This window comes from Geoalkalibacter ferrihydriticus DSM 17813, assembly GCF_000820505.1.
In the GTDB taxonomy this organism is placed as follows: Bacteria; Desulfobacterota; Desulfuromonadia; order Desulfuromonadales; family Geoalkalibacteraceae; genus Geoalkalibacter; species Geoalkalibacter ferrihydriticus.
Genome location: NZ_JWJD01000006.1, coordinates 114359 through 171660, shown reverse-complemented (window position 1 = coordinate 171660; position 57302 = coordinate 114359). Strand labels below are relative to the sequence as shown.

Here is a 57302-nt window from a genome sequence, read left to right as displayed (position 1 = left end):
CCGATGACCGCGTCAGCGACTTTTTTGAAGGGGTCGACATGCAGCGGCAGGCCGCCAAGCAGAAGGAATTTCTGATATTTGCCTTTGGCGGGCCAGTCACCTATTCCGGCCAGGACATGCGCGCCGCCCATGCGCATCTGGTCGAGGAAAAAGGCCTGAGCGACATGCATTTCGATGCCATCGTCGAACTCCTCGGCGAAACCCTCAGGGAAATGGGCGTGGAAGAGAACCTGATAGCGCAGGCTGCCGCTGTGGCCGAGATTGTTCGGGAGCCGGTGTTGAACAAATAGTCCGCCCGCCAGACATTTTTCCCGAAAGGAAGGATCGTGAACGACACGCAGATGAGCCTCCCCTGGTGGTCCGGGCGGAAAGTGGCCGCCGGCCGGGGACTGAAATATGTGATGGGCCCGATTACGGTAAGAATGTTTCGCGGTGACGATGTTTGGTGGTTGTGGACGGCGCGGGATCTGGGCGACGAAATTCCAGCCGCCCATGCCCAGGTAGAGCCACTGGACCAGATGCCAGAGGAGGCGGCGGCCGAACGCTTTGTGTTCTCCGCGAGCCCGGGGCGCCTGCAAATACGGCCGCTGCTGGCCGACCGAGCGGTGGTGTTCCGCGCTTATCAGTCGGTGTTCGTGCCGCCGGGCGAAGAGGCCACCTTGTTTCTGAGCTCACCGGTATGGATCTCTCTGGATCTCGGCGAGCCGGCGCGCAGCTTGCGCGAGATGCCGGTGCAGCAGATGTCGGATACCTGGTTCGGCCCCTCCACCCGGGAGGGCGAACTCTGCTACGCTGCGCGAACCAGTGCCCGCAGCCACCTGGACGACGTTCCGCGCCGGGCCCACCGGGCGGTGACGCCGGTGAAAGTGCGCAACGAGGCGAGCAGCCTGCTGCCCATTGAAAAGCTGAGTTTGCCCGCGCCGCTGCTGTCGGTGTACGGTGATGCCGACTGGAGCCTGTGGACCGAGGAGGTGCACCTCACGCGGTCGGCGGACAGCGACATGGCAAGCTTGCGCGTGGTGCCCGGCCCGTCCCGGTGCGCACCCCATGCCGAACGGCTGAGCGGCCCGCGCACTCAGCCGGGACGCGGCGGCTTGGTGCGGGCTTTTAGCGATCTGTTCGGGTAAGAACCTGACAAAACTCCCTGGGGAGCTGATGATGTTGGATTCCGTTTTGGATTTAGTCGCAGGCGAACATGTACTAAAAGCCTTTCGCGCGGCGTTGTTTCTGGTGGCGGGCTTTCTGCTGGCGCGCTTTGCTTCGCGTCTGGTGCAGCGGTTCACGACGCGCCGCTTTGATCTCCACCGCGCCGCCATATTTCGCCGCCTGGCCTATTATCTTATTCTCGGCTTGTTTCTGGCCTCCGCGCTGCGGGAACTGGGCTTCAGCCTGGGGGTGCTGCTGGGCGCGGCGGGCGTGCTCTCGGTGGCCATCGGCTTTGCCTCGCAAACTTCGGCCTCCAACTTCATCAGCGGCCTGTTTCTCATCGGCGAGCGACCCTTTTCCACCGGCGACATGATCAAGGTGGGCAACACCGTCGGCGAGGTTCTTTCCGTGGATCTGCTGTCGGTGAAACTGCGCACCTTCGACAACCTGTACGTGCGCATTCCCAACGAAACGCTCATCAAAACCGAAGTGACCACCCTCACCCGCTTCCCCATCCGCCGCTTCGACATTCAGGTGGGCGTGGCCTACAAGGAAGATCTCGACCGCGTGCGCAAGGTACTCTTGGAGGTCGCCGACAAAAACCTCCTGTGCCTGGATGAACCTAAGCCCCTTTTCGTTTTCAACGGGTTCGGAGATTCGTCCCTCAATATCCAGTTTTCGGTATGGGCCAAGCGGGAAAACTTCCTGGAATTGCGCAACAGCATGCAGATGAGTATCAAGCGTGCCTTTGACGAAGCAGGCATCGAAATTCCCTTTCCCCATCGCACGCTCTATGCGGGGAGCGTCACCGAGCCCTTTCCGGTGCGCGTGGTCGAAGCCCCCCCGGTCACGAGCGCCTCGCCCGCCGGTCAAACCCACGAGCAGCCATAGCCAGGCAGAGGAGCGCGCCCCCCATGGAACCCAGTCTGGTGCCCTCCATCCCCGAGCGCCTGCGCACCGGCTTCTTTAGCGGGATGCAGACCTCGTTCAAGCTGATCAAGTTCGTTTTGCCCCTCTACATCCTGGTGGATTTGCTCAAGGATACGGCCGCTATGCTCTGGCTGGGAGGACTGTTCGCGCCGCTGATGAAGTATTTCGGCCTGCCCGGCGAGGCCGCCTTCGCCTTCATCGCCGCTTTTCTTCTCAACATCTACGCCGCCATCGCTATTTTGGCGCCTCTGGAACTCACCCCCTGGCAGCTCACCCAGTGCGGGCTCATGATGGGCATCGCCCACAACCTGATCCTCGAGGGCGGGGTTCTCGGCAGCATCGGCACGCGTGGCGGCTTTCTCACCCTGTGCCGCCTGCTGATCGCCGCGGCGGCGGGTCTGACCCTGGAAATTTTTCACCGGATCTGGGGGGGATGATGGAGGCCCTTTTTTCCGCGACCCTGGGCGCCCTGGCCCTATCGGCCAAGCTGTTGTTGATCATTGTCCCCCTAGTGACGGCTTTCGAGGTGCTGCGCTACCTGCCCGTCTTTCGCCGCGCCGGCAACGCCGTCGATCCCCTCATGCGCGGCATGGGGCTCTCGCGGGAAGCGGCCGTGCCCCTGTTCACCGGCATCTTTCTCGGCATCGCCTACGGCGCCGGCATCATCATCCGCATCGCCCAGGAAAAACGCCTGCCGCGTCGGGAACTTTTCCTGCTGGGGCTGTTTCTCGCCACCTGTCATGCCGTGGTCGAGGATACTCTGATCTTCGTGGTTCTGGGCGCCAACGGCTGGATCATTCTCGGGGTGCGGATTTTCATCGCCGTGGGCCTGACCGTGGTGCTGGCCCATCTGTGGGCGCGGCGGGAGAAAAAATCGGCGGCGGGGGAATAGGTCGAGAAAGAAAACAAGAAAGGTACGTGCCTCCTTTTTTGCGCCCCGTCGAGCAGCGTCACCCCTCCTCTTTGAGCAGCCCCGCCACCACTGTGAGCGCCACCTTGCGGCTGTAATCGTGAACCTTCCAGTGCTCCGGACACCAGCCGACCAGAAAGCGATAGAAATCGGCCTGGGCCAGGGGAAAGATGGCGCGCCACTCGGCCTCAAGCGCGGAGGAATCGAAGTCTTTCCCCCGCACTTTCAAGGCGCGGCGAAGTGCCGCGAAATAGCCATCGAGCAGATCGCCCTCCCTCTCGCGCTGCTCGCGCTCATCGAGACAGCTGCCGAGGAAGTAGGCCACATCCTTCATCCCGCAGCCCCCGCCCACGTACTGAAAATCTACCGCGGCCACACGGCGGCCGTCTTGGGAAAAACAGAAATTGGCGACTTTGGCATCGCCGTGGATGAGGGTCTGGAAGCGGCAGGCATTGAGCCGTGCGTCAAGCGTTGCGGCGGCCTGGCGAAGCGCCGCATCCTTAATCATCCGCCATTCCGCCTGGCGGGTGGCGAGATGCCAGTAGCTGCCGATGGGCCAGAGGTCGGTGGGTTTTTCGCCCAAAAAGAGAGCGTGAAAGTGAGCCAACCAGCTCAGGCAGGCCAGAGCTTCGTGCCGGTCGAGGCGCTCCTTGCGGCGGGGAAAGCCGGCCGCGTCGAGATCCTCCAGCACCATCAGGTGGCGCTCGCCGAACGTACGCAAAGCGTAGCAACGCGGCACCCGGCAGTGCTGGTCACAGCGGCGGCTCCAGTCGCGGTACCAGGCCATCTCCACTTCATAGGAGCGCACCTTGCGCTGATGCCCGACATCGTTGTGCCAACCGCGGGGGTGGTCGATCGCGGTGGGAAAGATAACGTTCTTGACGACGACGCTCGCAAGCTCGCTTCCCTGCAAAGCATAGCGAACGATCTCGCCGTAACCGCTCCACAGAGACTGGATCCGCGCGCGCCGCTGCGCTTGAGCCGCGCCGGTGGCCTCACAGATGAGAGTTTCCGGGGAAATCGGCATGGCCTTCAGGCTGAGATCTTGCGGCATTCGAGGTAAAAGCGTTTTTCGTCGGCCTCGCCCATGGAGAAGGTTTTGCGCGGCAGGGCACCATCGATGACGATGGTGCGGAAAAAGTCGTGCTTGGAGATGGCCGGCAGGTAGAAGCCCGCGTTATTTTTTTGCCCGCCGAGGTCGGTCACTTCGCGCTCACCGTGGATATAATCGATACGCACCTCGGGATGGCGGCGCAGAAAATCGTCCAGAAACGCCTGCAGGGTGGCCACTTCCAGGGTGTATTCAGGATCGGCGACTTCGCAGGCAAAGCAGGCGCCGGGCAGGACCATGACGAAGGCATGAGCGCCTTCAGCCTTTTGGGCCGATTCCTGGGCGCTCTTGAAATCCGCGCAAGGGCTGAGTGTCAGCGGGGTTTTGCGTGCGGCGAAATATTCGTTCAGTTCGCGCTGGAGCAAGGCAGCATCCACCTCGAACAGTACGCGGTGAATGGCCTCGAATTCAAGCCCCGGGTCATGGACGTTGACCAGTTCCACCAGGGCGAAGCGGGCCGGGTGGTCCATCACCTGACGCGGGTCGTCGGCCTGCTCCTTGATCCTCTCCCAGATGGCTTTGGCGGTGGCGAAGGAGTGATTGCCGTCGCCCATGGCGTAGAGCATCACCTCGCCCTCCACATTGTAGCGATCGCGATACACTTCGGGGGCGGCCAAGTGCTCCAAGGCCCTGACCACCTGTTCAATCAGTTGCGGCTGATCCACCCGATAACCCCGTAAGTGTCCGCCGTTGTTGAGCAGCTCGAAATCATAGGCTTTTTCAAGCTTCGCCTCGAAAAGGGGCTCGATCACGGTACGCTGCGGGTCATCGATGAGCACCATGATATGGGGCAGTTCGATGGGGGCATTTTCCCGTACCCTGATGCGCGGCGGCAGACGCTCGACGATGGTACCCTCTGTGGCGCGGATCAGGCTCTGTGAGCCCGGCCGGTAATCATAGCGCTCAAGATCCAGAGCAACCATCAATCCTTTGCGTGAGGGCACCTGCACAGTGCGCCGGTCCACCAGAATCATGGTTTCTGACAGCTTCTTGAACAGCCCTTGGACAAGGTAATCCGCCATGGTCTGATTGATCGCACGGATGCGCTGTTCAACATCGGCGTCCTCGAGATAGACTTCGGGCAAAATCAGTTTCAGTGTCGAAGGCGCCTCGCCCACCTGCTGGGCGAGGCGTTGCCAATAAGCACGCTCGGAGGTGTACTGATCACAGGCGATGACCGCCCAGCGCTGCATATCGACCTGTTCTGCGGGGAGCAGAATATCCGGCACCATCAGCCCGATCTGATCAAATTTCATGATTGTTGACCTTTCTCACTGTAATTCAAAGGCGTTCAATAACGATGCGATCTGGTATTGTTATCACGTTTCACCGCCTGTGAAAACACCCGGATGGAAATCCGCCGACAACCCGGGACCCCTCAAGGATGGAAGGTCTCGGGCCGCTGTGAAAGAGCCAAAAACCCAATGGCGATCAGGATCGGTCTGGATCGCCGGAAATGCAGGGTGTTAAATCCGGAAAAGCTGATCCCTGGCTCGGTTTTGCGCCCCGCTCTTTCTCAGCTCAGGCCCAAGCCTCTACCGGGAGGGGATGACAATCGCTCTATCCCGTCTATATTTTTGATAGGTGCGCATTCGCGCCGTTTTTTCCTCAATTAACCCTGGGAGACAGGCATGCAGATAGATCAAGCCTGGTTTGAGCGCGCAAAAGAGGTTCTGGGGATTCGTCTCTTCGCTCTCGGCGATACCTATGTCACCCTCGGAACCATAATCTACCTGGTCGTTTTTCTTTTTCTCCTCTTCTACCTCAGCGGGAAATTGCGCCGCTGGATGGTCGAAAATGCCTTGACCAGAACGCGGATGAGCATTGGGGTCAGACAGGCGACCGGGTCGATCATTCGCTACTTTGTTCTGGTGATCGGCTTTGTCGTCATCCTGCAGACAGCGGGGATCGATCTCACCACGCTTAACGTCCTGGCCGGTGCGGCGGGCATCGGCCTCGGCTTCGGCCTGCAAAACATCGTCAGCAATTTCATCAGCGGCCTGATCATTTTGTTCGAGCGCCCCATCAAAGTCGGCGACCGCATTGTTGTGGGCAATATCGAAGGCGACGTGATTCACATCGGCGGGCGCAGCACCACGGTGGTCACCAACGACAATATCTCCATCATTGTGCCGAACTCCAAATTCATCGTCGAAAATGTGGTCAACTGGAGCCATAACGAATTTCTGGTACGCTTTCGCATTCAGGTTTCCGTCGCCTACGGCAGCAACGCGCGACTGGTGGAAAAACTATTGCTGGAGGTCGCGGCGAACAATCCGGATATCCTGGCCAGTCCTGAGCCGACAGTGTGCCTGAGGGAATTCGGCGACAGCGGTCTTCTCTTTGAGTTGCGCGTCTGGAGTTCCAGTCAGGTGCACCGCCGGGGAAGGTTGGTAAGCTCCGTCAATTTCGCTATTTATGACAAGTTCGCCGAACATGGCGTTGAAATCCCCTTCTCCCAGCACGATTTGCACATCAAGGGAGGCGGTCTGGACGTGAGAATGGCCGACTTGCGGAAAAACGACAAAAGCGACAATAGCGAGGGCTGAGGCCGGCAAGATAGGCGATCGCTCCTACATTTCCCCTGTCACCGTCGCGGAAAAGTGTTCCTGTGATTCGGCCCCTCCCGCGAACAGATCGAGTTGTTGCGCTGATTTCTTTTGCGGCGCAGGCAGGGCCAGCAAGCGTTCACGCAGGTTGGCGGCTGCCAGATCCGCCTCGCCGAAATACAGTCCCTGGGCGGTCAAAAAATAGCGGGCGCGCTTGAGAACGATGCCCAGACGCTTCAACGCATCGAAACCCAGCGCGCCGCCCCGTCGCGCGCGCAGAATTTTGCGCGCCGAACGCACCCCGATTCCGGGCACGCGCAGCAGCATCTCGTAATCGGCGCGGTTCACCTCGACGGGAAACAGGTGCAGGTTGCGCAGCGCCCAGCCTGCTTTGGGATCAAGCGCCGTGTCGAGATCGGGCTGTTCTTCGCTGAGAATTTCCTCGGCGGCAAAACCGTAGAAGCGCAGCAACCAGTCGGCCTGATAGAGGCGGTGCTCGCGCAACAGGGGCGGGGCGGTCAAAACCGGCAGGCGATTATCGGTACTCACGGGAATGAAGGCGGAGTAGTAGACGCGCTTGAGATCCATGCGCTGATAGAGAGATTCGGACAGGCGCAGAATGTGCCGGTCGCTTTCGGGGGTGGCGCCGACAATCAATTGGGTGCTCTGCCCCGCCGGGGCGAACACCGGCGCTTTGCGACTCTTGCGCCGCGCGGCGCGGCTCTCGGTGATGAGCCGTCCGGCGAGGGTCATGGGCTCGAGAATCGCCGCGCGCCCCTTGTCCGGCGCCAGTTGCCCGAGGCTCGCGGCGCTGGGCAGCTCGATGTTGATGCTTACCCGGTCGGCGTAGCGCCCCGCTTCTTCAACCCAGCGCGCATCGGCGCCGGGCACCAGCTTGAGGTGAATATAGCCCCCGAAACGATGATCTTCGCGCAGTTTACGCACGGCGGCGAGCAACTGCTCCATAGTGTAGTCAGGATCGCGCAGCACGCCGGTGCTGAGAAACAACCCTTCGATGTAGTTGCGCCGGTAGAAATTGATGGTGATATCCGCCACCTCGCCGGGGGTGAGAGTGGCGCGCGGCACATCGTTGCTGCGCCGGTTGACGCAATAGGCGCAATCGTAAATGCAGGCGTTGGTGAGCAGAATCTTGAGCAGCGCAATACAGCGCCCGTCCGCCGACCAGCTGTGGCAAACCCCGCTGCGCGCAACATTGCCCAACCCGCCAGCCGGGGAGCGCGTACTGCCGCTCGACGAACAGGACGCGTCATATTTGGCGCTCTCGGCGAGGATGGCGAGTTTTTTCTCAAGGGTTTCGGAATCGGCCATGGCTCCAGCCTAACACAGCTCCGTGACGAAATACGTCAAAACCAACGACCAAGGACAAATGCCCACAACCCTTCAATCCTCCCGCAGATAAGCCGCCGGCTTCTGCCCCAGGGCCTTCCAGGTGCCCGCCAGCCCTAAAGCCAGAGTCAGGGCCAGCCCGACACTCAGGGTCAACAGCACCGTGCCGCCGCGCAGGCTGAAAGGCGTATTCATCAACCCTTCGAGAATCCCCCAGGCTGCCAGTCCGCCCACCAGGGCGCTGATCGCCGCGGCAGCCAGGCCGAGCAACAGGAATTCGGCGGCAAAGGCGCTCAGGATGTCGCGGCGCGTGGCACCGCATACCTTGAAGATCACCGCGTCGTGGATACGCCGATGCTGATCGGCGGAAATCGCCCCGGCCAGCACCAGAAACCCCGTCACCAGAGCCACCCCCGCCATGGCCTGAAACACCAGGCCGATGCGCTCCAGGGTGCGCGCCACATTGGCGAGCACTTCGCGGATACCGATGGCCGAGACGTTGGGCAGGCGGTCGGTGACGGTGCGCAGCAAGGCGGCTTCGTCGGCGGGTGCGACATAGACCGTGGCGATGTGGGTCTGGGGCGCGCCTTCCAGGGTGCCCGGCGCAAACAGCAGGGCGAAGTTGAGATCCAGAGTTGACCAGTCGACGCGGCGCAGATTGGCGATCTCGGCGGTGACCTCGCGGCCGAGCACGTTGACCGTCAAGGTGTCGCCGACGTCGATGCCGAAACCTTCGGCGAGATCGGTGGTCAGGGACAACAGCGGCGGTCCGCTGTAATCGCGCGGCCACCGGCTCCCGGCCACCACTTCGGTGCTCTCCGGCAGGTCGGCGGCATAGCTCAGAAAACGATCGCCGCGCACCGCCCAGCGCACCTCGGGATCAACCTCCGCCTGCTCCACAGGAACCCCGTCGATAGCGGTGATTCGACCGCGCAGGGTCGGGTGGCGCTCGCTGCGGCTCACCCCCGGCACCGCGGCCAGGGCTTCCTCGAACTGCGCAACCTGATCGCTTTGAATGTCCATGAAGAAAAAGGCCGGCGCTTCGTCCGGTACCGTTTCATCGACGAGGCGATTGAGATTGGCCTGCACCAGGGCGACGATGACCAGGGCGGTCAGCCCCAATCCCAGCGAAAATACCGCACTGCCCGCCGGTGAACCACGCCGGTGGATATTGGCCAGAGCCAGTCGCAGGCTGGGCTGCGCAGGCCGGGGCGCACGCCGCGCAAGAACGATGATCAGGGCGGAGAGCCCGCGGAAGATGGCAAAGCAGGCCAGCGCCCCGGCAATGAACCACAGGGCGAGGCGCCGGTCGGGACTGGTCAGAACGGTGAGCAGGGCCAAACCCGCTGCGGAGAGGACAACGGCCAACCAGATTCCGCCCCCGGGCGAGAGGCGAATGGTTTCCGCATAGCCGCGAAACAACACCGAGGGCGGTACGCGGCGCGCGACGCCCAGGGCCTTGAGGGAAAACACCAGGGCGATGAGCAGGCCGAAAAGCGCCGAGGTCAGAAGGGGCTGGGGATAGAAACCGGGCTGCAAAGGCACCGGCAGACGCTCGCCGAACAGGTGCACGGCAAGCCAGGGCACACTGCCCCCGGCCAGCAGCCCGGCGGCTGCGCCCACCGCCCCGAGGATCAGAATCTGCAAAAGATACCCGGCAAAGATGACCCGCCCCGGCGCACCGACGCATTTCATCGCGGCGATGTGAAACACCTTGCCGCCGAGATAGCCGCGGACCGCTCCGGCCACCCCCAGGCCCCCGACCAGCAGGGCGCACAAGCCCACCAGGGTAAGATTGAGAGCCATACGATCGATGAAATCGCGCACCCGCGGATCGGCTTCGCGCCAGGTGCGCAGGCGCCAGCCGGCATCGGGAAACGCCGTCTGAAGTTCGGCGCGCACATCCTCTGCGACCTCATCGGCCGGCAAACGCAGACGATAGGCATAAGTCACCAGGCTGCCCGGTTGCAACAGGCCGGTTTCCGTCAGGGCGCTGCGGCTGATCAGCAAGCGGGGTCCCAGAGTAAAGGCGCCGAAAGTGCGATCGGGCTCGCGGACCAGGACCCCGGCGATGCGCAACTCGGCATCCCCCAAGTGGACACGATCCCCCACCTGGAGATCCAGGCGCTGCAACAGGGCCGTCTCGGCCAGTGCGCCATAAATACCGTCCTCACCACGATCAAGGGCGTGGGCCAGGGGCGCAGGCGGAGCGATATCCACCTCGCCATAGAGAGGATAGGCATCGTCCACCGCCTTGAGTTCCACCAGCAGACGCCCATCAGCGGCGGCCGCGCGTGCCATGGCGCGCATTTCGACGACCCGCGATAAGCGGCCGCGCGCCTCGAGAAAATCAAGCTGCGCCGAATCGGGTTCGCGGTGAGTGAGGCGCGCTTCCACATCGCCGCCGAGCAGAGCGCGGGCGTCGGTGAGCAGGCCGCTGCGCGCCGCCGCGGCAAAAGAGCCGACGGCGCTGATGGCGAACACGCCGAGAAACAGGCAGGCGAGAAACACGCCGAAACCGTGCAGGCCGCCGCGCAGTTCACGACGGGCCAGACGCCAGGCCTGGGGCAAAAGCGCCGGCTCCTTCATGCCCGGCCCGCGTCGGACGCCGGGAAGCGTCCGTCGGCCATGTGCAGGCGGCGCCCACAGCGCTGCGCCAGGGCCTCGTCATGGGTGATGAGAATAAGGGTGGTGCCCTGCTCGGCCTGCAAACCGAAGAGCAACTCCATGACGCGTGCCCCTGTGTCCCGATCGAGATTGCCCGTCGGCTCGTCGGCAAGAATCAGCGACGGATTGGCGACAAAGGCCCGCGCCAGGGCCACCCGTTGCTGCTCGCCGCCGGAGAGCTGACCGGGGAAATGGCTTTGGCGATCACGCAACCCGACGGCGTCCAGAGCCGCCGCCGCCTTGTCCCAGGCAGCGGGGTCGCCGGCGAATTCCAGGGGCAACGCGGCGTTTTCCAGGGCGGTCATGGTCGGCACCAGATGAAAAGACTGAAAGACGATGCCCAGGTGCTCGCGACGAAAGCGGGCCAGCCCGTCCTCGTTGAGATCGGCGAGATCAACTCCGTCGACCCGTATGCTTCCGCTGGTGGCCCGTTCCAGCCCCGACATCGCCATGAGCAGGGTGGTTTTCCCCGCGCCCGAGGGACCGACGATGCTCAAGGTTTCGCCACGCGCGACGCGCAGATCGACGCCGCGCAGGATATTGACCTGCCCGCCGCCACCGACTAGACTCAAATGGAGATTCGTTATTTCAACCATGGATTGAGACATGCCTGCCTTCCTGCTGAAAATTTTATTGGTTTTCGTGCTGCTTGCTCCGCAGCTCGTCCTGGCCGGCCAGGAGACTCTGCGTCTGGCCGTGCTCGGCGACAGCCTCACCGCCGGCTACGGCCTGGCCCCCGAAGAGGCGTTTCCCGCCCGCCTGGAAAAAGCCCTGCGTGAGCAGGGCTGTGCAGTGCGCGTAATCAACGCGGGCGTTTCCGGCGACACCAGCGCCGGCGGCCTGGCGCGCCTGGAGTGGACTCTGGCCGATGAGCCGCATATCGTTCTCGTCAATCTGGGCGGCAACGACACCCTGCGCGGCCTGGCGCCGGAACACACGCGCGCCAACCTCGACGCCATCCTCACCCGCCTGCGTGAGCGCGGCGTACAGCCGATTCTGGCCGGCATGCGCGCGCCGCGCAATTTCGGCCGGGATTATTATATCCCATTTGATGCACTTTATCCCAGCCTTGCCGAGAAGCACGATGTGCCCTTCTATCCCTTTTTCCTCGAAGGCGTGGCCGGTGTCCCGGAATTGAACCTGCCCGACGGCATCCATCCCAATGCCCAGGGCGTCGAAGAGATCGTGCGGCGCATTCTGCTGGTGGTGAAAGATGTGGTGACGCAAGAGAAAGCTGCGATTGAATAGGACCTAGAGCACCTATAAAAAAATGGAACTCTTTCGCTGCAAAATCCGAGAGTACCGCAGGGTGCGGCGGTTGAGTGTTGCGGCAAATGTTTGAGCCGTAGGTGAGTTTTTGCCGTACGCGATGCCGCCTCACCCTGCGGTGCATGCTGAACAGCTCCTGAAAAACAAGGCACGAATCGTGAAGAATCCTTGCCGTAATCTCTTTAGGGCAAGGAGTCCAGCCATGCAGACATCTCCTGAAAACGACCTGGTGACCATCGAAGAAGCTGCCGCAATGCTCGGCACCACCACCGTCAACATCCTCATGAACCTCAAGCGCAACCTGCTCCAGGGCCAGGAAATCGATGGTCACTGGCACGTCTCCAAAGCCAGCCTGGCCGCCCACGGCGGCGACACCAAAGCGGCCGTATCCAAACCCCTGTGCCAACGCTCCACCTGCGGAAGTTGCGGGCAGCATTGACAATAAAAGAGGCAGGCCGGTGAGGGTAAGATCTCAGCGGCCGCGATATTCGATGCCAAGCAGAGTGATGTCGTCCGCAAGGGGCGCGCCCCGGCCGAAGGTGCGCAGGGCTTCGATGACCTTGTCACACACCTTGCCCAGCTCATGGCGTTTGAATTCGCCGAGCTTGCGCAGAAAGCGCTCCTCGCCGAAAAACTCACGCATGCTGTTGGTATATTCCACAATCCCGTCGGAATGCAGAAAAATGCGATCCCCCGGATTGAGGCGCACCTCGCTTTCGTTGAACGCTCCCACCTCGCTCAGGCCGATGAGTCCGCCGCCCTGATCGAGAGTCTCCACCGAACCATCGGCGCGCAGCAGCAAAGAGGGTGGATGGCCAGCATTGCAATAGCGCACCCGGCCGCTGTGGATATCGATGAGCAGATAGGCGATGGTGAAAAATTTATCGAACCGCTCGAAGGGAAACTCGGCTTCCAGCGCCGCCATGACCTGAGCCGGTCCCGGAATCCGGTAGTAGGGGGGCTGATCGAGACGCTGCTTGACGATGTGCCCGCTGTGCGGCGAAAGGCTCTGGTGCACCGAAACGCCGACCATGGCCGCGGATACGCCATGGCCGCTGACATCAAACAAGTAGGCCATGACCGTGTCTTCGTCGAGGCGCAGCACGTTGAAAAGATCGCCGCCGACGGCCTCGCAAGGCATGAAGCGATAAGCGAAATTGAGGGTTTCGACTTTGGGCAGATGGCGGGGCAGAAGATTTTTCTGAATCTGCGCCGCGGCGCGCAGACTTTCGCCGAATTCGCGCTGCTTCTTGCTCAGCATGTTGTGGGCAAGGGCAAGCTCGTGCCCGAGGCGACGAATGGTCAGCACATCGCGCACGCGCACCGCCAGATCCGCGGGATCGGCCGGCAGACGCACAGAGCCGGCTAGCCAAGGCGCACGCTCATGCAGCGCGCCGGCGGTACGCCCGGCACCAATCAATGCCAGACAGGCGGTTTCGCTCTGCCGGCAGCCGTCCTCCAAAGCCGACCAAAACTGCGGCCCGGCACCATCGGCCAGATCCGGATCGAGAAGCAATACGGCAGGATTTTCCGCCAACATGCGCAGGGCCGCATCCAGACTGCCGGCGATAACGGCAAAATAGCCCTGCTCGCGCAGCAATCCCCTGAGTGTCTGCCGCTCTGCACCGGGCGCCTGGGCAATGAGAATTTTTTCCGACATGCTCTTCCTCGCACCTTCCCGGTCCCTGCCGGACCTGATATGCCACGATAAGCCGATCGTAACTGTTCAGCATGCACCGCAGGCCTGCGGCGCGATTGGGGATTGCAGCTGAATAGTTACAACCGATCTCATCTTGTGTCAATGGTTGCCCACCGGGCTGCGCAATCTGCTAAACTCTTTGCATAACCTGTTCCCCAACCAAACCCGGAACCGCCATGACCTCTACCCCCGCCACAATCGCCGCGCCCCTGCTGCACCTGCGTCGGCTAAGCAAAAGCTACCGCGAGGGCGAAAGCACCCGCACGATTTTCGCCGATCTCGAGGTAAGCATCGCCCGTGGCGCGCGCATCGCCCTGCTCGGGCGCAGCGGTTCGGGCAAATCGACCCTGCTCAACCTCATCAGCGGCATTGATCAGCCCGACCAGGGCGAGGTGATCATCCAGGGCACCGTCCTCAACCACCTGAGCGAGCACGAGCGCACCCTGTTTCGCCGCGCGCATATTGGGTTTGTCTTTCAGTTTTTCAACCTGATTCCCACCCTCACTGTCCTTGAAAACCTGCTCCTGCCCCTGGAGTTGCAGGGCCGTCTCGATGCGAAGGAAAAACACCGTGCCGAAGAGCTGCTTGGGGAGGTCGGATTGCGGGAGCGCGCCTCTTCCTTTCCCGATCGCCTCTCGGGCGGCGAACAGCAGCGGATTGCCATCTGCCGCGCGCTCATCCACCGGCCCAGCCTGCTGCTGGCCGACGAACCGACGGGCAATCTCGACGGCGAAACGGGAACGCAGGCCCTGGATCTGCTCGATGACCTGGTCCGTGAGCACGGCGCCACCCTGATCATGGTCACGCACAGCGCCGAGGTGGCACGGCGCGCCGATCGCATTCTGACCATCCGCGACGGCCGCCTTGAGGAATCCCCGCCATGATCCTCGCCCGTGCCGGATGGCGCTCGCTCGCGCGCCATCCACTGCAATTGCTGTTTGCCGTTATCGGCGTGGCGCTGGGCGTGGCGGTGGTTATCGGCATCGATCTGGCCAACAGCAGCGCCTCGCGCGCCTTTCGCTTGTCCGCCGACACCCTCAGCGGCAGCACCACCCATCAGATCATCGGCGGACCTCAGGGTCTGGATGAAGATGTCTATCGGCGCCTGCGCGTCGAGGCGGGCGTGCGGCACAGCGCACCCATCGTCGAAGGCTATGCCGAGCTGCCTGGGGTTCCAGGCCTGACGATGCGGATTCTCGGCATCGATCCCCTCGCCGACGGACCATTCCGCACCTATACCCCCAGCCTGGAAACCACCGCCGACTTTACCCGCCTGCTCGTCGAGCCGGGCAGCGCCTTTCTCCTTGATACGACGGCCCGGCGCCTGGGCCTGTCGCTGAACGAAGCATGGCGTGTCGATACCTTGGGCACCTCCGTCTCTCTGACCCTGTCCGGAGTTTTGAGCGCGCCCGACGAAATCACCGCACGCGCCCTGGACAATCTCATCATCGTCGATATCGCCACCGCCCAGGAAACCCTGGGGCTGCTCGGACGGCTGTCGCGCATCGACCTGATCCTGCCCGCAGGCCCATCAGGCCAGGCCCTGGCGGCTGAAATCGAAGCCCTGCTGCCGCCGGCCGCAACCCTGGTAAGCGCCTCGGCGCGCGCTGACGTGATGGCGCAAATGACCCGTGCCTTCCAGCTCAACCTCACTGCCATGAGCCTGCTGGCGCTGGTCATCGGCATGTTTCTGATCTACAACACCCTGACCTTCGCGGTGCTGCAACGGCGCCCGCTTCTCGGTATTTTGCGCACCCTGGGTGTGACCCGCGCGCAGATTTTCCGCCTGATTCTGGGGGAAGCCCTGCTGATCGGCCTGGCCGGCACCCTGCTCGGTCTGCTGCTGGGCGTGGGGCTCGGGCAGGGACTGCTCAGCCTCGTCACCCGCACCATCAATGATCTGTATTTCGTACTCCATGTCCAGCACCTGGAGGTTACTGCCTGGTCGCTGCTCAAAGGTGTGGCTCTGGGTGTGGGCGCAACCCTGGCCGCCGCCTTTATCCCGGCTGTGGAAGCCACCCGCACGCCGCCGCGCCGGGTGCTGATGCGCTCGACGGTGGAAAGCGCGCAACGCCGCCGCGCCCCGCGGATGGCCCTGCTCGGCCTGATCATTGCCGCACTCGGCGCCCTGGCTCTGATTCTGCCCGGCAATAGCCTGATCCTGAGTTTTCTGGCCCTGTTCGCGGTGATTGCCGGCTACGCCCTGGCCGTGCCGGGGCTGATGCTGGCCCTGCTGCGCGCCTTGTCCGCCCCCCTGGGTCGGCTGGGCGGTGTGCTGGGGAAAATGGCCGGGCGCAACCTGGGCGCCTCGCTCAGCCGCAGCGGCGTGGCCACGGCGGCCCTGGCCGTGGCGGTGGCGGCAACCATCGGGATCGGCCTGATGATCGGCAGTTTTCGCCTGAGCGTCGCGCAGTGGCTGGAGAGTTATCTGCGCGCCGATATCTACATCACCACACCGAGCGTGGGTTTCGAAGCGGGACGCACCCCCCTTGAACCGCGCCTCGTTGAAGAATTGAGCCAGGCTCCGGGCGTCGAACTTGCGACACGTGCCCGCCACCTGCTGCTCGAAGGCGCACAAGGCACACTGGAGCTGTTCGTTGCCGAGATCCCGCCCCGCGCCCAGGCGGGCTATGAGTTCAAAAGCGGCGATCCCACGCGGATCTGGCAGGCGTTTGCCACCCAGCCGGCGGTGCTGGTCTCCGAACCTTTTGCCTACCACCGCGGCCTCGGGCGGGGCGATCTGCTTGAACTGCGCACCGATCGCGGTCCGGTGAAATTCGAGGTGGCCGGGATCTACATGGATTACGGCTCCGACCAGGGTCGCGTCACCCTGAGTCGCAACATCTTCACGCGCTACTGGGACGAACGCGGCAGCGACGCCCTCGGTTTGTATCTCAAGCCCGGCCTGGAAGCCGAAACGGTGGCGGCCGAATTACGCGCTCTGGCCGGCGGCCGGCAGCAGGTGGTGGTCTACTCCAACCGCTCCCTGCGCGAAGCGTCCATGGCGACCTTCGACCGCACTTTCGCCATCACGGCCGTGCTGCGCCTGCTGGTGATCATCGTCGCCTTCATCGGCATTCTCAATGCCCTGATGGCCATGCAGATCGAGCGCGCCCGCGAAATGGCGGTGCTGCGCGCCAATGGCCTGACCCCGCGCCAGGTGTGGCGGCTGGTGACCGCCGAGACCGGACTTATCGGTCTGGTCGCCGGCCTGCTCGCACTGCCTCTGGGGCTCGTACAGGCGTTGGTGCTGATCCACGTGATCAACCGCCGCTCCTTCGGCTGGACCATGCAGACCTATCTCGCCCCGGACATTGTGCTGCAGGCCCTGCTGCTGGCAGTCGTCGCGGCGCTGCTGGCGGGGCTTTATCCGGCCTGGCGCATGGCGCGCACCTCGCCGGCCCTGGCCCTGCGGGAGGAATGAGCATGCCCTGGCCCATGCTGCTACTGACCCTGCTACCGACCCTGCTGTTTGGCGCATGCAGCGATCCCCCGACGGCCCCTGACTCCGAACGGCGCCTGAGCCTTTCCGAAACCCTCGGCGCCGAAGAGGATGAGGGCTACGCACGCGCCCTGGTGCCGCGCCCCTTCGTGTTTCCCGAGGATCATGGCCCACATCCCGAATTCAAAACCGAATGGTGGTACTACACCGGCAACCTGCGCGATGGTGCGGGGCGCCGCTTCGGCTATCAGCTCACTTTTTTCCGCGTGGCCTTGAGCCCGCAGTCCCTCGATCGCCCTTCTGAGTGGGGCGCAAACCAGATTTACATGGGCCATTTCGCCCTCAGCGATATCGATGGCCGACAATTTTTTGCTGCCGAGCGCTTCAGCCGAGCGGCTCTCGATCTGGCCGGCGCCCAGGCCGCACCTTTTCGCGTGTGGCTGGAAGACTGGCAGGCGAGCGGCGAGGACCAGACCTTTCCCATGCGCCTGCAGGCAGGCGACGGGCAGACGACCATCGATCTGTCTCTGAGCCAGGGCAAACCCCTGGTTTTGCAGGGCGAGGCGGGCCTGAGCCGCAAGAGCGCCGCGGACGGAAACGCCTCCTATTACTATTCTTTCACCCGCCTGCCGACCCAAGGCCAGGTGCGTATCGACGGACAGACCTTCACCGTCAGTGGCGACAGTTGGCTCGATCGCGAATGGAGCACCAGCGCTCTGGCCCCCGACCAGCAGGGCTGGGACTGGTTCGCCCTGCAGCTCGATGACGACCACGAGTTGATGTTCTACCAGTTGCGCCTCCAGGACGGCGGCAGCGATCCGGCGAGCAAAGGGATCTGGGTGACCCCCGACGGCACAGGACGGCTGCTGCGGCGCGACGACGTCGAACTACAGGTGCTCAAAACCTGGCACAGCCCGCGCGGCGGAACCTATCCCGCGCAATGGAAGCTGAAAGTACCGGGAGAAAATCTGGAATTGACGGTGACGCCCCTGCTCGCGGATCAGGAACTCGATGTCAGCATCCGTTACTGGGAAGGAGCGGTCTGGGTGGAAGGCAGGCGCGCGGGCCGCAAGATCAGCGGTCGCGGCTATGTGGAGTTGACCGGCTATGCCGAGGATCTCAGCGAAACACAGAAAAAGCGCTGAAACGAGCCTGGCGGATGCGGCGTGTTACTGGGTGCCGGCGCGCGGCAGGTGGATAACCCGCGCGGATCTATTCTGTGGCGCCGCGCGCGAAAAAAAATTTTCGACTTTCTCCGCCGCAACCGCCGGGGAGAACAGAAAACCCTGCGCCTGATGGCAGCCTTTGCCGAGAAGCAATTCGGCCTGAGCCTCAGTTTCCACGCCCTCGGCGATCACCTCCATGTTCATGCTGCGCCCCAGGGCGATGATGGAGGTCGCGATGGCCGCATCGTTGCAGTCGCGATTGATGTCGCGCACGAAAGACTGGTCGATTTTGAGCTTGCTGATGGGAAAACGCTTGAGATACCCCAGCGAGGAATAGCCGGTGCCGAAATCGTCGATGGCCAGATGCACGCCGCGAATCTTGAGATCGGTCAGGGTCATGATGGTTTCTTCGAAATTCTGCATGGCGATGCTCTCGGTGATTTCAAGCTCCAGCCAGTGCGGGTCAAGCCCGGTTTCCGCGAGAATGCCCTCGACATTTTCGACAAAATCCGGCTGACGGAATTCGCGCGCCGAAATGTTGACCGCCACCCGCACCGGCAGGTAACCCTGCTCCTGCCAGGCTTTGGCCTGAACACAGGCCGTTTTCAGCACCCACTGCCCCAGAGGCACAATAAGGCCGGTTTCTTCCGCCAGGGGAATAAAGTCAGCCGGAGAGATCCTGCCCTGTACAGGGTGCTGCCAGCGCAGCAGCGCTTCAAGACCAATCAGTTGCCGCGAAGCCAGATCATATTGCGGCTGATAGTAAAGCTCTAGCTGATTCTCGCTCATGGCGCGGCGCAGATTGCTCTCCAGAATCAACATCTCGGGGGTGCGCACGTTCATATCGGGCCGATAGAATTGATAATTGTTGCGGCCTTCTTCCTTGGCCCGGTACATGGCCACATCGGCGTTCTTCATCAGGCCCTCGGCGCTCTGGGCATCGCCGGGGAAAAGGCTGATGCCGATACTGGTGGTGACGAAAAGGTCGTGATGACTGACCTGAAAAGCCCGCCCCAGGTTGCGCAGGATATTGCGCGCGACCCCAGACACTGCCTTGAGATCTTCCATTTCCTCGAGAATCACCACAAATTCGTCGCCGCCCAAACGCGCCACCGTGTCGCCACCACGCAGGCAGCGGCGCAGACGCCCGGCCACTTCGCGCAGCACCTGATCGCCAAGCTCATGTCCCAGAGAATCATTAATGTTCTTGAAGCGATCCAGATCAAGAACCAGCAGCGCGATCTGCCGGTGTGTTTCGCGCGCGCGCGCCATGGCCTGCTGAAGACGGGCATTAAAGCGCAGGCGATTGGGCAGATTGGTCAGCGGATCATGGTGCGCCAGATAGTCGAGACGATCCTGGTTCTCGCGCAGAGTCGCCTCCACCGCCAGGCGCTGGGTAATGTCACGCGCCGCCTGGATAATGCCGCGCAGAGAACCGTCCGCATTCCACAGGGGCGAGGCTTCCAGCTCATAGGTCCGGCGGCGGCCGTCGGGAAGCACCTGGCGATGTACGACTCGGCAGGTTTTTCCGGTACGCTGGACTTCACGCAGCGGGCAGATTTTCTCTTTTTCGTTGCACGGTGTTTGGCTGGCGTCGATGACCTCATGACAGCGGGCACCGGGCCTTAGCGAAGCACCCTCGGCCAGATAGATGCGCGAGGCACGATTCATAAGCAGAATCTCATGGTCGACACCGATCACCATGGTCGGATCGGCGACCCCGTCGATAACCGACTGCAGAAACTGCTGTTCCTGCTCCAGGGCGGCTTCCGCTTCGCTGCGTCGCCGCGCATCGCGCAGGGCGGCGATGCCGTGACTGAGGTTGCCGGCCAGGTCTGAGAGAAGGTCAACTTCATCCTCGTCGAAGGCATCAATTGCTTCGGCATACAAGGCCAGGACGCCGAGCATTACCGCGCCGTGCGTCAATGGGAGCGCCAGGGCGGATCCATAGCCCGGATCACCGGATAATCGCCGACAGGCCTGCGACCAGCGGTCCTCGCCGCCGCGCCGCACCACCACAAAACGCCCCAGGCGCACCGCGCGGCTGATCAGTTGGCAGGCACTGCCCCAACCATCAACGCGCACATCCGTGCGCACCGCATCCAGGGAGCGACACCCCTCGAAGTACTGTCCAGCCTGCACCAGAAGACTGCCGTCGTGCGCATCGGCCAACCCGATCCAGGCCAGCCGATAGCCCCCGACTTGCACTAGAATGCGGCAAATCTGGCCGACGAGCTGTTCTTCCGTTGCACCATGAATGATACTCGCACTTGCAGCGCTCAGAGTGCGCAGCGCGCGGTTGAGCCTGTCCGTGGACAATTCCAGGCAGCGACTTCCTTGTCGGCTCATAAATTCCCTCTGAAAAACCGCCTTATCACGACAGGCGGCGTCAATTGACGGTTCACAAAACCAATGGCCGGGAGTGATCCCCCTGGAGAAACCAGGCCCGAAAAACCTTAAACCAAAACAATTGCAGTACGTTAACCTCTCCAAAAAATCCTCGGACTGTCGATAATCGGTATATTCCCCGAGGCACGCAGACCTTATCCTGCAAAAAATGTGTCCACCGGATACAAGACCCACCAAATCAACAATCTTCCCAAAGAAACAAAAAAAAGCCCCACCCAACAGGGGGAGCTTTCTTGAAATCCTTACTTGCCCGAAGTGAGCTAAAGGGCGCAGAATTTTTTACTGAATCGGTCTGGAGTCGCCCTACTTCTTCAACAGGTCACGGATTTCCGCCAGCAGCTTCTCCTCGGCCGACGGCTCGGGCGGCGGGGCCGGGGCCGCCTCTTCTTTCTTTTTCATCTTGTTAATCGTTTTGATCACCATGAATATGGCAAAGGCGACGATGATGAAGTTGACCAAGGTATTGATGAAAACGCCATAGTTGATGGTTGCCGCCCCGGCCGCCTGGGCCTCGAGCAGGCTGGCATATTCGCCTGCACCAAGAGTGATGAAGAGATCGGTAAAATCGACGCCGCCCAACAACTTGCCGATGGGCGGCATGATCACGTCATTGACCAGGGACGTGACAATCCTGCCGAAAGCCGCTCCGATGATAATCCCCACCGCCATGTCGACGACATTGCCACGCATGGCAAACTCTTTGAATTCCTTGACCACACTCATGAGACACCTCCCTCGTGAAAAACACCCTGGCGCCATGCACGGACCGCCCGTGAAGCCCTCCCCTGACTATCTCATGAGAAATTGAATTGTCAATCACACATAAATTCTGCGGAATCCCCTATCCGGTGTAAAACCCTAATCAATTCGCATAGGGATTGTGCTATGCTGGCCAGGATTTTTTCTGGAGCAGGAAATGAAGACCCCCCCTCTAAAATACAGCGCGGGGTTTCTCCCCACCAGCCGTGCGGAAATGACCGCGCGCGGCTGGGATGAATTGGATATTCTCTTCGTCAGCGGCGACGCCTATATCGACCATCCCGCCTTCGGCGCGGCACTGCTGGCGCGGCTGCTTGAAGCCGAAGGCTATCGGGTGGGGATTATCGCGCAGCCTGCGTGGAAAGACCCTGAATCCCTGAGGGCCATGGGGCGACCGCGCCTGTTTGCCGCGGTTTCGGCAGGCGCCATGGATTCGCTGGTCAACCGCTATACGGCAGCAAAAAAGGTGCGCAATGATGACGCCTATACTCCGGGCGGTCGCGCCGGGGCGCGTCCCGACCGCGCGGTGATCGCCTACACCGCCGCTCTCAAGGGTGCCTTCAAGGGATTGCCGGTAGTCATCGGCGGCATCGAGGCGAGCCTGCGCCGCCTGGCACACTATGATTTTTGGGATGACCGGGTGCGCCGCTCGGTGCTGGTCGACAGCAAGGCCGACCTGCTGGTGTTCGGCATGGGCGAGACGCCGCTTGTGGACATCGCCCGGCGCGCCGCAAGCGGCGAAGAGCTTAAAGCCATGCAGGATATCCGGGGAACGGCGGTGATGCTGTCCGCCCCCTTTCCGGCAGCGCTGGAGTTGCCCTCCTTCGACGCGGTTGCCGCCGATCCGCGGGCCTACGCCGAGGCTTTTCATCTGACCGCCGCTGAAGCCAATCCCTGGAGCGGTCGGGCTCTGACACAGAATCACGGCGCTCGCTGGGTGCTGGTCAATCCGCCGGCGCAACCCTTGAGCGCGGCACAGCTCGATCGTCTCTACGCTCTGCCCTTCACGCGGCTGCCGCATCCAAGCTACACGGAGAAAATCACCGCTTACGAGCAGATCAAGTTTTCCATCACCGCGCATCGCGGCTGCGCGGGGGGCTGCGCCTTCTGCGCCATCACTCACCATCAGGGCAAGACCATCCAGTCGCGCTCGGAACAATCGATCATCGACGAGGTCCACACCCTGACCAGGCATCCGGAGTTTCGCGGAACGCTCAGCGACGTCGGTGGACCCACCGCCAACATGTACGGCATGTTCTGCGGCGATGAAGCCGCGCGCGCCCAGTGCCGCCGCCAGAGTTGCCTGCATCCGCGCATCTGTCGGAATCTGGCGGCAAGCGGCGTGAGGGCCACACGCCTGCTTGAGAAAATCCGCGGCCTCGCCGGAGTGAAACATGTCTTCGTCGCCTCGGGCATCCGCTACGATCTGCTCGATCACCAGCAGGAATACTTCGAAGCACTGCTCGCCCACCACGTGGGCGGCCTGCTCAAAATCGCCCCCGAATCGGTGGTGCCTGAAGTCACTGCCATCATGCGCAAACCCGGCCCCGAACCCCTGGAGAAATTTCTTCGCTATTATCGCGATGCCTGCCATGCCGGCGGTAAGCGTCTCGGCGTGGTGCCCTATCTGATCGCCGGGCATCCCGGCTGCACCCTCTCCCACATGGTGGATACCGCCCTGTTTCTCAAGCGTCACAACCTGCGCGTCGAACAGGTGCAGGAGTTCACCCCCACCCCGGGAACGCTGGCCACCTGCATCTGGCATACCGGTCAGGATCCCTTTACGAACGCCCGCGTACATGTCCCCCAAAACCCGCGCGAGCGCCGTATGCAAAAAGCCCTGCTGCTGTGGCATCTGCCGGAGAGTCGCGGGGACATTGCCGCGGCGTTGAAAGAGTGCAACCGCGAGCGCGACGGCAAAGAGCTGCTCGAAGAAAAAAAGAACCATCCGGAGCCTAAGCGTCAGCAGGCACACAAAGGCAAATCTCGTCGTTGAGGTCTTTTGCGGCCGTATACTTGTTTCAAGCCTCTAGCCATCGAAAATTGCTCTGCTATAATTGCCGAACTAAAAAAAACATGTAACGAATCAGATATAATATCCCTTCGCGCCGCAGGCGGGTTTTCACCGCAAGCGATGACAATACGATCCGCGGTGCAGGACGAATTGTTACAAAAACACATCACAGGGGATAAAACGCCCAGGGAGGTTGCCGTGCCCAAAATTCTAGTGGTCGATGACGAAGATGATCTGCGCTTGCTCTATGCCGATGAATTGGAAGACGAAGGATATGAGGTGGTTACCGCCGGGTCGGGGCAGGAGGCCCGCGAATGTCTGGCGCGTGAGCCCTTTGACCTGATGATTCTCGACATCCAGATGCGCGGCGAGAGCGGCCTTGATCTGCTCAAGGAGATGGTGCGCGAGCGCGAGGAACTGCCGGTGATCCTCTGTACCGCCTTCAGCATGTACAAGGATGATTTTTCATCCTGGCTGGCTGACGCCTATGTGGTCAAAAGCTCTGATCTGAGCGAGCTCAAGGAGCAGGTGCGAATAATACTGGCCAAGAAAAAATCGGCATAAATGTGAATGTAATCTGATCATGAAATTATTTCGCGAAGGAGCGCTCTTATGAAAGCTGTCATCATGGCTGGTGGTTTCGGCACCCGCATCCACCCTCTGACCATCAACATGCCCAAGCCCATGATTCCCCTGTTCAACCGACCCATGATGCTGCACATCATGGATTTGCTCAAGGAACACGGCATCAATGAAATGGTTCTGTTGCTTTATCATCAGCCCGAGGTCATCAAAAACTATTTCGGCGACGGCAGCGAATTCGGTGTGCGCATCACCTATGTCACGCCTCTGGAGGACTTCGGCACCGCCGGTGCGGTAAAACAGGCCGCCAAGTATCTCAAGGAGCGCTTCGTCATCATCAGCGGCGACCTGCTCACCGACTTCGATATCTCTGCTGCACTAAAATTCCATGAAGAGCGCAAAGCCGAGGCGACCATTGTGCTGACATCGGTCAAGGATCCGCTGCAATTCGGCGTGGTGATTACCGACAAAGGCGACCGCATCACCAAGTTTCTTGAAAAGCCGGGCTGGGGCGAGGTTTTCTCCGACACCATCAATACCGGCATTTATGTTCTTGAGCCGGAGGTTCTCGAGCGCATTCCCGACAACGAGAACCGCGACTGGTCGAAGGATGTGTTCCCCGCCATGCTCGAGGAAAAGGCCGCTCTGTTCGGTTGCAGCCTGCAGGGCTACTGGCAGGACGTAGGCAATACCGACGCCTATCTTGAAGCCTGTCGCGACGTCTTTGCCGGAAAAATCCAAATCGATCTGCCCGGCACGCGCGCGCCCATCGAAAATCGGCGGATTTATCTCGGCCAGGACGCGCAGGTCGAGCAGAAGGATCTGTCGCTGCTCGAAGGCATGGTGGTGATCGGTGACAACTCGCAGATCAAAGGCACGGCGCGCCTTAAAAACTGTATCCTCGGACGCAACTGCACCATCGAAGACGGGGTGGAACTCGAAGACACTATTCTCTGGCGCAATGTTTACGTGCGCAAGGGCTCGCGCATCAAGGGCGCCACCTTGTGCAACAGTGTGCAGATCGGCCAGGGCGTGGTCATCGAAGAAGGCGCGGTGATCGCCGATGAAACCACGGTGGGCGATGAAGCCTTCATCAAAAAGGATGTCAAAATCTGGCCGCGCAAACTCGTCGAAAGCGGCGCCATCGTCACCACCAACCTCATCTGGGGCGAGAAATGGCGCAAATCCCTGTATGACGGAGCGCTGGTACGCGGCTTGACCAACGTCGAACTGACACCTGAATTTTCCGCCAAGCTCGGTTCGGCATTCGGCTCGACCCTACCCAAGGACAGTTTCATTCTGTGCGGACGCGATGCGGTGCGCTCCTCGCGTATGCTCAAGCGCGCCTTTGTCGGCGGGCTGCTGTCCACCGGGGTCAACGTCATTGACGTCAAGATGATCTCGCTGCCGGTACTGCGCTACAAGCTCACCACTTTCGGCGAGGTGGGCGGGGTGCATTTCCGTCAGAGCCCCGATGATCCCGCCGCCACGGAAATCATTTTTTATGACGCCGACGGGGTGGAGGTTTCCTCTTCGGCGGCCAAGGGCATCGAGCGGGTCTACTACAAAGAAAATTTCCGCCGCGTGCATCACTCTGAACCTGGTGGAATTTCAGAGCTGCCACGCATCTACGACTATTACCGCGAAGGGTACCGCCGAGCCCTGGACCGTGAGGCTCTGCGCGCCGCGGCCCCCAAGGTGGTGGTGGACCTCAATCACTCTCCCGCGGGCGATCTGTTGCCGAGCCTGCTCAACGAGCTTGGCTGTGAGGTCATCGAACTCAATTCCCACGTTTCCGAGCGCGCCTCCGGGGCCACTCCGGAGCAGCGCAAACGCGCCGAGGAGCAGCTCTCGCGCATTGTCGTGACTCTCGGTGCCAACGCCGGATTCTGGATCGGCCCCTCCGGCGAGCGTTGCGTACTCATCGACGAACGGGGCGAAATATTCTCCGACATCGATGCCTTGTGTACTCTTGCGTCTCTGGTCTGCCGCGCCGAAGGGCGGGGCGAGCTGGTCGCGCCGGTGCCCGCACCTCAAGCGGTGGAGGCTCTCGCCCAGGCGGCCGGGCTGACCGTAACCCGCACCAAAAACGATGGCCGCGCCCTGGTCGATGCCGCCAAAAACAAGAATGTCCAGTTGGGGTTCTCCATGGAAGGGCACTACATCTTCCCCGCCTTTCACTACAACTTCGACGGCATGTTCACCGTCGCCAAAACCCTGGAACTGCTGGCACGTACGGGCCAGACCCTGAGTGCCGCGCGCCAGGCCGTCAAACGGCAGGCTTACCGCCATATCCGGATTCCCTGCTCCTTTGACCTCAAGGGGGGAATCATGCGCAAGATGAGTGAAGACAGCGTCGACCACGAGGCCAGCTTCATCGACGGTGTCAAGGTGCAGCGCGGCGATGCCTGGGTTCTTATGCTGCCTGATCAGCATCAACCTGTGGCCCATGTCATTGCTGAAGCGGACAATGCCGCCGAGGCCGACCGGCTGGTGGAGGAGTATCGACACAAACTTGAAGAATGGAAGAAAGAGCTGCTCAGTCAGTGATACGCGCCCAACGCGGGCGATCATAACCTGACAAGGGGCCGCCGGGAGCGCCGGGATTCGTTTCCGACACCACCCGTCGGCCCCTTGAACTTTGCGCCCGCGACATGCCCAAACATCAAAAGGATTCCACCATGACTGCTAAAAATTCTTCCCGGCAGTACTTCCCTCTCGACATCCAGATTTCCGATCAGGCCTGGCAGCGCCTTGCGCTCGGCGAACGCCTGCGCCCTTTTCGCCAAGCGCCGCTGATGCTGCGCCTGCGGGTCGTCGCCGACTGTATCAACGGCGCTGAGCAGCGCCAGGTCGTCGGCGCCGGCGAACTCCACCTGGCGGCACTTTTGAACCGCGCGTTCCGTCATCTGCTGCAACGCTATTTCGCCGGCCGGGACTGCCGGGTCGACCTCAACCAGATCCGGATCTCCGGGCGCGCCATATCGAACCCGCGCCTGCTGGCCGCTCTTGAAGCCTTTGTCGCCCTCTTTCCCCCCGATGCGGTGCGCGACGTGGAGATCAGCACCGAGGATTTTCTGCGTCAGGAGCACAACCGCCTCACCGCCCTGGGTGAACTGTTTATCCTTGCCGTGCAGAACAACAACCCGGCCCTCGGCCCCATGCGACCGCTATTTGACGACAGTGAGCTGGCGCAGCGCACCTCCTATCGTCAGGCACTCAGCGAATTCGACAGCGAACTCGAGGATTCGCCCGCCACGGGTCTGCTGCGGCGTTCACTTCTTGACCTGCTGGAAGAACCCATCCGGAAATCGCCTCAATCCCTGCACGGTCAGTTGGGTTTTATCCGAGAGCTCTGGCGCGAGCATCTGCCGCCGGAATTGCAGGAAGACATTCTCACCGCCTTCGATATCAGCGCCGAAGAGACCCACATGCGCGGCTTCGGACCGGGGCCGACGCAAGTCATCGATTTCCGCCGCGAGGAAGTGCGCGTCGATTATCATTATCCCGAGCCCGAGGCGTTCACCGCCGACGCCGACTGGATGAGCAACGTGGTGCTCATCGCCAAGTCCACTTACGTGTGGCTTGATCAGCTGAGCAAGCGCTACGAGCGTCCCATTGTGCGCGTCGACCAGATTCCCGACGCGGAACTCGACCGCCTGGCCCGCGCGGGCTTTAACTCCCTGTGGCTGATCGGGATCTGGGAGCGTTCGCAGGTGTCCCAGTGGATCAAACACATGCGCGGCAATCCCGAAGCCCTGGCTTCGGCCTATTCCCTCTACGATTACGTAATCGCCGCCGACCTCGGCGGCGAGGAAGCCATGGCCGATCTTGAGCAGCGCTGCCTTCAGCGCGGCATCCGCCTGGCCTCGGATATCGTGCCCAACCACACCGGACTTTACTCGCGCTGGCTCAAGGAGCACCCTGACTGGTACGTGCAGCTCGACTATTCCCCTTACCCCAGTTATCGCTTCGGCGGACGCGACCTCTCTCCCGACCCTGAAATCAGTTTGCAAATCGAAGACGGTTATTACGACCATTCCGACGCGGCGGTGGTGTTTAAGTACACCGATCACCGCGATGGGCGGGTGCGTTACATCTATCACGGCAACGACGGCACCCACATGCCGTGGAACGATACGGCGCAGCTCAATTACCTGCTGCCCCAGGTGCGTGAGGCAATGGTCGGCACCATCCTGCACATCGCGCGGCGCTTCAAGGTCATTCGCTTCGATGCCGCCATGACCCTGGCAAAAAAACACTTCCAACGCCTGTGGTTTCCTCAACCCGGAGGCGGCGCCGGGGTGCCGTCGCGCGCCGAACACGCCATGACCCGCGAGGATTTTGAACGCGCCTTTCCCAAGGAGTTCTGGCGCGAGGTCGTTGACCGGGTGGCTGCCGAGGTGCCCGACACCCTGCTCATCGCCGAAGCCTTCTGGTTGATGGAAGGGTATTTCGTGCGCACCCTGGGTATGCACCGCGTCTACAACAGCGCGTTCATGAACATGCTCAAGAACGAGGAAAACGCCAAATATCGCCAGACCATCAAGAACACCCTTGAGTTCAACCCTGAAATTCTCAAGCGCTTCACCAATTTTATGAACAACCCCGACGAAGCGACCGCCGTCGAACAGTTCGGCAAGGGCGAAAAATACTACGGCGTAGCGACCATGCTCGCCACCATGCCGGGGCTACCTATGTTCGGCCATGGGCAAATAGAGGGTCTGAGCGAAAAATACGGCATGGAGTACAGCAAGGCCTACTGGGATGAAAACATCGACGAAGGCATGGTACGCGAGCACGAGCGACGCATCTTTCCCCTGCTGCGCAAGCGGTACCTGTTCAGCGGCTCGGAAAATTTCCGCCTCTATGACTTCTGGGCCGAGCAGGGCGTCGACGAAAATGTTTTTGCCTATTCCAACCGCTGCGGCGAAGAGCGTGCGCTGGTGGTCTTCCACAACTGCTATGCCGAAACCTCAGGCTGGATTCGCTCTTCGGCCGCGTGGGCAAGCGCTCCCTCTGAGGAGCCCGCCTGGCTGGAGCAGACCACTCTCGGCCAAGCCCTCGACCTCAAAACGGAAGAGGGTGTTTTTTACCGTTTCCGCGAACATCCGTCCGGCCAGGAATATCTGCGCAGCGGGCGTGAACTGATCGAGCAGGGGCTGCATGTACGTCTGGAAGCCTATCAGTGTCAGGTATTCCTCGGTTTTCAAGAACTGCGCGATGCGGAGGGTATCTGGCAGCAAGTCTACACCGAACTCAACGGCCGACCCTGCCGTGACCTCGACCGTGCCTGGGGTCGTCGCCATTACGCGGACCTGATTACGGCAACTGGCGAACTTCTGGATCCCGAAATTCTCCAACACTGGGGAAATCTCGCCATTTCTGAAAGAACCAAAATTAAAAAGGATAAATATTCAATTGACTTTTCGCGCCGCCTGTCTTACTTTTGCCAGGAGATCATTCACAAGTGCTCATTAGACACAACGGAAGCCCAGTTGGTCGCGGCACGGGATGAGGACCTTGCGGCCCTGCGCCGGTTGCGCCGCCTGACCAGCCGCAGGCCCAAGGAACGCGCCGCACTGGCCTGCCTGCACGCCGGCCTGCCGGGGGAAACCCACACACCAAAAGCGCAAGGACAGGGCACGGGCGCCCTCTTGAGAGCCACCGCGGGCCAAGAATACCGCATCCTGCTGCCCTGGGTTTTATGGCACCGACTGTCGGACGAAAAGCAGCAAGGGCAGGCACTTCCACCTGCCGGAAAGCTCATTGAGCGCTGCCTGCTCGATGAAGTGCTGTGCGCCAGCATGCACGGCTCCGACACCCCGCCATTTAATCTGAGCCTTGATCAGGCGCGGGTGGAAACCCGGCTGCTGGTGCTACTGCTTGATCAGCCCGCGACGGTATCGCCGAAGGCGCTTCGCCAAGCGATGGCCAACTTTTTGCAGAACCCTGCGGCACGTGAATATCTCGGTGTCAATCTTTATGAAGGCATCGAATGGTTCAACCGTGAACGTTATGAAAATCTTGTTTATTGGCTCTGTCTGCTGGGAGCCCTGCACCAAGCGTCCGGGGAGGACACCGATCAGAAACTGCTCAGTACAGTAACCGCTCTGGTTGACGAGGCACGCTATCTACTTGCCCAGGCACACGCCCAAGGCTACCAGGTGGAGGCGCTGACCCGTCACTTGGCGGAAACAACCCAGGAAACCCGCGCCGGCTAATCGCTCGGTTCACATACCGGCAGCGTTTGCGCCGGCCCGGGTAGGATAGAGGGAAAAATTGCCCATGAAAATTCTGATTGTCTCCCCCGAAGTTTCCCCCTACGCCAAGACCACCGGGCTGGCCGATGTTGCCGGCATGCTGGCGCGCTCCTTGCGCAAGCTCGGCCATGACGCACGCCTCATCATGCCCTGCTACAAAAATGTCGACGACAATGGCTTTAGTCTGCGCAAAGGGCGCAAAAGCATTGAGGTCCACATCGACGGGACCCCGCAAAAAGGTCTTTTGCGCCAGACGCTGCTGGAAGGGGTCCCGGTCTACTTCATAGAGAATCGCGACTACTTTCACCGCGATGGCCTCTACGGCAACGGCAAGGGCGAGTATGCCGACAACGCCCAGCGGTTTGGTTTCTTCTGTCACGCCGTGCTGCAACTTCTGCGGCGCATGGATTTTCGTCCCGACGTCCTGCATCTGCACGGCTGGCAGACGGGATTGATCCCGGTGCTGCTGCGCACCAATCTCAAGGGTGATCCTTTCTATGCTCAGATGAGCACCCTGTTCACCCTGCACGATCTCGACAAAACCGGCCAATTCCCCATCGCCGACCTTGACGGGCTGGGCCTCGACCCCGCTGAACCGGATTACAGCGGCCTTGCCCTCAACGGCGGCATCTGCTTTCTCAGAGGTGGCCTGCTCTTTGCCGACCAGATCAACACCCTCTCGGAAACCTATCGCGACGAACTCCACAGCACCGCATTCGCAGGAGAGTTCGCGCCCCTGCTGCGCCGCCGCAGCGCCAGTTTCCACGGCGTCCTGAACGGCATTGACACCCGTTGCTGGGATCCGTCCCTGGACATGCACATCAATCGGCCCTTCAACGTGGAAAACCTCAACGGCAAGAAAGCCAACAAACGGGCGCTCCAAAAAGAGACCGGCCTGGCCCTGGAACCGCTGGTGCCTCTGGTGGGCCTGGTTTCGCCTCTAACCCGGGAGAAGGGCTGCGACATCCTCGTCGCGGCCGCCGACCGGCTTCTGGAACGTGGCATGCAAGTGATTGTTGCCGGACAAGGGGATGAGGCTCTGGAGGAGAAACTGCGTGTCCTGGGCGAGCGCCGCCCCGAACGGATCCGGGTCTTTCTCACCGACGAACAGGGCCTGGCGAGGCGCATTTTCGCCGGCAGCGACATTTTCCTCATGCCCAGCAGGCATGAGCCCTGCGGACGTGAGCAGATCGTTGCCCTGCGCTACGGCAGTGTGCCGGTGGTGCATCGCACCGGCGGGCTCAACGACACCATTATCGACATCGACGAGCGCCCACGGCAGGGCAACGGATTTGTTTTCGACCAGCCGACCCCGGAAGCCATGCTGGCCGCTCTCGACCGCGCCCTGAACGCCTATGAAAATCGCCGCCAGTGGCTCAAACTGGTCAAGCGCGGCATGACCCAGGATTTCAGTTGGACCGGCGCCGCGGAAAAATACGTGGAGCTGTATCGCAAATCCATGGAAAGCCCGCGCCAGCAGCCATGAAACTGCGGGAGCGAGTGTTGCCGAGGCAACGCTCGCTCCCGACCTATCTATTCATAGACCAGAGCGAAGCGCACCTGAAAATCCGCCAGACCCCGCGCCTGAGCTTTCTGCATCAGGCCTGAAACATCGACCAACACAGACTTTCCCGCGTCAAAATCCAGCAGTTCAAAGGTCGTTGCGGCCAAGGGTGCGGAGGCAAAATTTCCTGCGTCCAGGGGCAGAACCGGCCCGCCCGTGGCACCGTTGCGACCTGCGCCGGATGATCCACGATGCCGACCAGCCCCGTGCCGGAAACGTAAGATTCGCCATCATCAGCGCAGCCCGTCACAACCAGAAAAATCAGCCCCAGGCATCCCAACAACCATCCACGTCCAGCTTTTCCCATGGCACTGCGCAAATTGGGAGGAAATGAGGAAAGTCGCCGGTTTATTCCGCAACGTCCGTGTCTCGCAGCCGAGCCAGGTACTCGTCCCACTCCATGGGCAGAAGGTCTTTTTTGCGGTTGTTGCACTCCTTGCAGGCCGGCACACAGTTGCCGCGCGTTGATTTGCCCCCGCGCGCCAGGGGCAAGAGGTGATCCAGGCTGAGCTCGGCGGGCCTGACCCGCGCGCCGCAATAATGGCAAAGCCCTTGCGCGATGCGGTTTTTCCACCAGTTGCTCTTGCGCAGCTCACGGGCCTTGGCCCGTTCGCGGCGGATGTCTTCGTCCGAAACTTCGATAAATAAGTCCATGAATGACGCTCCTTTTCGCCGGAGCATTGTAGCGCCGCCGTCGACAAGGGGGCAAGTCCGGCGTCTACCTCTTGCACGATTCGCGCAAATATGCCATGAATAGCGCCGCGTCCTTGCTCGGACACCTACTTTCCTAAAAACTGAATGCAGCTACCATGAGAATCCTCATCGTCGGCACCGGTCAGGTCGGCTATTTCCTCTGCGAACGCTTGTCCGAGGAAGGCCACGAGGTCACCCTCATCGACAACGACCCGGAGCACCTCAACCGCGCTCAGGAGCGCCTCAACGTCCTGGGCATCCTCGGCAACGGGGCCAGCGCCGAAATCCTCGAACAGGGCGGCATCAAGTCCGCCGAAATCTTCATAGCCGTCACCGACATGGACGAGGTCAACATCCTGGCCTGTCTTCTGGCGCGCGAATACGGCGTCAAGCGGCGCATCGCCCGGGTGCGCAGCATCGAATTCTCGGGCCAGGGCGCGGTGCTGTCCAAGGAAAAGCTCGGCATCGATCTGCTCATCAATCCCAAGGATGCCGTCGCCGAGGAGATGATCAAGATCGCCTCGCGCCAGGGCGCTTTCGATGTGGCCGAATTCGTCGAGGGCCAGATCCAGTTCATCGGCTACCGTATCGGCGAAAAAAGCCCCCTGTGCGACCTGACCCTCAAGGAACTGGGCGAGATCCGCGGTATGTACCGTTTCGTCGTCACCGCCATCACGCGCGGGGAAAAAACCATCATTCCGCGCGGCGACGACACCATCCGCGTCGGCGACAGCATTTTCATCTTTGCCCATCACAACGATCTGCCGGCCATCCAGTATCTGCTGCAACCCGAACCGGAGAAAGCCTGCCGTCTGCGCCGCGCCTTCATCCTGGGCGGCGGCGGTATCGGGCTGCAAATCGCCCAGCGCCTGGAGCAACTACATTTCAACGTGCGCATCATCGACCGCAACGAGCAGCGTTGCGAATTTCTCGCCTCCAAGCTGCGCAAATCCATGATCATTCACACCGACGGCACCGACATTCGCACTCTGAGCGACGAGGGTATCGAGGGTGCCGATGTGTTCATGGCCGTCACCGGCAATGACGAGGACAACATCCTGTGCTCGCTGCTGGCGAAAAAGCACGGGGCGAAACGCGCCCTGGTGCTGGTCAACAAACCCGAATATCTCAACCTGGCGCCGTCGCTGGGCATTGATGCCTGCGTATCACCGCGCCTGGCTGCCGGGGCGGTCATCCTTAAGCACGTGCGGCGCGGCAAGGTGCTGTCCCTGGCCACCGTGGAAGGCAGCAATGCCGAGGTTCTAGAGTTGCAGATCGGCGAGGACAGCCGCATTCTCGATCAGTCCCTGAAGGATCTGCATTTTCCGCGCGGCGCCATCATCGGCGCCATTGTGCGCGGCCGCGAGTACCTGATTCCCACGGGCGAGACGATGCTGCGCCCTTCGGACCGGGTGGTGGTCTTTGCCCTGCCCGAGGCACTGCACAAAGTGGAGAGGTTTTTCGAGTAACATGAACCGCGTGCTGGTCCTGCGCATCCTTGGGATATTGCTGGCCTTTCTGGCGGCGGTGCTGCTGGCGCCCATCCCGTTTTCGCTGTATTTCGCCGACGGCGCCTGGCCGAGCTTTCTGCTCTCTTCGCTGATCTGCGCGGCTCTGGGCGGCGTGCTGATCCTCAAATGCCGCAGCCCAAGGGAGATGGCGGTGCGCGACGGCTTTGCCGTGGTCACCTTCGGCTGGACGGCCTTTGCCCTCTTCGGCGCCCTGCCTTATTTGCTGAGCGGCTCCATCCCTTCGGTGCTCGACGCTCTTTTTGAAACCATGAGCGGCTTCACCACCACCGGCGCCACCATTCTCCCCGACATCGAAGCTCTTGCCCCAAGCATCCTGTTCTGGCGCGCGCTGACCCAGTGGCTGGGCGGCATGGGCTTCATCGTACTCTCTCTCGCCATCCTGCCCATGCTCGGCGTCGGCGGCATGCAGATGTTTAAGGCCGAAATGCCCGGTCCCACCGCTGATCGCCTCAAGCCGCGCATTCAGGACACGGCCAAGCTGCTGTGGGGGGTGTACGTGCTGCTGACCAGCGCCCAGACCCTGTTGCTGATGCTGGGCGGCCTGAGCTTTTTCGATGCCCTCTGCCACGCCTTCACCACCCTGGCCTCGGGCGGCTTCTCGCCGAAAAACGCCTCGGTGGGCGCCTATGACAGCGCCTACGTCGATTGGGTGATCATCCTCTTCATGTTTCTGGCGGCGGTCAACTTCGCCCTGCACTATCAGGTGCTGCGCGGGCGCGGACGCGAGATGTGGCGCAACGAGGAGTTCCGCGTGTTTCTCGGCCTGACCCTGGTCATCATCGTGCTGGTGATGTGGGCCAACCAGGGCGCGGTGTACACCTCGCTGTCCGACAATTTGCGCTACAGCACCTTTCAGGTGGTGTCCATTTTTTCCACTACCGGTTACGCCACCGCCGATTACGGCATGTGGCCGGCCATGTCCCAGTATCTGCTCTTCCTCGCCATGCTGGTGGGCGGGTGCGCCGCCTCGACGGCCGGGGGCATGAAGGTGGCGCGCCTGCTGTTGCTGATCAAACACGCTCAGGTACAGATCTATCGCCTCATTCACCCGCGCGCGGTGCGCCTGGTCAAATTGGGCGATGTTCCCGTGGATCGCGAGATCATGCAGTCCATTCTTGGGTTTTTCGCTCTGTGGATGGCGATTTTCATGGTGGCGACCATTCTCATGGCGTCCACCGGCCTCGACATGGTTTCGGCAGCGGGTTCGGTGGTCGCCACCCTGGCCGTCATCGGCCCGGGGTTCGGCAGCGTCGGGCCGATGGAAAACTACGCCCATATTCTGCCCTTCGGCAAGAGCGTTCTGGTGGTGTGCATGCTGCTCGGGCGGCTGGAACTGTTCACGGTTCTGGTGCTGTTTTTCCCCACCTTCTGGCGCAAATAACCGCTGGTTGCTGCATCACCGGCTCAAGCGCGTTATAATACAACCCATGGCCCAACGAATCCTCAGCTCACTGCGTCTGATTTTATGGTTTGCCGCACTGCTCGTCATGACCTTGGCCACAAGAGTGGAGGCTGCCCTGGAGCATACCTTTATCTTCTTTCCGACGTCGCAGATCGTCTGGACACCCGACCAGCGCGACCTGACCTACGATGATGTGTGGCTCGACACCGAGGACGGTGTGCGCATCCATGCCTGGTTCCTTCCCGGCCGCGATGAGGTCGATCTGCCGGCATTGATTTTCTTCCACGGCAATGCCGGAAACATTTCTCACCGCGTTCACAACCTCGAACTTCTGCATCGTCGCCTCGGGATGCCGGTGCTGATTGTAAGTTATCGCGGCTACGGCCAGAGCCAGGGGCGCGCCTCGGAACAGGGTCTCTATCGGGACGCGCGCGCCGCGCACGACTGGCTCGCGCAACGTAGCTACCCCGCCGAGCGCCAGATCTATTTCGGCCGCTCCGTCGGGGCGGCCGTGGCCCTGCAACTGGCCGTGGAAAAACCGCCCGCCGGGCTGATTCTGGAAAGCCCGTTCACCTCCATTTCGGATATGGGCCGCCATCATTACCGCTTTCTCTACGCCCTGCTCGGCTGGACCATTGATGCGCAATTCGACAACCGCGCAAAAATCCCCGGCATCCAGAGCCCGCTGATGATCATTCACGGTAAACGCGACACCATCGTGCCGCCGCGCATGGCCGAAGAGCTCTACGCCCAGGCGCCGCAGCCGAAGGAACTGATCTGGCTCCCCCACGCCGGGCACAACGATACCCTCGACGCCAACCCTCAGGTGTACTGGGCTGCCTGGCAGGACTTTTTCGATTCCCTTGCACCCACAACCGCCTCGCATCAATCTCTCTCCCCTTAAAAAAAACGGCCTGGACGAATATCTTCGTCCAGGCCCAAATCAATCACGGCAAATTTTTCCGGTCCGCTAACCCCGGACCCCTCCTTCACTTATCAATAAATTAAACGTCCCCCCGCGCTGAAAAAGTTGAGAAGACCATAGCGTATTTTGCTTTTTCTGCCTATCAGGCAAAACCTGAAAATGGGGGTGGTTTTTTCTGAAAATGGGGTAAGGAAATGGAGGAAAGAGCTTCAGGGCGCGCCGCGAAGGCCCGACGACCTCAGAGGGTCGTCAGGCCTTCGCGGATGGCGAGCCGAATGAGGTCGGAGGAAGATTCGACACCGAGCTTTTGCATGATGTTATGACGATGGCTTTCAATGGTTTTCGGGCTGACGCTGAGCATTTTGGCGACTTCGCGCGCGTTCCGGCCTTCGGCGAGGAGTTGCAGGATTTCGCGCTCGCGCGCCGACAGACGATCGAGAGGCGAGGCTTCGCGAGCCGGATCTTCGTCGCCGACAAGAAGGCTGTCGATGACCTGATCGATGATGTGCGAGCTGAGATACATGCGCCCCGAGCCCACCGCCTCGATGGCCTGGAGCAACTCGGCGATGGCGGCATCCTTGACCACGTAGCCGCGCGCACCGGCTTTGAGAGCCGACAAGATGGTTTTGCGGTCTTTGTGGCTGGACAGGGCTAACACCTTGGCGGCTGAATTTTCCGCGATTATCTGGCGGGTCGCGTCGATGCCGTTGAGCACCGGCATCGACAGATCCATAACGATGACATCGGGCTTGAGTTCCCGCGCCAAACGCACCGCCGTGCGCCCATCGCTTGCGGTGGCAATCACCTGGATGTTCTCTTCGGGACTGAACAGCGCCTTGACGCACTCATGGAAAACGGCGTGATCGTCGGCAAAAAGCACTTTGATTTTCAATCCTGCCTCCCGCGCCTTCTCTGGTTCGAAATCACCCCTGCGTCAAGCAGGCAACATGATAAAACCCATCTGTCGCCCGGTCTGGCCCTGGTCACGACGATGGGAAAAAAACAGCTCCCGGTGGCAGCAGGTACACTCGTCGGCCTCTTCGATGTGCGCCGCATCCAAGCCCGCTTGTCTCAATTGCAGACGGCAGCAGGTACGCAGATCGAGTTGCCATTTTCCGAGGCCCGTTTCGACGGCGATAGCTTCCCATTCCATACCGGCAGCGCGGAAGGCATCGCGCACCGGGCGGTCGACTTCATATTTGTGGGCACCGATCCCGGGGCCGATGGCGGCCCGCAGATTTTCGGGCCGGCTGCCGAGCAGGGTGGACAAAGAGCGCACCGCTTTGGGCAGGATCTGAGCGGCCGCGCCACGCCAGCCGACATGGACCACCGCAGCGGCGCCACAGAAGGGATCATGGAGAAGCACCGGATAACAGTCGGCGACCAGAACCCCGATGAGAATACCGGGCTGATTGGTGAGAATGCCGTCGCACTCCACCTGCAGAAAATGAGACAGATCGGGGTTGGGCTCATCGATGACCAACAGATCGGTGCCGTGAACCTGACGCGCGTTCAGCAGCAAATGGGGCTGTACCTCGAAAGAACGTGCCAGGGTGGAGCGGTTGGCTTCGACGTTGTGGCGCGCGTCATCGGTATTGAACCCTAGGTTGAGGGAATTGAAGGGCGCGCGGCTGACGCCGCCGTTGCGGGTGGTAAAACCTGCCACCACCTGGTCCTCGCGGGCCCACGCGGGCTGCAGATAACTGATCTTGCCTTGACGAACCTGCTTCATAACAGGGAATACTCCAGAGGTTTTTTGTAATTCTTCAGCTGCAATGTTCTATCACGCCGCAGGCCGTGGCGCGTGAGTGCGGCGGTGAATGTTTGAGCCGCAGGCGAGTTTTCACCGCAAGCGATGCCGTCGCGGCCTGCGGTGCATGCTGAACAGTTACGATTATTTGCGATAGCGCAAGATTAATGCTTGTTGCAGGGAAGGTCAACCCTGGCCTTCCCTAAGGTATTTTCCATCGAGATAGGCGAGGATATCCTGCAAATCAGAAGGCGGTAGCGATTGAAATTCAACCGCTGCGCCCGTGGCCGGATGAACAAAACCGAGCAGGCGGGCGTGCAGTGCCTGGCGCCCGAGTTTTTGCACCAGCCGCCGCAACTCGGTGTCGACAAGAGAATGGGTGCGGGAGCTGCTGCCGTAGACCGCATCACCCACCAGGGGCAGGTTGAGATCCGCGAAATGCACCCGGATCTGGTGCGTGCGTCCGGTTTCAAGGGTCAGATCGAGCAGGGTCAAACGATCGCGGTCGTAGCGCTTCACCACCCGCCAGTGCGTCACGGCACGGCGCCCCCGCGAGCCGCGGCTGCTCATTTTTTTGCGTTCCACGGCATGGCGCCCGATGGGACGGTCGATTTCACCGCAATCGGCTGTCACCAGGCCGTGAACCAGGGCCAGATAGTGCCGCCGGATGGAGTGCGCCTTGAACTGAGCGGCCAGGTGCTGGTGAGCCAGATCGTTTTTGGCCGCGACCATGACCCCCGAGGTATCCTTGTCCAGCCGATGGACGATGCCGGGGCGCAATTCTCCACCGATCCCGGCGAGATCTCCGCAGTGATGCAACAGGGCATTGACCAGAGTGCCCGAGGAGTGACCGGCGGCCGGGTGCACGACAAGACCGGCAGGCTTGTCGATGACAATGAGGTGCGAATCCTCGTAAAGCACGCTGAGGGCAATGTCCTGCGCCTGCGGCTCGACCGGAACCGGTGACGGGATCTCGACACTCAGGCTCTCGCCGCCTTTGAGCCGCTCGCCGGCCTTGACGGCACGACCACCGACGAGAACCCGCTGTTCATCGATCAGTTTTTTGATCTGGGAACGCGAAAATTCCGGAAATTGATCGGCGAGAAAATGGTCGAGTCGCCGGCCTGCGGCCGGCTCGGGGAAGACAAAAGTATGGGTGGTCGCCATCTACCAGATTGCACTTTCAATTTTTCCCGCCTGCTTGATCATGACATCGACAATGGCGCGTTCATAGAGATGGTCACGGCCCGCCAGATCAGGCGAGACCCGCGCCTGAAAATGCTCACGCCCTTCTTCGAGTTGCTCGGCAAGCACATCGAAGAGGTTGTCGTTCTTGATGCCCGAGGCAACCTTGTCCTGATTGTAAAGGGCGATGTCCGAAACGATGGCGCGAGCCAGACGAAAAGCCAGATCGGGATTCTCAACCAGCCTGGGCATATTTCCTCCCTGGGCCACTGAGCAACTTGCGTCGCCGCGCGGCGGTTAGTGGATGATCTTCCCGAATCTTAACGAATAAATTCATTTGTGTCAATTAATCATGTAAAGCTTCGGCCTCGATGATCGTCAAGGGACGCTTGGGGCCGAGTGGTCCCTAAATTTCCCGCAGAAACCTCAGCAGTCCCTGATGATCACCGCGAAAGTCGCTGTGGAAGGCACCGTCCAAGCGGTCGATCATCCAGGTATCGACCAGCCAGGTGGGGATCCCGACCTGGCCGGCGGCCAGATCATGTTCGGTGTCGTTGCCGACCATAAGACATTCCTCCGGCGCCAGATCGAAAGCATCGAGAATGTCGTGGAAATAGCGCGGATGCGGCTTGCAGAAGCGCGTGTTTTCATAGCTGGTAACCAGGTGGTAGGAGAAATCCTCCAACCCGCCCCAGCGCAGGCGCGCCTCCACCACCTCGCGGGGAAAAACAGGATTGGTGGCGATGACGACCGTCCATCCCCGGGCAAAACACAGATCGAGGATGTCGCGTGCCAGCCCCAGCGGTTTGATCAGCGGCTCAAGACCATGCAAACCATCCGCGACGTAGTCGGAGAAGCGCCGCCTGAAATCTTCAGGCGCGATCCCCAGATGCTGCGTGAGGGCGCCGAGAAAAAGTTCCTGATTGGTGCTTTGGTCGCTATCGTCCTGCAGCAAGGCAAAGGTGGCGCTGACCACTGTATCGATAAACCGAGAGCGGGGCGCGAGGTCACCGAAGTGACCGGCCAGTCCGCCGACATAGGCGGGGATAAAAGCGTTCATTTCCACCTGAAGCAGGGTGCCGTCAAGATCGAACAGCACCGCGCGCGGCGGGCGTTGAGCAAGCAGAGTATCTGATGTCATGGGAAAAATCCGATTTTCACAAAGGCGCAGTCTTTATTCCTACCAGATCCGATCTTATCAGAGGATGCCCGGTGGGGGAATGGAGAAAAGACAAAAGTTGGCGCCGCGATAACTCATGAAGACTATTTTCTTGACTGATTTGCCTGCTCACAGTAAAAAAATTCGAGCTTTAAGCGGCGAGGGCAAGAAAACATGGACAACATCCGCGAGGAAGTCAAGGAACTCCAGATCGGCATCAAAGTGCGGCGCCTGCGCCAGGAGAAGCGCCTGACTCTGCAGGCGCTCTCCGACGCCACGGGCCTGTCCAAGCCGCTGCTCTCGCAGATCGAAAACGATCAGGTCATCCCGCCCCTGGCGACCCTGCTGCGCATCTCCAAAGCCCTCAAGGTCGGCATTCACAGCTTCTTTGAAGAAGAGGGCGACAGCGACAAATGCATCCTGGTGCGCGCCGATCAGCGTCGCCCACTGCAACGCCGGCACCTGCCCGACCATCCCGTGGCCGCCTATACCTATCACTCCCTGGCCTACGGCCGCAAACACAAGCACATGGAACCCTTTCTCGTCGAGTTCCAGCAAGGACAATGGCACGATGAGCTGATGGTGCGTCATGACGGCGAAGAGTTTCTCTTTCTGCTCTCGGGCGAACTTGAATTGCATTTCGGCGAGCAGGTCATGGTCCTGAAACCCGGCGACTCGGTTTACTATGATTCTTCCGAACCCCACGGCTACATCGCGCGTTCGTCCCTGCCGACCCAGGCGGTGGCGGTCCTGTATTCAAAAGATTGATAAGCGATGGGATTGAGAATTACTCGGGTCGGTCGGTTGACCTGGTCGCCTTCGTCGTCTATATTTTTAAATTCCTGGGACACTTTGAATTTCTGAACCTTTGCGACTCAAGGAGGTAAGGATCATGGCGAAAAAGATAGGCGTTGTCCTCGCAGGCTGCGGCGTTTATGACGGCTCTGAAATTCATGAGGCGGTCATCACCCTGCTGGCCATCGACCGCGCGGGCGCGGAGGCTGTCTGCATGGCCCCCAACATGGACCAGTTGCATGTCGTTAACCACCTCACCGGCGAAGTCGCCGAGGGCGAAAAACGCAACGTACTGGTCGAGGCTGCGCGCATCGCCCGGGGTCAAATCAAGGACATGGCGACAGTCAAAGCAAGCGATCTCGACGCACTGTTTCTACCCGGTGGATTTGGCGCAGCCAAGAACCTGTGCAATTTTGCCGTCAAGGGACCCGAGTGCGACGTCAATCCCGAAGTCGCGCGCCTGGTGCGCGAGGTGGTGAAAGCTCAAAAGCCCCTGGCGGCGGTCTGTATCGCACCGGCCCTGATCGCCAGAGTGCTCGGCGATGAAAAACTGGCTCACAAGCTCACCATCGGCACCGATCAGGGAACGGCCCAAGCTCTTGAGACCATGGGCGCCGAGCATGTGACTTGCCCGGTCAACGAATTTATCATCGACGAAAAAAACAAAATCATCTCAAGTCCGGCCTACATGCTTGCCGGACGCATCAGTGAAGCGGCCGAAGGTATCGAGAAAACCGTGCGCGTACTACTGGAAATGGCTTAGACAATCGCATTGCCGTGCTGCAAAAGGCGAATCCCGGAGGATTCGCCTTTTGTGTTTGCGTCAGAGGGCATGGCTTGCCAGACGGAACAAATCGTCTAGAATGGATAAGCTGTATTTCAATTCACCCGACCCAGGCCCCGAACAAGGAGGACATCGAACCATGGAAAAGTACCGCTGCATCATCTGTGATTACATTTACGACCCCGCCGAAGGCGATCCCGGCAGTGGAATCGATCCCGGCACAGCCTTTGCCGATCTGCCCGACGATTGGGTTTGCCCCCTGTGCGGTGCGGACAAAAGCAACTTCGAAAAAGTCTGACCTGAATCCAGGTCTAGTAAAGGAGCGGCGGCATGGCCAGAGTCCCCATTGTCGACCAGGAGGCGTGCATTAGTTGCAACCTGTGCGTTGACCTGGTTCCCGAGGTTTTCCGCCTGAATTCCGATGGTCTCGCCGAAACGTACGACCCAACCGGCGCGCCCGAGGAGAAAATTCAGGACGCCATCGACAATTGCCCGGTTAACTGCATCGCCTGGGAGGACTAATACCTGATCCGATGCCCATGAATACGGCTTTGCGCTTCCAGACCCTGCGGGCGGGCCGCCTCGACTACGAGGCCGGCCTTGCCTTGCAGGAATGCCTGGTGGAACGCCGACTGCAGGGCGGGCCGGAGATTCTCGTCCTGCTCGAACACGATCCGGTCATCACCTTGGGCCGCGGCGCCCGCGACGCCCATGTCTTGCTCAACCGCGAAGATCTGGCGCAACGCGGGATTGCCTGCCACCGGGTCGGGCGCGGTGGCGATGTCACCTGGCACGGCCCCGGACAACTGGTCGCATATCCCATTGTGCACCTCGATTCCTTCGGTCGCGATCTTCATCGGTATTTGCGCCTGCTGGAAGAGACTCTTATCCTCGCTTTGGCCGCATTCGGCATTCACGGCGAGCGCTTGAACGGGAAAACCGGCGTGTGGGTGGGAGAACGCAAGATCGCCTCTATCGGCGTCGGCGTCCGACGTTGGGTGGCCTGGCACGGCCTGGCGCTCAACGTCGATCCCGATCTGAGAGGGTTTTCCGCCATCGTGCCCTGCGGGTTAAGCGGGGTTGCCATGACGTCCCTGAACGCGCTGCGCGCGCTCCCCGTCTCCTTGGCCGAGGTGGAGGACGCCCTTATTCATGCCTTTGCTGCAACCTTTTCTCTGAGCTATGCCGGTGACTATGAGTTTCCCCCAGAGACAGAAGCCCGATTGGCTTAAGGTGCGCTTGCCCCAGGGACCGGGATGGGCGCGCATCGATCGTTATCACCGCGAACAGGGGCTGCACACGGTGTGCCGCAGCGCGGCCTGTCCCAATCAAGGTGAATGCTGGAGTCGCGGTACGGCCACCTTCATGATCCTTGGCAACCTGTGTACCCGGACCTGCACCTTTTGCAATGTGCAGGAGGGCCGGCCTGTGGTTCTCGACCACACCGAGCCTGCACGCGTCGCCCAAGCCATCCATGAGCTTGGATTGCGCCACGCCGTGGTCACTTCGGTCACCCGCGACGATCTGCCTGACGGCGGCGCCGCCCAATTTGCGCGCCTGGTGCATGAAGTCCGCGCACGCGCGCCGGGCTGCCGCCTCGAACTGCTGATTCCCGATCTGGCCGGCAACCTGCATGCCCTGGATGTCATCCTCGCCGCCGCACCCGATGTTCTCGGACACAATGTCGAAACCGTGCCGCGCCTCTACCCGCAGACCCGTCAGGGTGCCGATTATCAGCGCTCCCTTGACCTGCTGGCAGCCGCCCACCGGCGCGCGCCGCAGGTACTCACCAAATCCGGGTTGATGCTGGGGGTGGGTGAATCCTTTGAGGAAATTTTCGCGGTGTTGGCGGATCTGCGCCGAGTCGGATGTTCTCTGCTGACCCTCGGTCAGTATCTGGCACCGACCCGACATCATCATCCCGTCATCCGCTATCTGAGACCCGACGAATTTCAGCAGTTGCGCCAAGATGCCCTGGCCTTGGGCTTTGTCCATGTCGAGGCCGGTCCACTGGTGCGTTCTTCCTATCATGCCGAACAACAGTTCGAGGAGGCCGCGGATGCCTGCAAACTGCCAAAACCCGCTTGAAACCCTGATTCTCGGGTCCGGCCCGGCCGGGCTCACCGCCGCCATCTATGCCGCCCGCAGCCGCTGCTGCCCGCTGGTCATCCATGGTCGGCAACCCGGCGGCCAGTTAACCACCACCACCGTCATTGAAAACTATCCCGGCTTTGTCGAAGGGATCGACGGCAATGAGCTCATGCAGCGGATGCAGGAGCAGGCGAAACGCTTTGGTACGCAGTTTGTCGAAGGCGAAGTAACCCGCGTCGAATTGACCAAGACACCTTTTCGTATCTGGCTGGGAGAGGAATGCTATCAGAGCAAAACCCTGATCATCACCAGCGGGGCCTCACCCAAGATGCTGGGGCTGGACAATGAGTGGGAACTCTACGGTCGCGGCGTCTCGGTATGCGCCACCTGTGACGGATTCTTCTACAAAGAAAAGGACGTAGTGGTGGTCGGCGGCGGCGATACGGCCATGGAAGAAGCGAGCTTTCTTGCCCGCTTTGCGCGCAAGGTGACGGTGGTGCATCGCCGCGACGAGCTGCGGGCCTCCCCGCCGCTGCAAAAGCGCACAATGGACAACAAAAAGATCTCTTTCCGCTGGAACACCGAAGTCGTTGCCATCCACGGCGACAAACAGCAGGGCGTTCACGGCCTGCGGCTACGCGACAACACCAATGGCGAGGAAGAGGATTTCGCCTGCCACGGGGTTTTTATCGCCATCGGGCACACCCCCAACACCGATCTGTTCAAAGGCCAGCTGCACATGGACCAGGATGGCTACATTCTGACGAAAAACGCATGTGAAACCAATATTCCCGGCGTGTTCGCCGCCGGCGACGTGCAGGATCCAAATTTCCGCCAGGCGATCACCGCTGCGGGTTCGGGCTGCATGGCTGCGATGCTGGCGGAGCGCTACCTGGACAACCTGGGAGAGTGATGGAGCAAAGCGACGGATAACAAACTTTGTAACTATTCAGCGGCAACGTCCGACAGTACCGCAGGGTGCGGCGGTTGAGTGCTGCGGCAAATGTTTGAGCCGCAGGTGAGCTTTTGCCGCACGCGATGCCGCCGTACCCTGCGGTGCATGCTGAACAGTTACACGTTTTCAACTTTGAGGAGACTTGATATGTCCAGCAAGGGAACCATTGGAATTCTTACCGGAGGCGGCGATGTGCCGGGACTCAATCCCGCCATCCGCGCCATTACCATCCGCGCCCTGCGCGAAGGCTATAAGGTTCTCGGCATCCGCCGCGGCTGGGCGGGCCTGGTTGAACTGGTCCCCGATGCCGAGGCCGACAACAGCGCCAACGTGCAAGTTCTGACCAAGGATGTCGTCAACCGCGCCGGACGCACCGGCGGCACCTTTCTGCACACCTCGCGCACGCGCCCAAGCCATCTGCCCAAAGCCAACCTGCCCGAGCATCTGCGGGATAAATACACCGACGACATCAACGACGTCACGCCCGAAGTGCTGCGCAACATCGAGTTTCTCGGCCTCGATTTTCTCATCCCCATCGGCGGGGACGACACCCTGAGCTATGCCCAGCGCCTGCACGAAGAGGGTGTCAAGGTGGTCGCCATTCCCAAAACCATGGACAACGACGTGCCGGGCACCGACTACTGCATCGGATTTTCCACTTGCGTCACTCGCACCATCGAGCTGACCCACCGCTTGCGCACCTCGGCCGGCAGCCATGAGCGCTATTTGATCATCGAAGTGTTTGGTCGCTACGCCGGCTTCACCGCGCTGTTGCCGACCATGGCCGGCGCCGCCGACCGCTGCATCATCCCTGAGCATCCCTTCGATATCGAGCAACTTGCGCGGCTGGCCACGGAGGATCGCAATCGCCACCCCAGCAAATATTCCGTGATCCTGGTCTCCGAAGGCGCCAAGCTCAAACATCAGGAAGAGATGTTTTTTGAAGGCCAGGAAGCTGATCAATTCGGCCACCGTAAGCTCGGCGGCATCGGCGATAAAGTTTCGGCCCTGCTCAAAGAGCTTTCGCCGCGCTACAACAACGGCCGCCGCATCAACGTACTTAACCAGCGCCTCGGCTATCTGGTGCGCAGCGGCGAGCCCGATGCCCTGGATTCCATCGTGCCCATGGCCTTCGGCAATATCGCTCTTGACCTGGTGCTGTCCGGCACTTCGGGACAACTGGTGAGCATCCATAACGGCAGCTACGACACGGTGCCCATCACCATCGTGACGGGCGAGAAAAAGGTGGTCAATGTCGACAGATATTACAACGTCGAGCGATTGCGCCCGAACTACGAATCCTTTCAGCGTCAGCCTCTGTTTATCATGACCAGTGATCGGTGAGAGGATTCAGGCATGTTTCAGGACAAGGCATATCGCTTCAAATGGGCGGATCTCGGCGACATTGAAAAAGGCCGACCCAACCTTGGCAACATGACCAATGTGGCGGTTTATCGTCTCATGCATTTTTCTACGCGCGAAGTCCTCATTGAAAACTTCGGCGTTGAAAAAACCAACCAACTTTTGTTCCAATCGGGCAAGTTGGCAGGACAGGAATTCTGCCGCAACCTGCTCAATGTCAATGCGTCTCTGAGTGATTTCATCGCCGAGCTTTACGAGACACTACTGAAGCTTAAAGTCGGGATTCTGAGAGTGGAGAAAAGCGATCCAAACAGCATGCATCTGGTGGTGACGGTTTCCGAAGATCTGGAATGCTCCGGTCTACCGGTAACCGGCGCCACGGTGTGCGATTACGATGAGGGTTTCCTTGCCGGCGTTTTGGGTGTATATCTGAACAAAGAATTCTCCGTGAAAGAAATCGACTGCTGGTCCACCGGTGATAGAACCTGCCGCTTTCGGATCAACCCCCAGCCATAAAAATCCCTGGAGCCTGCATGACGCGTCCGGCGAACGAGCGCCAGATTATCAGAGCCTGCAACGAAAGCTTGCAGGCTCTGCTTTGCGCATCGGTTAACATCAGCATTCTCGATCTATCCACGGATGAGAATGTTTCACCGGACACCCGTGCACTGCTGGAAACCACCCAACTTCTAATCCAAGGATATGCTGAGGCCACGGACTTCATCGGCGCGCTGGCCAAAGGCAATATCAACGTCGAGCCACCGCGCAAAAATCACCTGATTGCCCCCTACAAAGAATTGCATGCCTCACTGCAAAGCCTGGTGTGGCAAATTCAGCAGGTCGCCGACGGCAACTACAATCTACGCATTGATTTTTTGGGCAGGGTGTCCGATTCCTTTAACCGCATGGTGGCCGCTCTCGCGGATAAAAGGCGCATCGAAGCAGAGTTGTCACTGAGTGAAGCACGCTCGCTCAGGGCCGAAACGGTGGCGAAGGCGGGGCATTGGGAATGGCATCCGGACGAAGGCACCATTTACGGCTCACCCGGGGTTTACAAAATCTTCGGCATGGAGAATCAGCCCCTGACGCTTGATTCGACGCTCGACGTGGTACTACCCGAAGAGCGTTCGCGCGTTTATCACGCCTTGCGACAACTGGTCGAAGGCGATGAACCCTATGATATCGAATTTCGCATCACCCGCAGGATCGATGGCCAAATTCTCGATGTGCATTCCATCGCCGAATATGACAGAGCCAGGCGTATCGTATTTGGTATCATTCAGGATATCTCCGCGCGCAAATGCGCAGAGCGGGCCCTCGACTACCAGCATCGCTTTCAGAAAATGATCGCCGAAATCTCTTCGGATTTCATCAACGCCGACCACGATGACCTCGATGCCAGAATCGACAAAATGCTGCAATCCACAGGCGCGTTTTTTCAGGTCGACAGAGCCTACCTGTTTCAGTTTTCCGCGGACGGAAAATACATGAACAACACCCACGAGTGGGTCAGCGCGGGGATTGATCCCGAGATCGGCTACATGCAGAATCTGCCCCTCGATTCCTTTCCCTGGTGGGCGAACCAGGTCAGGGAAAACAAGAATGTCTATATTCCCGATGTCAGCCGGCTGCCTCCCGAGGCCGCGGCGGAGAAGGAAGAATTTCAGCGACAGGGCATCCAGACCATTCTCTGTGTTCCCATTTCCCGTGAAAACAAGGTCATCGGCATTTTCGGCTTCGATTCGGTGCGCGCCAAGCGGGTTTGGGAGGACGATCAGGTTTTCTTTTTCAAGGTGGCGGCCAATACGGTTTCCAATGCCCTGCTCAAGCATAAACTGGAGCAGGAACTCATCGAGAGTGCCGTCACCGACCAGTTGACCGGCCTCTTCAACCGCCGCTATCTGCACACCCACCTGCCGCCACTTCTCGAAGAATATAAGCGCACCAAAAAACCCGTTGCCGTGGCCTTCTTCGACATCGACCATTTTAAAAAATTCAATGATACTTATGGCCATCTCGCCGGCGATTTCATCCTCCAGCAGTTTGCGCAACTGCTCAAGGAAAACATCCGGCCCTTTGACATAGCCTGCCGCTACGGGGGGGAGGAATTCCTGGTGCTGGCCAACGGCGCCGGTGGAACGGTGGTAAGCACCATTGCCGAGCGCATACTCGAAAAAGCCCGGACGCGCTACTTCGAGTTTGATGGAAAACGCTTACACCTGACCCTGAGCTGCGGCGTTGCCGATTGCACAGAGTTTGGCGAACAAGCCCTCAACGCTGAGACCCTCATCGACACAGCCGACCGCAGGCTTTATCGCGCCAAGGAGGGGGGCAGAGATCGATGCGTCTATGGTGACGATGCGTCAGAAGGCAATGAATAAGAGACAACAATGACGACCCTGCTGCTCTTGATTCTCGCCATCGTTCTGGTTCTGCTCGGACTGGCCGGATTGATCCTTCCGGCTCTGCCCGCCGCACCGCTGATTTTCGTCGGATTGCTGCTCGCCGCTTGGGCGGAAGATTTTGTCTATGTCGGCTGGCGCACGCTGAGCGCGCTGGGAGGATTGGCTTTTCTCGCCGTGCTCGCCGACTTCGTCGCCGGCGCTTTCGGCGCCAGACATTTCGGCGCCACCCACAGAGCCGTGATCGGCGCTGCCCTGGGTGCCGTGATCGGCCTGTTTTTCGGTTTCCTCGGCATCCTGCTCGGCCCCTTTCTTGGGGCCGTGGCCGGTGAACTGACGGCGCGCAACGACTTGCGCGCTGCCGGACGCGCCGGCTTCGGCGCTCTCATCGGCCTGGTGCTGGGATTGGCCGCCAAAACCGCCTTCGCCTTTGCCATGATCGGGCTGTTTCTGCTGGTGAGAATCTTTGCTGGAAACTGATTCAGCACCTCTTGCCCGTAAGCATAACACGCCCTTCGCAGCGGTCCACAGCCGCGGTCAGTGACTGGATCTGGCCATCTTGCGCGCTTTCTTGCGCAGACGGCGGGCCGCTTCGGTTTCCTTGCGTTTACGCCGCTCGCTTGGTTTCTCATAAAAACGGCGCTTTTTCAAATCACGGAAAAAACCGTCCTGCTGCAGTTTGCGCTTCATGACTTTCATGGCTTTAGTCAGATCGTCGTTATGGACCTTGATTTCCATGAGAAATGCTCCTTTCCTGGGGTTTAAGAAGGGATAGCCGCCGGTGCGGCTCAGGCAAAAAGAGACCAAAACCGTCCCGTAAAAACGAAACGGCAAGGGTTTTGGATTGGGGAGGCGATGCGGACGATTCGCGCCTCAGTCCCTATCTGGGGTCAGGGAACGGAGGTACGAAGAAATCGGGAAATTTTGCGCAGGGAAGAGAAACGCAGAAAACTTGCGGAGTCTAAGCGGAACTTCAGCGGAACAAAAATTGTCGACGGAATTTTCACAACTTCAGAAAAACGCATGTCTCACTTTCAGAAAGAATTATTCTCCTTGACCTAATCTTCAACACGGTGACCTGCCATACCACTAACATGGTTGAACTCTGATGTCAAAAAGCGCCCTGCGGCGCAATTGGGCATTGCAGTTGAAGACGTTACAAAGATGTGAGCTTTTTCAGCAGCCAAGCCATATTTTCCCCCAGCGTCCGCATGGTTGCAACGCCTTCTTCATCCTTTTCAACCTCACCGATGTCACGGCCGACGCCAAAATTCCAGTAATCGGATCCGGGAACGATCATCTGGCTGATGAGAAAGAAGTGGTTGAGGCTGTCGAAAGCGTGAATTGCGCCGCCGCGGCGCACGGCGATGACCGCGGCGCCGACTTTGCGCCGGAACATCTCGCCGTTGGCGCGCGCCGTCATACCGGAGCGGTCAACCAGCGCCTTCATCTCACTGGTGATATCGGCAAAGTAGGTGGGTGAAGCGAGAATGATGCCGTCGGCGGCCGCCATCTTGCCGATCCACTCGTTGACACTGTCGTCCGTCACCGCGCAGCGCCCGTCCTTACGCTGCCAGCACTTGTAGCAGGCGATGCAGCCGCGCATGCGCTCGCCGGCCATCTGCACCAGTTCCGTCTCGATTCCTTCTTTTTCCAATTCGCTGAAAACATGGCGCACCAGGGCGGCGGTATTACCGTCGCGGCGGGCGCTGCCGTTAAATGCGATGACTTTCATGAATCCTCCCTTTTTACAATATTCGGGTTAGCGCCCCAGGCGGCTGTTCACCTCACTGATCTGGGTGTTGAGAGTCCAATAGTCGTAAATAATGCCCAACAGAAACAGCCCGCCGGTGAGAAGATAAATCAGACCGGTTAGCCATTTCCCGAGATAGAAGCGATGAATGCCGAAAACGCCGAGAAACGTCAAAAGAACCCAGGCGACGTTATAGTCCGTAGGCCCAGGGATGAAGCGCAGATCGGCGGCGCGATCCATGGACGGGATCAGGAACAGGTCGACAATCCAGCCGATGAAGAACAGACCAAGGGTAAAAAAATACAGAGTGCCGCTGATGGGACGCCCGTAATAGAAGCGATGGGCGCCCATGAAGCCGAAAATCCATAATACATAGCCGATGACCTTGCTGTGGCTGTCCATGTCACATTTCCAGCAACATCTCTTCGGGTTCCTCCACCAGATCCTTGACGCGCTTGAGAAAGCTCACCGCCTGGCGGCCATCGATGATGCGATGGTCATACGATAGGGCCAGATTCATCATGGGACGGATGACGATTTGGCCCTCGCGCACCACGGGACGCTCCTGAATGGCATGCATGCCGAGCACCGCGCTCTGCGGCGGATTGAGAATAGGAGTGGAATTAACGGATCCGTACACCCCGCCGTTGGTAATCGTGAAGGTACCCCCCTGAAGATCGGCCATTTCAAGCTTGTTGTTTTTAATTTTGTCGACAAAAGCGGCCAGACCCTGCTCGATCTCGGCAAAGCTGAGGTGATCACAGTCGCGCAGCACCGGCACCACCAGGCCTTTCTCACCGCCAACGGCAATGCCGATGTCATAGTAGTGATGATAGATGAGATCATCGCCGTCGATGGCGGCGTTCACTTCGGCGAACTCTTTGAGGGCTTCAACGCTCGCTTTGACAAAGAAGGACATGAGGCCGAGCTTGACGCCATGACGCTTCTCGAAACTTTCCTGATTTTTTTTTCGCAAGGCCAGCACGCGGCTCATATCCGCCTCGTTGAAGGTGGTGAGCATGGCGGTCTGCTGGCGCGCGGCCAGCAAGCGCTCGGCGATGCGCTTGCGGATGGAGGTCATGGGCTTGCGCGTGCTGCGCTCCTCGTCTTCGGGGGGCGCTGGTGTTTTCTCGGCAGCGCCAGACTTAGGCGCAGCCTTTTTCTCTTTCTCCGCAGGCTTTTTTTCTTCCTTTTCTTCCTTTTCTTCCTTTTCTTCCTTTTCTTCCTTTTCTTCCTTTTCTTCCTTTTCTTGCTTTTCTTGCTTTTCTTGCTTCTCTTGCTTCTCTTGCTGCTCTTGCTGCTCTTGCTGCTCTTGCTGCTCTTGCTGCTCCTCCGCCGACTTTTCCTCGCCTTCTTCAATGGTGCCGATGACCGCGCCGACCTTCACCGTCTCACCTTCTTGGGTGGTTATGCGCAAAATACCATCGGCATCGGCATTGATCTCCAAAGAAATCTTGTCGGTCTCCAGTTCGCAAAGCAGATCTCCCTCGCGCACCTGTTCGCCGTCATTTTTGTGCCAGTGGGAAATTTCAGCCTCGTAGACTGATTCTCCGACTTCGGGAATTTTAATTTCCATAAGAACTCCTTTTTTGAATCCTCGAATGACATGAGTCGGGGCCAACCACTGGAGAATTGCCCGCTTGTGTTCAGTCGGGCCTATTCGTGATTGCTTGAATCTGAACCGAAAGCCGCGTCGAGCAGCTCTTCCTGTTGTTTTTTGAACAGCCGATGAGACCCCACGGCCGGCGCGGCGGATGCGGCGCGCCCGACATAACGGGGGTGGCGTTTAAGAATGCGCGCCAGGGGACCGTTGATGTAAGACCAAGCGCCGTTATTGCGCGGCTCTTCCTGTACCCAGGCGATATCGGGCACTTCACACAGAGGCTCGAGAGCCTCGGCGAGAAGATCGGTGCGCAGAGGATAGAGCTGCTCCAGCCTGATGATGGCGACATCCTCGCGCTCCAGCTCGCGGCGACGCTCCTCAAGGTCGAAATAGATCTTGCCGCTGCAGAGCAGAACCTTTTTGGCCTGCGCCGCATCGATGGATTGATCAGCAAGCACCTCGAAGAAACGGCCGCTGCTCAATGCGTCCAGATTCGAGCGGCAGGCGGGGTGGCGCAACAGACTCTTGGGCGTGAAAACCACCAGGGGGCGGCGGAAGGGTTGCTTGAGCTGGCGACGCAGCAGGTGAAAGAACTGCGCCGGCGTAGACGGGTAACAAACCTGGATGTTGTCGTTGGCGCACAACTGCAGAAAACGCTCGATGCGCGCGCTGGAATGCTCCGACCCCTGGCCTTCGTAGCCGTGAGGCAGAAACATGACCAGGCCGCACATGCGATCCCATTTGCTGCCGCTGGAGACGATGAACTGGTCGATGATCACCTGGGCGCCGTTGACAAAATCGCCGAACTGGGCTTCCCAGATGACCAGGCCATAGGGAGATTCGATGGCATAGCCATACTCGAAACCCAGTACCGCCGCTTCGGAGAGCATGCTGTTGTAGCATTGAAAAACCGCGCCCTCGGCAGCGACTTTTTCCAGGGGAATAAAGGCTTCGCCGCTCTCCATGTTGAACACGGCGGCGTGACGCTGACTGAAGGTGCCGCGCCGTGAATCCTGTCCGGAAAGGCGCACTGTATGCCCCTCGGCCAACAAGGTGGCAAAGGCCAGGGCTTCGGCATTGGCCCAGTCGATGTCCTCACCCTGCATGACCGCTTCATAACGGCGCTGTATAAATTTTTCAATTTTGGGGTGCAGGGCAAAACCCTTGGGTATCTGGATCAACTCTTCAGATAACCGGCGAAGTCGCTCGGCGTCGACGGCCGTCACCACAGCATCCGCAGGTTCGTAAGCGCGCTGAATGTCTTTCCATTTACCGTGAAATCCACCGTCCGGTTTCGCCTGACGGCCTTCCAGAGCCTTTTCCAACCGCTCTACGATCCCCTCGGCCAGGGCCTCGACATCGTCGCTGGAGAAAACGCCTTCATCCACCAGGTGCTGGGCGTAGAGTTCGTGTATGGGCGGACGCTCCTTGATCTTTTCGTACATAAGCGGCTGGGTGAAAGACGGCTCGTCGCCCTCGTTATGCCCCTGGCGGCGGTAGCAGATGAGTTCGACCACCACATCCTTGGCAAAACGATTGCGGTATTCAAAGGCCAGATGGGCGGCATAAACCGCAGCCTCGGGGTCCTCGCCGTGAACGTGGAATACCGGAATCTGGAGCATCTTCGCCACATCCGTGGCGTAGCAGGTCGAGCGTGCCTCGGGCGCCAGAGTGGTGAAGCCGATCTGATTGTTGATCACAATGTGCAGGGTGCCGCCCGTCGCGTACCCTTGCAGTTGCGAGAGGTTTAGGGTTTCGGCGACGATCCCCTGCCCTGCAAAAGCCGCGTCGCCGTGGATCAGGACCGGCAGGACCGCGTCACCGCGGCGCCCGTAATAGTCCTGGCGGGCGCGGCTCTTGCCTTCAACGACCGGATCAACGGCTTCCAGGTGGCTGGGATTGGACGCCAGGGAAAGATGCAGCTCGCTTTGTCCCAGGGGTGCGATGTCGCACGAAAAGCCCTTGTGGTATTTGACGTCGCCCTCGCCCACGAAGGCGTACTCGAGATTGTCCTGGAACTCGGCAAAGATGGTTTCCAGAGGCTTGCAGAAAATGTTGGCCAGCACGTTGAGGCGACCGCGATGAGTCATCCCCAGCACCAGGTCCTTGATGTCCAGGCGATTGGCAGCCGTCACTATGGCGTGCAGCAGCGGTATCAGGGTTTCTCCCCCTTCCAGGGAAAAACGCTTCTGGCCAAGAAATTTGCGGTGCAGAAACTCCTCAAAAAGTCCGGCCTGCTGGAGCTTTTCGAGAATCTCCCGTTTTTCCTGCGCGGAGAAATCCGGTCGATTACGCGTGCTCTCCATGCGCTCCTTGAGCCACTGGCGTTCATCGGGGTTCTGGATGTGCATGAACTCGACGCCGACAGAGTGGCAATAGGTTTCGCGCATGAGCTCCAGAATTTCGCGCAAGCTTGCCTGGGGCTTAATAAAGCGCCGAGTGTGAAACACCTTGTCCAGATCGTCGTCGGACAGTCCGAAATTGTGGAGATCCAGCAAAGGATGGCTGATCGGGCAGGGATTGAGGGGATCGGTGCAGGCCAGCAGATGGCCGAGATCGCGGTAGCGGTAGATGAGGGACTGCACCCCCGACTGCTTGAGGGCGAAGGCCGGATCGAGGCAGGTGGAAGCCGCCGCGCCACCTGTCTCGCCGAGGTCGAACCCGGCGAAGAAAGCCTGCCAGTCCGCGCCCACATCTTGCGCATTGTGCCGCCAGCGATGGTAGAGATTTTCGATCCAGCGAGGGTCGAGATTATGCAGAAAAGACATAATTCAAAAGCTGCCTATGAGAGGAAGAAGGAAGCAATATTGGAGATTTATGCAAAAAGCACAAGGGCAAGTATAGCACCCCTCCCGCAGGGCGCAAACGCTCACCCACGACCGCCCGTTTGCCACAGGAGATCCGGGGATCAGCGCACGATCATCCAGCTGCCGTCAGGTTGCCGGCAGGCGGTGCCATAAGCCTGCTGGGGCTGGCCACCGATGGTGACTGTCTGGGCGTATTCCCGGCAATGCTGCCCCTGGGCAGCCTGGTAGGTACGCACGGGTGTAAAGGAACCGGAGTTTCCGCTGTCGGGGTTGTGCCAGGTGCTGGCCTGGTGACTGCGGTTGTATTCCAGAGCCTGTTGGGCGCTACGCTCCATCCACATGCGATCCGCCCGATCGAGGGTGCGGCCGACTTCCTGGCCGATCAGAGCACCGGCGAGGGTACCGACGGCGACGGCGACCAACTGTCCGCGCCCTTTACCGACTTGCGCGCCGAGCAGGCCGCCACCGGCGGCGCCGATAAGCGTGCCGCCGGTTTCCTTGGGACCCGAACCGGTGGCGCAGCCGGACACAGCGAGAACCGCCGTCAAAAGGATCACGAGCATTCTTTTCATGGATGCGACTCCTGTCTCAGGAAGATTTCGGTAAAAAACTCCGAAACTCTTTTGGTATTAGTTTACCACCTGACAACCAGTTTGCGCCGACGCAGCGCCGCAAAGGCTCACATCGGGCCGGCTGCGCGCCGCGCCGCGGGGACCTTGCGCGCGGCAAGCGGCTTAACCATGGCGCTTGCGCCACGCGCTGCAAGCTCGGTGAACAAGGGAGCTGCGCGCACGCTCTCGGGCACCTCGGCCGTGGGCAGATGCGTATAACCCCGCGCCGCAAAAAAATCCGCGGCTTTTTCCGTGGCCAAATAAAAACTGCGTGCCCCCTGCAGAGCGGCAAACCGCTCGATGCGCACCAGCAACAAAGAGCCAATGCCGCGTTCGCGAAATGCGGGCGCCACCGCCAGGGATCGCAGCAACCCGGTTTCGCCGAACACTTCCATGCCGACGACACCCGCCAACTGTCCCTCGGTGCGGCAAAGCAGCAGATGATTGACTTTGGCGGCATCGAGATCTTCGGCATACAGATCGCATTCAGTCAACAGCCCCTTGATGGAAGGGAGCTGCGGGGGGTGGGCAAAAATAAAAATCATGGCGGCATTACCTCCGGAAAAATTTCATGTTCGCCAGAAACGGCGCTGGAACCAGACACAGAACAGCAGGGCCAGAAAAATCCCCACGGAATTGAGGGCAACATCGGTCCACGAACCAAACCTGCCGGGTACGGTGGTTTGATGCCATTCGTCGAGAATACCGTAGGTGAATGCGATGAACGCCGCCAGCATGAGCCGCTTGCGTCCGGCCACTCCCAGTGCCGCCAGGGCGCCGAACCACAGAAAGGCCAATAAGCCGTACAGGGGGATATGCAGAAAGTTCTGCAAGGTCGGTGGCATCCAGCCCAAGGCGCTCTTTTCCGGCGCGGCGAGGTCAAAGGATATGGAAGAAAGACCGAAAATTGCCAGCATCAACAACAGCGGTAAAGCCACGGCAATGCGGCGCTGTGCGGGAGAAAAGCGGTGACGGACCTGAGGCATGGGAAAAATTCCTGGGAAATGGCCACTTGGTTTGGCCGGGGGAGATCAGTAACGCTTGACGGTGAAAAGCAGACCCTGGTAGCCAAAAACCGCACCGTCCGATGTGATCTCTTCCAGCACTAGCCCCTCGCTTAGGGCTTGTCCCTCGCGCAGGATGAGACCGTTGAGGCGCACCAGGCGCTGCGCTGGATCTGCGGTGTAATAGTGCAGGGAAAAAGTGAAATCCGGCAAGCCGGACCGCAGAGAGGCGGACAGATCTTCAAGCTTGGGCGCGCGGTCCGGCGACACCGGCGATTGCCGCGGCGTGAGTTCGGGCAGCGAATCAACCGGCATGGGTGCAACTGCCACGAGCTCGGCGGACGGCGCCGGGGTCGCGACAGGCGGCGACTCCGGCACGGCCTGAGGTGAGGGTACGACAGCGATCTGCGGCGGCACAAGGCTTGGCGGCACCTCGGCCAAAGTCCCCGAGATCTCGGCAGGCGCAGCGGTTTCGGTGGCCGGCACGGCGACTTGCAGATCCTCAACGACAGGTTGCCAGGGCCGCAGCCACCAGATCAGCAAGGCGGCATTGAGCAGCAAAGCGACGCTCAATACCAGCAATAACGGTGAGGCCTTGCGCCGCGAGCGCACGGACGGCGCAAAGTGTTCGGTCCGCAAATCGGGAGCCATCCCCGCGGGGC

The 57302-nt window shown here is 60.3% G+C and carries 53 protein-coding genes (2 of these 53 running past the window's edge); 30 read left to right on the top strand and 23 right to left on the bottom strand.

Translation table 11 applies throughout. From position 1 onward, the window contains the following. The 5 genes in view from GFER_RS13990 to GFER_RS13970 are tightly spaced (at most 36 nt apart) and all read left to right on the top strand, a layout consistent with a single transcriptional unit that may run on beyond the window. Positions 1-290, top strand: the 3' portion of a protein-coding gene (locus GFER_RS13990; protein ID WP_052446437.1) for a group I truncated hemoglobin. The gene continues 133 nt to the left of window position 1, outside the view; only the last 290 of its 423 coding nucleotides appear in the window; the start codon falls outside the window, past its left edge; its stop codon occupies positions 288-290. A 36-nt stretch (positions 291-326) separates the two neighbouring features. Next, positions 327-1127 (top strand): hypothetical protein, encoded by an 801-nt coding sequence (locus GFER_RS13985; protein ID WP_040100385.1) that lies wholly within the window; start codon positions 327-329, stop codon positions 1125-1127. Positions 1128-1158: 31 nt separating this feature from the next. Beyond that, a complete protein-coding gene (locus GFER_RS13980; protein WP_082048090.1) occupies positions 1159-2037 on the top strand; it encodes a mechanosensitive ion channel family protein in 879 nt (292 codons plus the stop codon). 23 nt (positions 2038-2060) lie between these two features. Beyond that, positions 2061-2513 (top strand): nucleoside recognition domain-containing protein, encoded by a 453-nt coding sequence (locus GFER_RS13975; protein ID WP_052446435.1) that lies wholly within the window; start codon positions 2061-2063, stop codon positions 2511-2513. Continuing rightward, positions 2510-2968, top strand: coding sequence for a nucleoside recognition domain-containing protein (locus tag GFER_RS13970; protein ID WP_052446434.1), 459 nt, complete (start codon positions 2510-2512; stop codon positions 2966-2968). Before GFER_RS13975 ends, GFER_RS13970 begins: the two co-directional genes overlap by 4 nt. Positions 2969-3026: 58 nt before the next feature. On the opposite strand, the gene GFER_RS13965 is transcribed toward GFER_RS13970, so the two are convergent. Together GFER_RS13965 and GFER_RS13960 are read right to left on the bottom strand one after the other, a co-directional pair. Continuing rightward, complete coding sequence (locus GFER_RS13965; RefSeq protein ID WP_040100462.1) at positions 3027-4013, bottom strand: phosphotransferase; 987 nt, start codon at positions 4011-4013, stop codon at positions 3027-3029. Positions 4014-4018: 5 nt separating this feature from the next. Beyond that, positions 4019-5353 (bottom strand): DUF1015 domain-containing protein, encoded by a 1335-nt coding sequence (locus GFER_RS13960; RefSeq protein ID WP_040100383.1) that lies wholly within the window; start codon positions 5351-5353, stop codon positions 4019-4021. Between the two features lie 375 nt (positions 5354-5728). On the opposite strand from GFER_RS13960, the gene GFER_RS13955 reads away from it, so the two are divergent. Further along, entirely contained in the window at positions 5729-6646 is a 918-nt protein-coding gene (locus tag GFER_RS13955) for a mechanosensitive ion channel family protein (protein ID WP_052446433.1), read from the top strand. A gap of 24 nt (positions 6647-6670) precedes the next feature. On the opposite strand, the gene GFER_RS13950 is transcribed toward GFER_RS13955, so the two are convergent. The 3 genes from GFER_RS13950 to GFER_RS13940 all read right to left on the bottom strand — a co-directional run bounded on the left by GFER_RS13950 (position 6671) and on the right by GFER_RS13940 (position 11268). Next, positions 6671-7975, bottom strand: coding sequence for a putative DNA modification/repair radical SAM protein (locus GFER_RS13950; protein ID WP_040100382.1), 1305 nt, complete (start codon positions 7973-7975; stop codon positions 6671-6673). 72 nt (positions 7976-8047) lie between these two features. Next, positions 8048-10564, bottom strand: coding sequence for an ABC transporter permease (locus GFER_RS13945; RefSeq protein ID WP_200889328.1), 2517 nt, complete (start codon positions 10562-10564; stop codon positions 8048-8050). A 14-nt stretch (positions 10565-10578) separates the two neighbouring features. Beyond that, positions 10579-11268, bottom strand: a complete 690-nt coding sequence (locus tag GFER_RS13940; protein ID WP_040100377.1) for an ABC transporter ATP-binding protein — start codon at positions 11266-11268, stop codon at positions 10579-10581. Between GFER_RS13940 and GFER_RS13935 the strand changes: the two genes are divergently transcribed. Continuing rightward, positions 11267-11908, top strand: coding sequence for an arylesterase (locus GFER_RS13935; protein ID WP_082048089.1), 642 nt, complete (start codon positions 11267-11269; stop codon positions 11906-11908). The two genes, GFER_RS13940 and GFER_RS13935, sit on opposite strands and share 2 nt — an antisense overlap. A gap of 223 nt (positions 11909-12131) precedes the next feature. Next, complete coding sequence (locus GFER_RS13930; protein ID WP_040100374.1) at positions 12132-12368, top strand: hypothetical protein; 237 nt, start codon at positions 12132-12134, stop codon at positions 12366-12368. A 33-nt stretch (positions 12369-12401) separates the two neighbouring features. Here the strand turns inward: GFER_RS13930 and GFER_RS13925 are convergent, their stop codons facing one another. Continuing rightward, on the bottom strand, positions 12402-13589 hold the full coding sequence (locus tag GFER_RS13925) for a PP2C family protein-serine/threonine phosphatase (RefSeq protein ID WP_052446432.1): 1188 nt from the start codon (positions 13587-13589) through the stop codon (positions 12402-12404). A 215-nt stretch (positions 13590-13804) separates the two neighbouring features. Here GFER_RS13925 and GFER_RS13920 point away from each other — a divergent pair, with 215 nt between their 5' ends. Genes GFER_RS13920 through GFER_RS13910 form a run of 3 tightly spaced genes read left to right on the top strand, consistent with a single transcriptional unit; the run spans position 13805 to position 18215 of the window. Then, positions 13805-14512, top strand: a complete 708-nt coding sequence (locus GFER_RS13920) for an ABC transporter ATP-binding protein (protein WP_040100372.1) — start codon at positions 13805-13807, stop codon at positions 14510-14512. Then, positions 14509-17052 carry an FtsX-like permease family protein gene (locus tag GFER_RS13915; RefSeq protein ID WP_040100370.1) on the top strand — a complete coding sequence of 848 codons (2544 nt, stop codon included), beginning with the start codon at positions 14509-14511 and terminating at the stop codon, positions 17050-17052. The genes GFER_RS13920 and GFER_RS13915 overlap by 4 nt, the downstream gene beginning before the upstream one ends. Before the next feature lie 2 nt (positions 17053-17054). After that, positions 17055-18215: a lipocalin-like domain-containing protein gene (locus GFER_RS13910; RefSeq protein ID WP_200889327.1), complete on the top strand. Its 1161-nt coding sequence runs from the start codon at positions 17055-17057 to the stop codon at positions 18213-18215. A 24-nt stretch (positions 18216-18239) separates the two neighbouring features. Here GFER_RS13910 and GFER_RS13905 read toward each other — a convergent pair whose 3' ends face one another. Next, a complete protein-coding gene (locus GFER_RS13905; RefSeq protein ID WP_082048088.1) occupies positions 18240-20585 on the bottom strand; it encodes a putative bifunctional diguanylate cyclase/phosphodiesterase in 2346 nt (781 codons plus the stop codon). Between the two features lie 363 nt (positions 20586-20948). Continuing rightward, entirely contained in the window at positions 20949-21368 is a 420-nt protein-coding gene (mscL, locus tag GFER_RS13900; RefSeq protein WP_040100368.1) for a large-conductance mechanosensitive channel protein MscL, read from the bottom strand. 193 nt (positions 21369-21561) lie between these two features. Between mscL and GFER_RS13895 the strand changes: the two genes are divergently transcribed. From GFER_RS13895 to GFER_RS13875, 5 genes are all read left to right on the top strand, one after another. Continuing rightward, the gene (locus tag GFER_RS13895; protein WP_052446430.1) at positions 21562-23400 is read left to right on the top strand and encodes a YgiQ family radical SAM protein; all 1839 of its coding nucleotides are present in this window, start codon (positions 21562-21564) and stop codon (positions 23398-23400) included. 216 nt (positions 23401-23616) lie between these two features. Continuing rightward, the gene (locus tag GFER_RS13890) at positions 23617-23982 is read left to right on the top strand and encodes a response regulator (protein WP_040100365.1); all 366 of its coding nucleotides are present in this window, start codon (positions 23617-23619) and stop codon (positions 23980-23982) included. A gap of 48 nt (positions 23983-24030) precedes the next feature. Next, positions 24031-26550 carry a mannose-1-phosphate guanyltransferase gene (locus GFER_RS13885; protein ID WP_040100363.1) on the top strand — a complete coding sequence of 840 codons (2520 nt, stop codon included), beginning with the start codon at positions 24031-24033 and terminating at the stop codon, positions 26548-26550. Between the two features lie 131 nt (positions 26551-26681). Next, the gene (locus tag GFER_RS13880) at positions 26682-30224 is read left to right on the top strand and encodes an alpha-amylase family glycosyl hydrolase (protein WP_052446429.1); all 3543 of its coding nucleotides are present in this window, start codon (positions 26682-26684) and stop codon (positions 30222-30224) included. A gap of 64 nt (positions 30225-30288) precedes the next feature. Next, positions 30289-31749, top strand: a complete 1461-nt coding sequence (locus GFER_RS13875; RefSeq protein ID WP_040100361.1) for a glycogen synthase — start codon at positions 30289-30291, stop codon at positions 31747-31749. A 426-nt stretch (positions 31750-32175) separates the two neighbouring features. Here GFER_RS13875 and GFER_RS13870 read toward each other — a convergent pair whose 3' ends face one another. Next, positions 32176-32481, bottom strand: coding sequence for an HNH endonuclease (locus GFER_RS13870; protein WP_040100359.1), 306 nt, complete (start codon positions 32479-32481; stop codon positions 32176-32178). A gap of 155 nt (positions 32482-32636) precedes the next feature. Here GFER_RS13870 and trkA point away from each other — a divergent pair, with 155 nt between their 5' ends. From trkA to GFER_RS13855, 3 genes are read left to right on the top strand one after another with little or no spacing between them, the layout of a single operon-like run. Then, positions 32637-33989, top strand: coding sequence for a Trk system potassium transporter TrkA (gene trkA / locus GFER_RS13865; RefSeq protein WP_040100357.1), 1353 nt, complete (start codon positions 32637-32639; stop codon positions 33987-33989). A 1-nt stretch (position 33990) separates the two neighbouring features. Next, positions 33991-35433: a TrkH family potassium uptake protein gene (locus GFER_RS13860; protein ID WP_040100354.1), complete on the top strand. Its 1443-nt coding sequence runs from the start codon at positions 33991-33993 to the stop codon at positions 35431-35433. Between the two features lie 46 nt (positions 35434-35479). Next, positions 35480-36358: an alpha/beta hydrolase gene (locus tag GFER_RS13855; RefSeq protein ID WP_052446428.1), complete on the top strand. Its 879-nt coding sequence runs from the start codon at positions 35480-35482 to the stop codon at positions 36356-36358. A 259-nt stretch (positions 36359-36617) separates the two neighbouring features. On the opposite strand, the gene GFER_RS13850 is transcribed toward GFER_RS13855, so the two are convergent. The 5 genes from GFER_RS13850 to GFER_RS13830 form a co-directional block, all read right to left on the bottom strand. Then, positions 36618-37271: a response regulator gene (locus GFER_RS13850; RefSeq protein WP_040100352.1), complete on the bottom strand. Its 654-nt coding sequence runs from the start codon at positions 37269-37271 to the stop codon at positions 36618-36620. A gap of 42 nt (positions 37272-37313) precedes the next feature. Further along, positions 37314-38111, bottom strand: coding sequence for a peptidoglycan editing factor PgeF (pgeF, locus tag GFER_RS13845; RefSeq protein WP_040100350.1), 798 nt, complete (start codon positions 38109-38111; stop codon positions 37314-37316). Between the two features lie 204 nt (positions 38112-38315). Beyond that, a complete protein-coding gene (locus GFER_RS13840; RefSeq protein WP_040100347.1) occupies positions 38316-39296 on the bottom strand; it encodes an RluA family pseudouridine synthase in 981 nt (326 codons plus the stop codon). Beyond that, positions 39297-39566, bottom strand: coding sequence for a hypothetical protein (locus GFER_RS13835; protein WP_040100345.1), 270 nt, complete (start codon positions 39564-39566; stop codon positions 39297-39299). 154 nt (positions 39567-39720) lie between these two features. Then, positions 39721-40455: an HAD family hydrolase gene (locus GFER_RS13830; RefSeq protein WP_040100343.1), complete on the bottom strand. Its 735-nt coding sequence runs from the start codon at positions 40453-40455 to the stop codon at positions 39721-39723. A gap of 192 nt (positions 40456-40647) precedes the next feature. On the opposite strand from GFER_RS13830, the gene GFER_RS13825 reads away from it, so the two are divergent. The 11 genes from GFER_RS13825 to GFER_RS13775 all read left to right on the top strand — a co-directional run bounded on the left by GFER_RS13825 (position 40648) and on the right by GFER_RS13775 (position 49342). Beyond that, entirely contained in the window at positions 40648-41241 is a 594-nt protein-coding gene (locus tag GFER_RS13825; protein ID WP_040100342.1) for a helix-turn-helix domain-containing protein, read from the top strand. A gap of 124 nt (positions 41242-41365) precedes the next feature. After that, the gene (elbB, locus tag GFER_RS13820; protein ID WP_040100340.1) at positions 41366-42031 is read left to right on the top strand and encodes an isoprenoid biosynthesis glyoxalase ElbB; all 666 of its coding nucleotides are present in this window, start codon (positions 41366-41368) and stop codon (positions 42029-42031) included. A 160-nt stretch (positions 42032-42191) separates the two neighbouring features. Then, positions 42192-42350: a rubredoxin gene (rd, locus tag GFER_RS13815; protein ID WP_040100338.1), complete on the top strand. Its 159-nt coding sequence runs from the start codon at positions 42192-42194 to the stop codon at positions 42348-42350. A gap of 32 nt (positions 42351-42382) precedes the next feature. Beyond that, entirely contained in the window at positions 42383-42574 is a 192-nt protein-coding gene (locus GFER_RS13810) for a ferredoxin (RefSeq protein ID WP_040100336.1), read from the top strand. An 11-nt stretch (positions 42575-42585) separates the two neighbouring features. Then, positions 42586-43284, top strand: coding sequence for a lipoyl(octanoyl) transferase LipB (gene lipB / locus GFER_RS13805; RefSeq protein WP_052446427.1), 699 nt, complete (start codon positions 42586-42588; stop codon positions 43282-43284). After that, a complete protein-coding gene (gene lipA / locus GFER_RS13800; RefSeq protein WP_200889326.1) occupies positions 43247-44140 on the top strand; it encodes a lipoyl synthase in 894 nt (297 codons plus the stop codon). The genes lipB and lipA overlap by 38 nt, the downstream gene beginning before the upstream one ends. Next, on the top strand, positions 44112-45056 hold the full coding sequence (gene trxB, locus GFER_RS13795) for a thioredoxin-disulfide reductase (RefSeq protein ID WP_040100329.1): 945 nt from the start codon (positions 44112-44114) through the stop codon (positions 45054-45056). Before lipA ends, trxB begins: the two co-directional genes overlap by 29 nt. A gap of 189 nt (positions 45057-45245) precedes the next feature. Next, positions 45246-46442, top strand: a complete 1197-nt coding sequence (locus GFER_RS13790) for a 6-phosphofructokinase (protein ID WP_040100328.1) — start codon at positions 45246-45248, stop codon at positions 46440-46442. A gap of 12 nt (positions 46443-46454) precedes the next feature. Next, complete coding sequence (locus GFER_RS13785) at positions 46455-46976, top strand: V4R domain-containing protein (protein ID WP_040100327.1); 522 nt, start codon at positions 46455-46457, stop codon at positions 46974-46976. Between the two features lie 17 nt (positions 46977-46993). Further along, positions 46994-48841, top strand: coding sequence for a diguanylate cyclase (locus GFER_RS17900; RefSeq protein WP_052446426.1), 1848 nt, complete (start codon positions 46994-46996; stop codon positions 48839-48841). A 9-nt stretch (positions 48842-48850) separates the two neighbouring features. Then, positions 48851-49342 (top strand): DUF456 domain-containing protein, encoded by a 492-nt coding sequence (locus tag GFER_RS13775; RefSeq protein ID WP_040100326.1) that lies wholly within the window; start codon positions 48851-48853, stop codon positions 49340-49342. A 57-nt stretch (positions 49343-49399) separates the two neighbouring features. Here GFER_RS13775 and rpsU read toward each other — a convergent pair whose 3' ends face one another. From rpsU to GFER_RS17890, 9 genes are all read right to left on the bottom strand, one after another. Then, positions 49400-49600, bottom strand: a complete 201-nt coding sequence (gene rpsU / locus GFER_RS13770) for a 30S ribosomal protein S21 (RefSeq protein WP_040100324.1) — start codon at positions 49598-49600, stop codon at positions 49400-49402. A gap of 418 nt (positions 49601-50018) precedes the next feature. Further along, positions 50019-50597: a flavodoxin family protein gene (locus GFER_RS13765; protein ID WP_040100323.1), complete on the bottom strand. Its 579-nt coding sequence runs from the start codon at positions 50595-50597 to the stop codon at positions 50019-50021. A gap of 27 nt (positions 50598-50624) precedes the next feature. Continuing rightward, positions 50625-51017: a TM2 domain-containing protein gene (locus GFER_RS13760; RefSeq protein ID WP_040100322.1), complete on the bottom strand. Its 393-nt coding sequence runs from the start codon at positions 51015-51017 to the stop codon at positions 50625-50627. A gap of 1 nt (position 51018) precedes the next feature. Beyond that, complete coding sequence (odhB, locus tag GFER_RS13755) at positions 51019-52191, bottom strand: 2-oxoglutarate dehydrogenase complex dihydrolipoyllysine-residue succinyltransferase (protein ID WP_040100319.1); 1173 nt, start codon at positions 52189-52191, stop codon at positions 51019-51021. An 80-nt stretch (positions 52192-52271) separates the two neighbouring features. After that, the gene (locus GFER_RS13750) at positions 52272-54986 is read right to left on the bottom strand and encodes a 2-oxoglutarate dehydrogenase E1 component (RefSeq protein ID WP_040100318.1); all 2715 of its coding nucleotides are present in this window, start codon (positions 54984-54986) and stop codon (positions 52272-52274) included. 140 nt (positions 54987-55126) lie between these two features. After that, positions 55127-55597: an RT0821/Lpp0805 family surface protein gene (locus GFER_RS13745; RefSeq protein WP_040100315.1), complete on the bottom strand. Its 471-nt coding sequence runs from the start codon at positions 55595-55597 to the stop codon at positions 55127-55129. Between the two features lie 107 nt (positions 55598-55704). Continuing rightward, complete coding sequence (locus GFER_RS13740; protein WP_052446425.1) at positions 55705-56181, bottom strand: GNAT family N-acetyltransferase; 477 nt, start codon at positions 56179-56181, stop codon at positions 55705-55707. A 24-nt stretch (positions 56182-56205) separates the two neighbouring features. Continuing rightward, a complete protein-coding gene (locus GFER_RS17895; protein WP_052446424.1) occupies positions 56206-56622 on the bottom strand; it encodes a VanZ family protein in 417 nt (138 codons plus the stop codon). Between the two features lie 45 nt (positions 56623-56667). Beyond that, a protein-coding gene (locus tag GFER_RS17890) for a general secretion pathway protein GspB (RefSeq protein WP_052446423.1) crosses the window boundary here: on the bottom strand, positions 56668-57302 show its 3' portion. It continues 43 nt past the right edge of the window; the window shows 635 of its 678 coding nt (coding positions 44-678); the start codon falls outside the window, past its right edge; the stop codon is at positions 56668-56670.

What these genes read in the sequence shown, in the direction of transcription:
- lipA (WP_200889326.1), top strand. Translation starts at nt 43,247, where the DNA reads ATGAGTTTCCCCCAGAGACAGAAGCCCGATTGGCTTAAGGTGCGCTTG.
- GFER_RS13960 (WP_040100383.1), bottom strand. Translation starts at nt 5,353, where the DNA reads ATGAAATTTGATCAGATCGGGCTGATGGTGCCGGATATTCTGCTCCCC.
- GFER_RS13760 (WP_040100322.1), bottom strand. Translation starts at nt 51,017, where the DNA reads ATGGACAGCCACAGCAAGGTCATCGGCTATGTATTATGGATTTTCGGC.
- GFER_RS13980 (WP_082048090.1), top strand. Translation starts at nt 1,159, where the DNA reads ATGTTGGATTCCGTTTTGGATTTAGTCGCAGGCGAACATGTACTAAAA.
- GFER_RS13970 (WP_052446434.1), top strand. Translation starts at nt 2,510, where the DNA reads ATGATGGAGGCCCTTTTTTCCGCGACCCTGGGCGCCCTGGCCCTATCG.
- trxB (WP_040100329.1), top strand. Translation starts at nt 44,112, where the DNA reads ATGCCTGCAAACTGCCAAAACCCGCTTGAAACCCTGATTCTCGGGTCC.
- GFER_RS13880 (WP_052446429.1), top strand. Translation starts at nt 26,682, where the DNA reads ATGACTGCTAAAAATTCTTCCCGGCAGTACTTCCCTCTCGACATCCAG.
- GFER_RS13975 (WP_052446435.1), top strand. Translation starts at nt 2,061, where the DNA reads ATGGAACCCAGTCTGGTGCCCTCCATCCCCGAGCGCCTGCGCACCGGC.
- GFER_RS13885 (WP_040100363.1), top strand. Translation starts at nt 24,031, where the DNA reads ATGAAAGCTGTCATCATGGCTGGTGGTTTCGGCACCCGCATCCACCCT.
- GFER_RS13950 (WP_040100382.1), bottom strand. Translation starts at nt 7,975, where the DNA reads ATGGCCGATTCCGAAACCCTTGAGAAAAAACTCGCCATCCTCGCCGAG.
- GFER_RS17900 (WP_052446426.1), top strand. Translation starts at nt 46,994, where the DNA reads ATGACGCGTCCGGCGAACGAGCGCCAGATTATCAGAGCCTGCAACGAA.
- rpsU (WP_040100324.1), bottom strand. Translation starts at nt 49,600, where the DNA reads ATGGAAATCAAGGTCCATAACGACGATCTGACTAAAGCCATGAAAGTC.
- GFER_RS13775 (WP_040100326.1), top strand. Translation starts at nt 48,851, where the DNA reads ATGACGACCCTGCTGCTCTTGATTCTCGCCATCGTTCTGGTTCTGCTC.
- GFER_RS13825 (WP_040100342.1), top strand. Translation starts at nt 40,648, where the DNA reads ATGGACAACATCCGCGAGGAAGTCAAGGAACTCCAGATCGGCATCAAA.
- GFER_RS13915 (WP_040100370.1), top strand. Translation starts at nt 14,509, where the DNA reads ATGATCCTCGCCCGTGCCGGATGGCGCTCGCTCGCGCGCCATCCACTG.
- GFER_RS13810 (WP_040100336.1), top strand. Translation starts at nt 42,383, where the DNA reads ATGGCCAGAGTCCCCATTGTCGACCAGGAGGCGTGCATTAGTTGCAAC.
- GFER_RS13875 (WP_040100361.1), top strand. Translation starts at nt 30,289, where the DNA reads ATGAAAATTCTGATTGTCTCCCCCGAAGTTTCCCCCTACGCCAAGACC.
- GFER_RS13955 (WP_052446433.1), top strand. Translation starts at nt 5,729, where the DNA reads ATGCAGATAGATCAAGCCTGGTTTGAGCGCGCAAAAGAGGTTCTGGGG.
- GFER_RS13920 (WP_040100372.1), top strand. Translation starts at nt 13,805, where the DNA reads ATGACCTCTACCCCCGCCACAATCGCCGCGCCCCTGCTGCACCTGCGT.
- lipB (WP_052446427.1), top strand. Translation starts at nt 42,586, where the DNA reads ATGCCCATGAATACGGCTTTGCGCTTCCAGACCCTGCGGGCGGGCCGC.
- GFER_RS13905 (WP_082048088.1), bottom strand. Translation starts at nt 20,585, where the DNA reads ATGAGCCGACAAGGAAGTCGCTGCCTGGAATTGTCCACGGACAGGCTC.
- GFER_RS13740 (WP_052446425.1), bottom strand. Translation starts at nt 56,181, where the DNA reads ATGATTTTTATTTTTGCCCACCCCCCGCAGCTCCCTTCCATCAAGGGG.
- GFER_RS13790 (WP_040100328.1), top strand. Translation starts at nt 45,246, where the DNA reads ATGTCCAGCAAGGGAACCATTGGAATTCTTACCGGAGGCGGCGATGTG.
- GFER_RS13940 (WP_040100377.1), bottom strand. Translation starts at nt 11,268, where the DNA reads ATGTCTCAATCCATGGTTGAAATAACGAATCTCCATTTGAGTCTAGTC.
- rd (WP_040100338.1), top strand. Translation starts at nt 42,192, where the DNA reads ATGGAAAAGTACCGCTGCATCATCTGTGATTACATTTACGACCCCGCC.
- GFER_RS13765 (WP_040100323.1), bottom strand. Translation starts at nt 50,597, where the DNA reads ATGAAAGTCATCGCATTTAACGGCAGCGCCCGCCGCGACGGTAATACC.
- GFER_RS13930 (WP_040100374.1), top strand. Translation starts at nt 12,132, where the DNA reads ATGCAGACATCTCCTGAAAACGACCTGGTGACCATCGAAGAAGCTGCC.
- GFER_RS13830 (WP_040100343.1), bottom strand. Translation starts at nt 40,455, where the DNA reads ATGACATCAGATACTCTGCTTGCTCAACGCCCGCCGCGCGCGGTGCTG.
- mscL (WP_040100368.1), bottom strand. Translation starts at nt 21,368, where the DNA reads ATGAGTGTGGTCAAGGAATTCAAAGAGTTTGCCATGCGTGGCAATGTC.
- GFER_RS17895 (WP_052446424.1), bottom strand. Translation starts at nt 56,622, where the DNA reads ATGCCTCAGGTCCGTCACCGCTTTTCTCCCGCACAGCGCCGCATTGCC.
- GFER_RS13840 (WP_040100347.1), bottom strand. Translation starts at nt 39,296, where the DNA reads ATGGCGACCACCCATACTTTTGTCTTCCCCGAGCCGGCCGCAGGCCGG.
- GFER_RS13925 (WP_052446432.1), bottom strand. Translation starts at nt 13,589, where the DNA reads ATGTCGGAAAAAATTCTCATTGCCCAGGCGCCCGGTGCAGAGCGGCAG.
- GFER_RS13910 (WP_200889327.1), top strand. Translation starts at nt 17,055, where the DNA reads ATGCCCTGGCCCATGCTGCTACTGACCCTGCTACCGACCCTGCTGTTT.
- GFER_RS13935 (WP_082048089.1), top strand. Translation starts at nt 11,267, where the DNA reads ATGCCTGCCTTCCTGCTGAAAATTTTATTGGTTTTCGTGCTGCTTGCT.
- GFER_RS13750 (WP_040100318.1), bottom strand. Translation starts at nt 54,986, where the DNA reads ATGTCTTTTCTGCATAATCTCGACCCTCGCTGGATCGAAAATCTCTAC.
- pgeF (WP_040100350.1), bottom strand. Translation starts at nt 38,111, where the DNA reads ATGAAGCAGGTTCGTCAAGGCAAGATCAGTTATCTGCAGCCCGCGTGG.
- GFER_RS13965 (WP_040100462.1), bottom strand. Translation starts at nt 4,013, where the DNA reads ATGCCGATTTCCCCGGAAACTCTCATCTGTGAGGCCACCGGCGCGGCT.
- GFER_RS13895 (WP_052446430.1), top strand. Translation starts at nt 21,562, where the DNA reads ATGAAGACCCCCCCTCTAAAATACAGCGCGGGGTTTCTCCCCACCAGC.
- trkA (WP_040100357.1), top strand. Translation starts at nt 32,637, where the DNA reads ATGAGAATCCTCATCGTCGGCACCGGTCAGGTCGGCTATTTCCTCTGC.
- GFER_RS13870 (WP_040100359.1), bottom strand. Translation starts at nt 32,481, where the DNA reads ATGGACTTATTTATCGAAGTTTCGGACGAAGACATCCGCCGCGAACGG.
- elbB (WP_040100340.1), top strand. Translation starts at nt 41,366, where the DNA reads ATGGCGAAAAAGATAGGCGTTGTCCTCGCAGGCTGCGGCGTTTATGAC.
- odhB (WP_040100319.1), bottom strand. Translation starts at nt 52,191, where the DNA reads ATGGAAATTAAAATTCCCGAAGTCGGAGAATCAGTCTACGAGGCTGAA.
- GFER_RS13855 (WP_052446428.1), top strand. Translation starts at nt 35,480, where the DNA reads ATGGCCCAACGAATCCTCAGCTCACTGCGTCTGATTTTATGGTTTGCC.
- GFER_RS13785 (WP_040100327.1), top strand. Translation starts at nt 46,455, where the DNA reads ATGTTTCAGGACAAGGCATATCGCTTCAAATGGGCGGATCTCGGCGAC.
- GFER_RS13745 (WP_040100315.1), bottom strand. Translation starts at nt 55,597, where the DNA reads ATGAAAAGAATGCTCGTGATCCTTTTGACGGCGGTTCTCGCTGTGTCC.
- GFER_RS13835 (WP_040100345.1), bottom strand. Translation starts at nt 39,566, where the DNA reads ATGCCCAGGCTGGTTGAGAATCCCGATCTGGCTTTTCGTCTGGCTCGC.
- GFER_RS13860 (WP_040100354.1), top strand. Translation starts at nt 33,991, where the DNA reads ATGAACCGCGTGCTGGTCCTGCGCATCCTTGGGATATTGCTGGCCTTT.